This window comes from Rhodococcus sp. 14-2470-1b (assembly GCF_002259415.1).
Taxonomy (GTDB): domain Bacteria; phylum Actinomycetota; class Actinomycetes; order Mycobacteriales; family Mycobacteriaceae; genus Rhodococcoides.
Map to the genome: position 1 here is coordinate 1 of NZ_NPFY01000019.1, position 57,228 is coordinate 57,228.

Below are 57,228 nucleotides of genomic sequence, written 5' to 3' on the forward strand. Positions count from 1 at the left end.
GGCCGGCCGGGGGTGGGCCGGGATCAGCGCGCGAGACGGCCCGCAATCCATGGCATGACGTCGCCGTAGGCGATCAAACCGCCGGGGGCGTGGTTGACGCCGGGCACCGGGACACGGGGGATCGGGTATTCGATGTAGGTGAGGTCGGTGAATCCGGCTGCTGTCCAACGATCTCGGAGTGTCCGACTCTGCTGGATCGGTACGGTGTCGTCGGAGACGGACTGTGACAGCAGAACAGGGGCGCTCGGAATCCCGTATCCGACGGTGTTCGCGCGCATCAACGATGCTGCGGGCTCTTCGGCGAGCCGTGTCGTGAGGGGGCGGCCGTCGGAGGTGAGGTCGGCCGACCGGAGAAGTCGGTTGGCGGCGATATCCGTCGAGCACCAGTTCTGTGATTGGTCGAGGAGGGCCTGACCGTTCGAATTCAATTGTGAGCGGAGCTGTTCTGCGTGTTCAGGGTGTGCGTTGATCAGTCCTCCGACCGCGTAGAGCAGTGCAGGTGCCAGCGGCGTGTTGTCGAGGTTGTCGATGTTGAGCGTCGGATCGGCCGGTGGCGCACCGACGTACGAGCCCCGGACGTCGAGTTCCGGCGCGTACGACGACGCCAGTTCTGCCGCGGCTCCCGCGGCGTGGCCGCCTTCGGAGTAGCCGAACAGGACGATAGGTGCGCCTGAGTCTGCGGCGCCGACCCGTGCGACGTCCAGCAGGGCGTGAGCTGCGTCGACTCGTTCGAGGTAGGTGTGCCCGCCCGGGGTTCCGAGGCCCACGTAGTCGGTGGCGGCGACGGCGTATCCGGCGAGGAGGAGCGGCAGGACAGCGGGGGAGGACCCGACGGTTCCCAGCACTGCCGAACCGGCGCATCGGTCGGCCATCCCGGATGTTCCCGGGGCGTAGGCGATCACGGGCCTCGGCCCTGGCCCCGGCCAGGGTGCGGTCGGTGTCATCGTGTATCCGGAGACCGCCGTCGGATGACCCTGAGTGTTCGTGGTGCGGTACAGAATTCGGTCGATATCCAGGCCGAGTCCGTCGCCGAGCGGCGGTCCGACGCGGATCGATCGGACTACTTCGCCGTCTGCCCGCGTGGCGATGTCGGGAACGGGTGCGGAGTAGAAGTCGGTGAGTGGATCGGCCTGAGCGGGGGCCGCCCCCAACGAGGTCACGAGGAGGGCGATGAGCACCGTGCACCGGATTCGAGTCACAGCCGTCACCGTAATGCGGACGGACCGAAGTCGCAGGCCAACGACGCGCCCATTCTTGCAAGCGAGAGGGGCGGCAGAACTTCGCACCCAACAGGTGAGGCGTACGCCATGGGCGATGCGTTTGACTGACGGGCGTGCCCCTCGACTCGAAGCCGGCCCGCGCCGGACTGGTGTTGTTCGTCCTGATCCTGGTCGCCGCCGTGGCGAACTTGAATCTTGCCGTTGCGAACGTGGCGTTGCCGGAGATCGGTCGGGACTTCGACGCGAGCCAGACGCAGCTCAACCTGATCGCCGTTGCCTATTCGCTCGGGCTGGCGGCGTCGGTGCTGTATCTCGGCGCGCTCGGTGACCGCTACGGCCGCAAGATGCTTCTGGTGCTGGGCATGGCGTTGTCGGTGCCTGCCTGTGTGATCGCTGGATTCGCGCCGAACTTCGAGGTGCTCTTCGGCGCACGACTTCTGGGCGGCGTGTCGGCGGGCCTGGCCTATCCGACGACGCTGGCCTTGATCACGGCGTTGTGGTCGGGGCCGGCGCGGACCAAGGCCATTGCACTGTGGTCCGCACTGGGCGGTGCCCTGTCCGCACTGGGGCCGCTGCTGTCCGGGGCGCTGCTCGAGAAATTTCACTGGGGTGCAGTGTTTCTCGTGACGCTTCCGCTGGCCGGACTGGCGTTGGTGCTGGCTGCCGTGCTCGTACCGTCCCATGTCAACGAGACCACCGACCCGGTGGACAACCTCGGCGGCATGGTGTCCGTGGTGTTCATCGCGGCGCTCGTGCTGAGCATCAACTTCGCGCCGGTCGACGGCAAAGGGACACTCGCGATCGGGCTAGGGGCGATAGCCCTGGCGGCGGGAGCGGTGTTCGTGCTGCGGCAGTCACGTGCCGAGTTCCCGCTGTACGACCTGTCCATCGCTCGCCGCAAGACCTTCTGGGCGGCAGCGCTCGCGGGCATCATCGTCTTCGGATCGCTCATGGGGGTCATCTTCGTCGGGCAGCAATTCCTGCAGAACGTGCTCGAGTACTCCACTCTGCAAGCTGGGGCGTCGACGCTTCCCGCGGCTGCCGCCATGGTTCTCGTCGCACCCCAGTCGGCGAAGCTGGTCGAGTCGAAGGGGTCGAGGTTCACGCTGCTGCTCGGCTACCTGTTCATCGTTCTCGGTCTCGTCGTCGCGTGGGCGACGTGGAAGGAGAACGTCTCGTACCTGTTCGTCGCGTTGAGCTACGTGATGCTCGGAATCGGCGTCGGGTTCGCCGGTACCCCGGCGTCGCGCTCGTTGACGGGGTCGGTGCCTGTCGATCGGGCAGGAATGGCGTCGGGAACGGCGGATCTGCAACGCGATCTGGGCGGCGCGATCATGCAGTCGACGCTCGGGGCCCTGCTGACGGCGGGCTATGCCGCGTCGTTGACGTCCGCGATCGCGAATTCGCCGCAGGCGAGCCAGGTAGGTAGCGAGACTCAGTCGATCCTGACGAAGTCCTTCTCGTCCGCGGCCGACATGGCCGAGCGGTATCCGCAGTACGGCGATCAGATCATCGACGCCGCGAGGCAAGCGTTTCTCGACGGTGACCAACGGTCGTATGCGGCTGCGATCGCGGTCGTGGTCGTCGGTGCCGTCCTCGTGTTCTTCGCCTTTCCTCGTCACGACGAGGAGAAAAAGCTTCTGGCTCACTATCATTCCCAGGACAGCGAGAGTCGGCAGGAATGAATCGCTAGCCTGGAAGCGTGCGGCCCTGCCGTCCGGCCGGGCGCATGTCGAGAGGAGTCAGACGCTATGCCCACACGTACTTCGCGCACTGCATGGAACGGAACTCTGGAAGCCGGTTCGGGTCAGGTGGAGCTCACCAGTTCCGGTGCAGCAACGTTCGACGTCTCGTTTCCCAAGCGTGCTGCCGAGAACGCCGACGGCACAACCAGTCCGGAAGAGCTGATCGCTGCGGCGCACTCGTCGTGCTACGCAATGCAGCTGTCCGCCCTCATCGCGGAGGCGGGTGGCACGCCGCAGAGTCTCGAGGTCAAGGCCGAGGTCTCTCTCGGACCGGACAACCCAGGGTTCAAGCTGACGGGGATCGTGTTGACCGTTCGTGGTGAGGTCGACGGCCTCGACGCCGAGGGCTTCGCGAAGGCAGCGCAGGCCGCGAAGGAGACATGCCCGGTCAGCAAAGCTCTCACCGGTGTGGAGATCACCCTCGATGCGGCGCTCGAGTCCTGACGGCCGACTACAGAACGAAAACGGGCTGATCGCCCGAAATTGTGACCTGTCACTGCCGAAGTAAGGGAGGCTAGGTAACCTTCCAACCGTCGTGTCTGAGATCCTGGACAAGTCGAGCAATCCGACGGGCAAACGGCTTCGAATGTTGGTCGTACGCCTGACGCGATTCGAACAAACGGACACGACGGTGGTTGGGGACCCGGAAAGGACTCACTCGGGGCATGAGGTGGTCGAGTTTCCTGTCGGTAGGGCTGGTGGGTACCGGCGTCTACCTGTGGCTGCCGAGCGGGTTGCCCAAGATCTTGGTCTACGCGCTGATCACCGCCGCCTGCGTCACATTGTTCGCTTGCGTCAACAAGCATCGGATCCTCGCCAATAGAACCACCTGGTTCTTCCTGCTCATGGGCCTCGTGGCGTGGGGTCTCGGCGACCTGATCACAGCGGTGTACTTGCTGGACGGCCATACCGTGCCGATGGTGTCGCCGGCCGACGCTGCCTACCTCGTCGGACACGCGGCATTCATCGTCGGCGTACTGGCAATCCACGACGACACGGGCCACCGCGTTCTCCGGTTGGAGGATGCACTGGAGGGGCTGATCGTCGCCACCGGTGTGGGGCTGGCGGCGTGGATCTTCGTCGTCGGCAGCCGCCCCGACATTGCCCTCGGATTCGACGTTTTCGCCGAGTACTGGCCCGTGGTGGTCTACACGACCGCCGACGGGTTCGTCGTCTCGTTGCTCGTCATCCTGCTGTTGTCCAAGAGGGCGCGAACACTGCCGTTCGCGATGACGGCGGCGGGGTTCGGGACGTTCGCGGTGTCGGCCTGGATCAACTTCGTCGCCGTCGAGAGGTTCGAGTTCCGCGACACGAGCGTGGTCAGCGCGGGGTGGCTCATCGGGTACATCCTCCTCACATCGGCAGCGCTGTATCCGCCGCAGAGGCTCTGGACGGTGCCCGACGACCAACCGAGACGAGTCATCGAGCGCACACGTCTCGTCGGACTCAGCGCCGGAATCCTGATGTCGCCTGTGGTGATGGGCATCGAACTCGTGCGCGGTGTGCCGGTCTCCGAGTGGGGGTGGGTCGTGTTCGGCTCCTCGGTGCTCGCCGTCGTGCTGGTCGCGGCCCGCATGGCATGTTTCCTCGCGACGCTGCGCAGGCAGGCCGAAGCCTTGTCCATTGCCGCGGTGTCGGATCCAGTGACGGGGTTGGCCAACCGTCGCCACCTCGAAGAACTTCTCGACCGCTCACTCGCCGACGCCGGTACCTGCGGTGTCGTCGTGTTCGTCGTCGACATCGACCGCTTCGCTCAGATCAACGAGACCTTCGGCTATCCGGTCGGGGATCGCGTGCTCCGTGAGATCGGCCAGAGGTTGTCGGCGGCAGCGGCGAGCGATTCGGTCGTCGGGCGTCTCGGTGGCGATCAGTTCGTGGTGTCCATGGCCGCGGACCGGTTGGTCGTCTCCACCTCGGCGGCAGCGGATCATCTTCGCAGCGCAGTGAGCGAGACGATGTTCGTTCGCGACATCAACGTGGCTCTGGATGCGACGGTCGGCGTCGTCGAGTCCTCGAAGCTCGCCGTCGTCGACGCCGAGGCACTCCTCCAGCACGCCCACGTCGCGCTCACCTTCGCCAAGCACGGTCACGAACGCTCGTCGCTGTACAGCCCGGCGATGGACTCCGACCGCCACGACCAGATGCGCCTGCTCGGGGAACTCGAAACCGCCATTCGCGAGCGCCAACTGCGGGTGTTCTTTCAGCCGTGCATGAATCTGAAGAACGGCCGGATCTCGGGAGTCGAAGCGCTACTGCGGTGGCAGCATCCGCGCGAGGGCCTCATTTCGCCCTGGTCGTTCCTCCCCGACGCGGAGCGCTCCGGCTTGCTGCCCTCGATCACCGCCTACGTCCTCGACGACGCGCTGGAATGCTGCAGCACCCTCCGCCGATCGCGGTCGGACTTCCGTGTGTCCGTCAACCTCTCGGTCCGCAACCTGCTGGACGCCACTCTGGTGGAGAACGTGGCCACCGCCCTGCAGTCCCATGGGGTTCCTGCATCGGCGGTTCAGTTCGAGGTCACCGAGACCACGGCCATGACCGACCCGCGTCGTTCCGTGGATTCGCTCATCGCTCTACGGGATCTGGGTGTCTCGCTCGCCATCGACGATTACGGAACCGGCTACAGCTCGCTGGCCTACCTGAGATCGTTGCCGGTCCAGACCCTCAAGATCGACAAATCGTTCGTCACGGCCATGAACAGTCAACCGACCAATGCGTCGATCGTGCGGTCGACCATCGATCTCGGACGTAGCCTGGGAATGACCGTCGTCGCGGAGGGCGTCGAGGACGCCAAGACTCTCGACCGGCTGCGTGCACTCGGATGTGACGGAGCACAAGGGTTCCACATCGGGCATCCGGTCCCCGAGGAAGAACTGGAGGCCTCGATCGAGCGCATCGAGCGTCTCGTCGAGGTCGGCCGACCGAGCTCCGAACCACCACAGTCACGGCCCTCGCCATCGGCTTCTCGCGTTGCGAAAGCCATCGGATCGGCAGCGAATCGAAACTGAACATCGAGGAGCCACAGGTCCCGGACTGGGTGGCCGAATTCGCCGCGATTGCCGAACGTTCGCCCGACGCGATGTACCTGCGGGGCGCGGACGGTGATGTGGCGTACGTCAATTCGGCCGGGTGGCAGCTCATCGGGGCGGGGTCGACCGGCGTCGAGTTCCGGGAAGCGCTGCGCGTCGCCGACGATGTGGACCCGGTCCTGCGGGCGATCGGTGCAGGTGGAGTCTGGACCGGAGACAGTGTCCTGCGGAACGTGAGTTCCGGCGCCGACATCCCGGTCTGGGTATCGGCGTTCGTCGTCACGGGGCGACATGCTCGCACGCCTGTCGTGGCTGTCGTCGCACGTGACCTCCGGGGACGGTTCGACGTCGAGTGCCGCCTTCGAGAAGCCGTCGCGGACGCCGCTGCCCATGCACGCGAGCAGCGGACCGTCGCAGACCTGAGTCGAACCGCGTTGACTGCCGGTCGGTCTCGTATTCTCGGCGAGGCGACCGACGCTGCCGCGGCGCTCGCGGGGATGGAATGCGCCGTCATTTTCGAGCCCAGCTCTCCGGATCGTTCCGAGTTGCTGGCTGTGTCCTACTCCGGTCCGAGCTCCCCTCCGGCCTCGATTCCGTTGTCCCGCTTGTCTCATGCGGGACTTGCCTTGCGCTCCGGCGTTCCGGTCACGTGCGCGGACCGGGACTCTGAAACCAGATTCCCGACGGATTTCATGGTGGCACGAGGTGTGTGCAGCGGTGCCGCCGTGATCATCGAAGGATCGGATGAGCCGTGGGGTGTGCTCGCGGTGTACAGCGCGGAGGCCGGGGATTTCAGCGACGGGGAGCTGGCCTACCTGCAGACGGTCGCGGGTGTGGTGTCCGCGGCCATGCGCAGGCAGGACCTGGAGACGGAACTGCGTCGTCGGATAGCGCACGATCCGTTGACCGGTCTGGCGAACAGGGTGCTCGTGCGTCAGCGCATCGCAGACGTCCGGGTCAATGGAAATCCCTGTCCGATAGCGGTTCTGGTGGTCGATCTGGACAATTTCAAGATGATCAACGACACCCTCGGTCATGCGGTCGGTGACCGAGCGCTCCAGTTCGTGGCGACTCTTCTCGCCGATGCCGTCGATCCGGGGGACACCGTGTCCAGGTTCGGCGGCGACGAGTTCGTCATCCTCCACCTGGGACCCGATCCTGTGGGTGTTGCGATGCGCATCCTCGAGGGACTCGCGGTGTCGTTCGGTATCGACGGCTTCGACATCACCGTCGCGGCCAGTATCGGCATCGCGGTGGACGAGAACTACACCGCCGACGCCGACGACCTGTTCCGGCGCGCCGACTCGGCGATGTACACCGCGAAGAAGTCACGAACGACCGGGTACGCGGTGCACGGGCAGTCGGACCCCCGGCACATCTCAGCGCTCGGGAGTCACGTCCAACACGACCTCGAATTCGAGCAGTGAGGCACCCGAGGCGACCGGCTTCGCGCGTTCACCGGAATGAGCGGCCCTGGCAGGTCCCGACGCCCACTGCTGAAAGGCGTCTTCGGTCTCCCACTGCGTGACGACGAAGTAGCGGTCCTCGCCTTTGGTGGGACGGAGAAGTTGGAAGCCGAGGAAGCCGGGTGAACCCTCGACGGCGCCTGCTCGTGCAGCGAAGCGCTTCTCCAGCTCGGGGCCAGCGCCCTCGGGAACCTCGATTGCGTTGATCTTGACGACAGCCATGACGCCAGATTACCTGCGCGGCTACCATCGTCTTCGATGCTGCACGACGAGGGTGGAGACGGCCCGCCGATACTGCTGCTGCACGGGCTCATGGGCAGCTCCGGGACATGGCGGCGCGCCCTTCCCTGGCTGCGCGCACTCGGCCATGTTCATACGTACGACGCTCCGGGGCACCGGCGTCCGCCGCCGTCGACGCCCACCACCGAAGCGTTCGTCGAGGATCTGGCCGCGCACGCCGAGACTCTGGGCGGGGCAGCGGTGATCGGCCACTCGATGGGCTCCCTGCACGGATGGTGCCTGGCCGCTGCCCGGCCGGAACTGGTGACGGCTCTCGTGGTCGAGGACATCGCGCCGGACTTTCGTGGCAGGACGGCCGACGCCTGGGCCGCGATGATCAGGAACTGGCCGCAGCCGTTTCCGACGGAGGCCGCCGTCCTCGACTACTTCGGGGAGGTGGCGGGACGATACTTCCTGGATTCGTTCGCTCGGCGAGCCGACGGGTGGTACCTGCACGGTGAGGTAGCGACGTTCGAGGCCATCTCGTCGGAATGGGGAAGGCGGGACTTCTGGGCGGAGTGGGAAGCCGTCGACGTGCCGTCGTTGCTTCTCGAAGGTGAGTTCGGAATCACACCCGACGGGCAGATGGCCGAGATGCACGCGCGGAACCCGAAGTCCGAGTACGTATTCGTGCCCGGCGCGACGCACTTGATTCACGACGAGTCACCGCAGACCTACCAGGAGGCGGTGACGAGCTTCCTGACCGCACTACGATGACGCGAATGTCGTCGGCGAAGCTCAACGGAATCGAAATCGACTACGAGGTCACGGGCTCCGGCCCCCTCGTGGTCCTGGTGATGGGAACCGGCAGCCCGGGGCGAGTGTGGAAAGCGCATCAGGTGCCCGCGCTGGTGACGGCCGGCTTCCAGGTCGTCACGTTCGACAACCGGGGGATCTCGCCCACGTTCGAGGCAGGCCGGCCCATGATGCTCGACGATCTCGTCGCCGACACGGCGGCGCTGATCGAGCATCTCGGGGGCATGCGGGCACGCGTCGTCGGTACGTCGATGGGGGCGCGCGTGACACAGGAGCTCGCGCTCGCCCGCCCCGACCTGGTCTCCCACGCCGTGATGATGGCGACGTACGGGCGGTCGTCGACGATGCAGAAAGCGTGGTCGCAGGCGGAACGCGATCTGTACGACGCCGGGATCACGCTCCCTGCGTCCTACCGTGCGGCGATGACAGCGATGAACAACTTTTCTCCCGCAACCCTGCGGAACGAGCAAGCGATCGCGGATTGGCTTGCCGTGCTGGAATTCTCGGCAGGGCAGCCGACTGCGGGCCGACGCGCACAGATCGGGCTGGAGATGCGCGCGGGCACCGAGCGGCTGACGGCGTATCGCAAGATCACCGCGAGATCGATGGTCATCGGATTCGCCGACGACCGACTGATCCCGGCACACCTCAGCCGTGAAGTGGCACAAGCAATTCCGGGAGCACGCTACGAGGAGATCCCGGACACCGGGCATTTCGGCTACCTCGAACGGCCCGACGTCGTCAACGCGGTCCTCGCGGATTTCCTTCGCTGATCAGCCTTCGCCCGCCAGACAGAACAGACCGGACTCGGTCTGTTCGACCAGACCGTCGAGCAGCAACGAATCCAATGCCCTGTCGCGCTGACCGGGATCGGTGAGCCAGACGATGTCCAACTGCGCACGTTCCACCGGGCCGGAACTCTCCCGCAGCACGGCCATCAGTTTTCCGCGGACCTGTCGGTCCGTGCCCGCGAACTTCTGCACCTTCTTGGCCGGACCGGTGTAGGCCGGTCGTCCCGCGTCGATCCACGAACAATTCGGCAGTGGGCACAGCAGACAGGCTGGGTTCTTCGCCGTGCAGATCAGCGCGCCGAGTTCCATCAGCGCCGCCGAGTAACGCGCTGCGCGTGCCCTCGGCCGAGGGAGCAGGGCGTCGACATCCGCGAGATCACGCGTCGTCGACGGATTTCCCGGCTCCGCCTCGCCGTGCACAGCACGGGCGACGACACGACGAACGTTGGTGTCGACGACCGGGACTCGCTGGCCGTAGGCGAAACAGGCGACCGCACGTGCGGTGTACGCGCCGATGCCGGGCAGCCCCAGGAGAGTGTCGACGTCGGCGGGCACTACGTCACCGTGCTCGGACGCCAGGACCGACGCGCACTCGTGCAACCGCAGCGCCCGACGCGGATAGCCGAGCTTGCCCCAGGCCCGCAGAACCTCGGCTTGCGATGACGCCGCCATCTTCGACGGAACGGGCCACTTCCGAACCCATTCCTCCCAGATCGGCGCGACTCGTGACACCGGAGTCTGTTGGAGCATGATCTCGCTCATCAGTATCTGCCAGGCAGTCACGCCGGGCCGACGCCACGGCAGATCCCGTTCCTCGGCATCGAACCAGTTCAGCAGCGCTGTCGTATCGATGGGCACCTGTTCTCATCAGCCTTTCGTCCGCGCGACGGTCCGGTCGACGGACGGGCCGACGAGGGAACCTGACTCGCCGGTAGTCGGCGATCCATGCACAATGACGTACATGCCTGCCTCCAACCCAGCATCAGCATGGAAGTCTCTCAAAGAGGGTAACGAGCGTTTCGTCGCCGGCGCCCCCCTGCATCCCAGTCAGGGTATCGAGGACCGCACCCGACTCGCCGACGGTCAGAGCCCCCGCGCAATTCTGTTCGGCTGTGCGGACTCTCGCGTCGCCGCGGAAATCATCTTCGATCAGGGTCTCGGTGACATGTTCGTCGTCCGTACCGCTGGTCACACCGTCGACTCGTCGGTGCTCGGTTCGATCGAGTACGGCGTCGCAGTGCTCGGCGCGCACCTCATCGTCGTCCTCGGCCACGACAAGTGCGGCGCAGTCAGGGCCACCACCGACGCACTCGATTCCGGTGACATCCCCGGCGGTTACATCCGCGACGTCGTCGAGCGCGTCACGCCGTCGGTCCTGTCGGCCAGGCGCGACGGATACACCGACGTCGACGATTTCATGGCCCGCCACGTCGAGGAAACGGGCAATCTGCTCATGCAGCGGTCCCGAATCATCGCGGAAAAAGTCGAATCGGGCGAAGCCGCCATCGTCGGACTGACCTACAAGTTGTCGGAGGGAAGTGCCCGCTTGCGGGAGGTCATCGGCGACATCGGCGAGAAGCCCTGACGGCAAATACCCAGGTCCGACGCGACACGCCGTATGTGCTTGCGGGATGGCTGAGCTACCGCCAATTACGGTAGTTCTGTGTTGCAACCAACCGGGCCGCTGCCTCCCGAAATCTATTGGCGTCGTCGCGCACTCGCCATCGGTGCCGCCGTCGTCGTGCTCGGTTTGATCGTGTGGTTCATCAGCTCGCTCGGTGGTGGTGACGACGATCAGCAGACCCAGCCTGCGGGTGTCGTGTCGAGCGCGAGCCCGTCGACCACGACCCCGTCGTCGACGAGCTCGCAGCAGCAGGCATCCGCTTCGGACGGCGGCTCGGGTGGTTCGGGTGGATCCGGCGGCTCCGGCGGCGGCACTCCCGCGTCATCGGGCGCCTCGGGAACTTCCGCGGCTCCCGCGGCGGATCTCCCGGTCGCCGCCAATCAGTGCGCGGATCAGAGTCTCGCGATCAAGGCGACGCCGGACAAGGCGACGTACCGAATCGGCGAAGAGCCCGGATTCACCGTCGTCATCACCAACATCAGCTCGACGGAATGCCAACGCGACGTCGGTGCCGGTCTGCAGCAGGCCCTGGTGTTCACCCTCGACGATCAGCGAATCTGGTCCAACACTGACTGCTTTCCGGACGCCCAGTCGGATCTGCGGTCCTTCAAGCCGGGTGAGCAGGCAGGGTTCACGGTCAAGTGGTCGGGAACCAATTCGGTTCCCGGTTGCGGTGAGGAACGCGTCCCCGTCGGTGCCGGTTCCTACAAGGTGATCGCTCAGCTCGGTGAACTGCGCAGCTCGCCGGAGCCTTTCAACATCACCACGTAGACGTCAGTCGAACGGCCCGGCGATGGAGGATTCGGCCAGTCGCGACAGGCCTTCTCGAATGTGCCGGGCCCAGAGGCCACCGATGCCCTCGACCGATTGCAGGTCGGCGGCAGTGGCCGCGAGAAGCCCCTGCAGTGTGCCGAAGGATGCGACCAGGCGGTGGATCTGGCTGAACTGCAGACGCGGTACTCGCGTCAGCACTCGGTAGCCGCGCGGGCTCATCGGAGTGTCGAGGGCCTCTATCGTCGCGGGGTAGCCGAACGCACGCGCCAACGTCGTCAGGTCGAGAAGATCGACGTCGGTCAGCTTGTCCAGAGCGCCGAGAGCACGCTCGACAGCTGCCGTGCCTGCAGGTTCCGTGCCTGCCAGGTAGTCCCGAACGACGAGTTGACGGTCGATGTCGTTGTCTCCGAGCAGCTCTTCCAGCTGTAGGGCCAATTGCCTTCCGTCCGTGCCGAGTTCGAGAACGTTCTGTTCGATCTCCACCGATACGCGTCGCACCATCTCGAGCCTCTGTGCGACGGTCAACGCGTCCCGCAGCGTCACGAAATCCTCGATCTCGACTACCGACAGTTGCCGGGTGTTGTCGTCGAGACGTGCTTTGTAGCGTTCGAGTGTCGCGACGGCCTGGTTGGCGCGCGATTGAATTGTCGCGGAACCTTCGACGACATGCCGGATACCGGCGACGTAGACGCTGACGATGCTCATCGACTGGCTGACGGAGACGACCGGGTAGCCGGTCTGCATCGCGGTTCGCTCCGCCGCGCGGTGCCGGGTACCGGATTCCACGGTCGGGATCTTGTGATCGGGGACCAGCTGAACGTTGGATCGTACGATCCGCTTACCGTCGGTGGACAACACGACGGCACCGTCCATCTTCGACAGTTCCCGCAGCCTCGTCGGCGCGAACTCGACGTCCAGTTCGAACCCGCCGTCGCAGATGGCTTCCACTTCGTCGTCGTACCCGAGCACGATCAGCCCGCCGGTACGGCCTCTCAGGATGCGTTCGAGCCCGTCACGCAGCGCAGTGCCGGGGGCAAGGCGGGCAATGGTCTCCCGGAGCACGGGGGACGTCGGCTCGCCGCGTGTCGAGTCGGTCATGCTCATCCCCTCGTCGATGTCGGCGTTCACGGATGCAGGGGTGATGCGTGTCCTGCAGGAAAGAGGTTACGGGAGCGGGAGTGGAGCCTGCGGAATGACCCGAATTTGCGTGCCTACTAGCGAGAGCGGGGACGGACGGAGGTCAGGGCGTCGGCGAGGTTGGTGACTGTTCTGACTTTCATTCCGGCGGGCATCGGGTCGTCGTGTGGAGGGGTGATGGCGTGGGTGAAGCCGAGGCGTGCCGCTTCGGCGAGTCTTCGGCCGAGGCCGGACACGCGGCGGATCTCGCCTGCGAGGCCGACTTCGCCCAGGATCACGAGGCCGGGATCGAGTGGCACGTTGTTGACGCCGGACGCGACGGCGGCGGCCAGGGCCAGGTCCACGGCGGGTTCGGTGGTTTTCATGCCTCCGACCGTGGCGGCGTAGACCTCGCTCTTGGCGATCTTGAGGCCGCAGTGTTTCTCGAGGACCGCGAGGATCATTGCGACGCGGGCGGAGTCGAGGCCGCTGACGGCGCGTCTCGGTGACGGCATGTGGGTTTCGACGACGAGTGCCTGCAGTTCGGCGAGCAGGGGGCGCTTGCCGTCCATGGTGACGGTGACCGCCGTGCCTGCGACGGATTCCGTCCGGTGGTGCAGGAACAGCCCGGATGGGTCGGAGATGCCGACGATGCCCGTCTCGCGCAGTTCGAAGCAGCCGACCTCGTCGGATGCGCCGAATCTGTTCTTGACGCCTCGGATCATCCGCAGGGTGGAGTGTTTGTCGCCTTCGAAGTGGAGGACGACGTCGACGAGGTGTTCGAGGGACCTCGGTCCTGCCACCGCGCCGTCCTTGGTGACGTGACCGATGAGCAGTACCGCGACTCCGGTCGTCTTGGCGAGCGAGGTCAATGCACTGGTGATGGCGCGTACCTGGGTGACTCCGCCGATGACTCCGTCGACATCGGCGGCGAGCATCGTCTGCACCGAGTCGACGATGAGCAGGCTGGGTTTGACCTGCTCCACGTGCCCGAACACCGTGGCGAGGTCCGATTCGGCGGCGAGGAACACGCGTTCGTGGACAGCGCCGGTGCGATCGGCACGCAGACGTACCTGCCCGGCGGACTCCTCACCCGTCACGTACAGGGCACGCCTGTCCTCACCCGTCCGTGCCCACCGATGCACGACCTCGAGAAGCAGCGTCGATTTTCCGACGCCCGGCTCGCCGGCGAGCAGTACGACGGATCCGGGTACGAGCCCGCCCCCGAGAACCCGGTCGAACTCGCCGATGCCGGTGGAATTGGCCTGGGACGTCGTGCTGCTGATCTGGGTGATCGCGGCAGCGGGCGACGTCGGGATCATCGGCGCGAGCGTCGAGCGTGTGTTCCCGGCTCCGAGGCCGGACGCGCCTGCTCGGCTGGCGACGGGTGCGAGGACCGTGGCCTCGTCCATCGAACCCCAGCTACCGCACTCCGGGCAGCGCCCCACCCACTTGGCGACGGTGTGGTGACAGGCCGAACAGCGGTAGTTGGACTTCAGTTTGGCCACGGGAGAAGACTAGAGGTGACCACCGACATCGAATTCGTCGAAGATCAGTTGTTGCCGTCCGCGCCTTCTTCGACCTGAGTCTCGACGACGCTCTGCTCCGCTTCCGCAGCTTCGCCGTGCAGCTCCGCCTCGACGGGGGACTTGTCGGAGACGTTGCGCTCGAGGACCTGACCGGCGTCGACCGGAACGAGAAGCTCCACGTCGCCCGCGTCTTCGAAGGTGAAGGTGATCGGAACGGTCAGGCCCGGGCGAACTTCCTCGCCGATGCCGTTGAGTTCGACGACGATGAACTGGAGCGGGATGTCGGGGTTGGTGGCCTCGTTGTCCACGGGCGTACCGGCGCCGAGTGCGGTCAGGGGCGCGATCTCGGTGCCACCCGGCTCTTCGCCGACGGTGATCGACGACGCGGCGGTCGTGGAGATGCGCGTCAGTGTGTCTGCGTTTGCAGGGCTGTTGTTGACGGCGATGAAACCGAGCTCGACCTTGCCGCCTGCCTCGATCGAGTACTCCTCGGTCTGCGGGTAGACGACGTGGACGTTGCGCAGCGAGATGTCACCGATATCGGCGGAGTTCCCGTTGACGGCGGACACCTGCGTCGCCGTCTGCGAGATCTGGCCTGCGCCGCACGCGGACAGTGCAAGTACACCGCCGGCTGCGAGGGCGACAACGGCTGCCAGTCGCTTTCCGGGGCGTACCGCAGGCTCCAGGCTGGTACTGGTCTTCGGGTTCGCGGTCGCAGCAATGAACGCAGTCACTTCGTCGTCCTCCAGGTGTGGCCGGTGTCGATGGCGCGGGCGAGGCGGCTGCGTCGTTCAGCCGATTCGTCGGGTCCACTAGGCAGAGTAGTAGTCAGCCCGCGGCGATGGATCGCTGGGGCGCGAACACGCTGTCCGATTGTCGACGTATCGGCGTGTCGGCGGGTGTCGATCGCATGCTCAGGGCGGTGAGAAAGCGCTGCTCCGTGTCGTCTGCGCCACATGATGGAGGGAGGCGAATCGGGGGTCGAGACCGGAGCCCGCGGGGCGACTCGAGACGCCCGCACTGCACGTCCGGACGCCCATGTCAACCCCTGCCGAGTCGGCTCTGCGCCCCTGACCTGCGCCGTTGATCCGGGCGCGTGGTAAACTGGGAAAATCGAAAGGGGCACGGGACACATGATTTTCAAGGTCGGAGACACCGTCGTTTACCCCCATCACGGAGCGGCGCTGATCGAAGCGATAGAAACCCGCACCATCAAGGGTGAACCGAAAGAGTATCTAGTTCTCAAAGTAGCTCAGGGCGATCTCACCGTTCGAGTTCCTGCAGACAACGCCGAATACGTCGGCGTTCGCGACGTAGTAGGACAAGAAGGACTGGACAAGGTGTTCCAGGTTCTTCGTGCGCCACACACCGAAGAGCCCACCAACTGGTCCCGTCGATACAAGGCGAACCTCGAGAAGCTTGCTTCGGGCGACGTCAACAAGGTTGCCGAGGTCGTTCGTGACCTCTGGCGGCGTGAGCAGGATCGTGGATTGTCCGCAGGCGAGAAGCGCATGCTGGCCAAGGCCCGTCAGATCCTCGTCGGAGAATTGGCTCTGGCCGAGGGAACCGACCAGGCCAAGGCGGACACCATGCTGGACGAAGTACTCGCCGCAGCATCCTGATCGCCAGCGACATCACGGTGACAGGATCCACCACGGGTTCCGTCGTCGCACTCGTTCCGGCGGCGGGGCAGGGCCTACGTCTACAACAGGGCCTGCCCAAAGCTTTCGTGACAGTGGGTGGCACCACACTTCTTCGACGTTCGGTCGACGGCCTGATCGCATCAGGATCCGTCGACCGAATCGTCGTGATGGTGCCCGAAGAACTGGTCGAGCACACACGTGAACTGTTCGCGGACGTCACCGTGGTTGCCGGCGCAGCAGAACGCACCGACACCGTCGCCGTCGGACTGAAAGCCGCCGAGGGCGCGGACATCGTGCTCGTACACGACGCTGCCCGCGCACTGACCCCGCCGTCACTGATCGCACGCGTCGTCGCCGAGGTGCGAGCAGGCCGCGGCGCCGTCGTACCCGCACTTCCGGTAGCCGACACCATCAAGACCGTCGATCTCATGGGCGCGGTTCTGGGTACCCCCGAGCGCAGCGGACTGCGCGCGATACAGACGCCACAGGGATTCCGTGCCGACATTCTGCGCCGCGCCTACGCCGAATTCTCCGGCATCGCCACCGACGACGCAGGCTTGGTGGAACGTCTGGGCGACACCGTCCACACCATCGTCGGTGACGCTCTTGCATTCAAGATCACCACTCCGCACGACCTTCTTCTTGCGGAAGCCATCGTCGGGCGGGAGAACTCATGAGAGTCGGGATAGGCACCGACGTCCACCCCATCGCGAAAGGCCGACCGTGCTGGCTGGCGGGCCTCGAGTTCGCCGATGCCGACGGTCTGGACGGGCACTCCGACGGTGACGTTGCTTCGCATGCGTTGTGCGATGCACTGCTGTCCGCAGCTGGACTCGGTGACCTGGGCTCGGTGTTCGGCACCGGCCGCCCGGAGTGGGACGGCGTCAGCGGAGCAGCGATGCTGACCGAGGTCCGACGCTTGCTGACGGAGAACGGATTCTCCATCGGTAACGCTGCCGTGCAGATCATCGGTAACAGGCCCAAGATCGGCCCTCGGCGGGTGGAGGCACAGGAAGTGTTGTCCGCGGTGCTCGGGGCACCCGTGTCGGTATCGGCGACCACCACCGACGGTTTGGGATTGACCGGTCGCGGCGAGGGAATTGCCGCCGTCGCGACAGCACTTGTCATGAGCGAGTAAATGCACCGGTAGGATTGCTGGTCGTGACCCTTCACCTGTACGACACCGAGACGAGGGCCCTGCGGGAATTCTCCCCCTTGGTCGCTGGCCATGCTTCGGTGTACCTGTGCGGGGCAACGGTTCAGGGTGAACCACACATCGGCCACGTTCGTAGCGGCGTCGCGTTCGACGTCCTGCGTCGCTGGCTGTCGGCGCACGACTACGACGTCGCATTCATCCGCAACGTCACCGACATCGACGACAAAATCCTGAACAAGGCACGCGACGCGGGCCGTCCGTGGTGGGAGTGGGCCGCGACGTTCGAGCGGTCCTTCACGTGGGCGTACGACAAGCTGGGTGTGCTGCCGCCGTCGGCAGAGCCGCGCGCGACCGGGCACATCACGCAGATGATCGAACTGATCGAGCGTCTGATCGCATCCGGTCACGCCTACGCCGCCGACGGTGACGTCTACTTCGACGTCGTCAGCTTCCCTGATTACGGTGCACTGTCCGGCCATAAGCTCGACGACGTCCATCAGGGCGAGAGCGTCGGTGCAGGCAAGCGGGATCCTCGCGATTTCACGCTGTGGAAGGCCGCGAAACCCGGTGAGCCGTCGTGGCCGACGCCGTGGGGTCGCGGTCGGCCCGGTTGGCACCTCGAATGCTCCGCGATGTGCGAGGCGTACCTCGGCTCCGACTTCGACATCCATTGTGGCGGACTGGATCTGGTGTTCCCGCACCACGAGAACGAGCGTGCCCAGAGCAAAGCGGCCGGTGACGGCTTCAGCCGGTACTGGCTGCACAACGGGTGGGTGACGATGGGCGGCGAGAAGATGTCCAAGTCGCTCGGCAACGTGCTGTCGGTACCCAACGTACTCAAAAATGTTCGGCCGCAAGAGCTTCGGTACTACCTCGGCAGCGCGCACTACCGGTCGATGCTCGAGTATTCGGACAACGCATTGCAGACCGCAGCGGTCACGTACCGAGGCATCGAAGGGTTCGTCAAACGGACTGTCGAACGCGCAGGCGATGTTCCGCTCGGAACGTGGACCGAGGACTTCGCCGCGGCATTGAACGACGACCTCGGAGTGCCCAAGGCTTTGGCCGCCGTCCATGCGACGGTCAAGGCAGGCAACAGCGCCCTCGAAAGCGGCGACCTCGTAGGCGCGGTCGAGCAGGCTTCGAAAGTGCGGGCCATGCTGTCGATCCTCGGCGTGGACCCGCTCGATGCACACTGGTCGTCGGAGGCAAGCGACAACGACGCGGTCGTCGGTGCGCTGGGTGTGCTCGTCGATGCAGAGTTGCAGCGACGCGCGCAGGCGAAGATCGACAAGGACTGGCCGACGGCGGACGCGATACGCGACCGCCTCGCCAAGGCCGGGATAGATGTGACAGATACCCCGGGCGGGCCGGAATGGACCGTCGGGACAACGAGCAGTACCGACGAAGCAGGGCAGTGATGGCAGGCAATTCCAGTAGGCGCGGCGCAGTACGCAAGTCAGGCACCAAGAAGGGGCAGGTCGCCGGATCCGGTGGCAACCGTCGCCGGGGCCTCGAAGGGCGTGGCGCGACCCCTCCGGCCGAGGCCAGGACCAAGCATCCGGCGTCGCGCAGAGCGAAGCTCGCGGACAAGGCCGCCCAGAACAGCGGCGGCAGGAACGGTGGCGGTCGCCAGAGTGGTGGACGCGTTGCCAGCCGCAAGAACGACGACGGACCCGAGGTCGTACTCGGCCGCAACCCCGTCGTCGAATGCCTCCGCGCCGGCGTCCCCGCCACAGCGCTGTGGGTGGCCGTCGGAACGGACAGCGACGAACGACTGAAGGAAAGCGTTCAGCGTGCGGCCGACGCCGGCATCTCCATTCTCGAGGTGCCGCGGTCGGACCTGGACAAACTGAGCGCCAACGGTCTACATCAGGGCCTGGCCCTGCAGGTGCCGCCATACCGCTACGCGCACCCCGATGACCTCATCGGCAACGCTCGCGCTCAGCAGGAACCCGCACTGCTGGTTGCCCTCGACAACATCACCGACCCGCGAAACCTCGGTGCTGTCGTCCGGTCCGTCGCCGCGTTCGGAGGCCACGGCGTCGTCATTCCGCAGCGCCGAAGCGCAAGCGTGTCCGCCGTCGCGTGGCGCACCAGCGCCGGTGCCGCAGCCCGCCTGCCGGTCGCGCGCGCAACCAACCTGACGCGCACACTCAAGGACTGGCAGACCAAGGGCGTCACCATCGTCGGCCTCGACGCCGAGGGTGACACCACGCTCGACAACTTCGACGCCAGCGGCCCCGTCGCCATCGTCGTCGGATCCGAGGGCAAGGGGCTGTCCCGTCTCGTTCGCGAGACGTGCGATTCCATCCTGTCCATCCCGATGGCCGGGCCGGTGGAGTCCTTGAATGCCTCCGTGGCGGCCGGAGTCGTGCTGGCCGACATCGCACGGCAGCGCAGGCTTTGACCACACGGCTCTGAGCAGACTGGTAGGTTAGGCACACCTTAGAGAGGGTGTGTCGAATGATGTCGAAGAAGTCACGGCTGTTCGCCGGTGTCGCGACGGCCGGGCTGTTGCTCGGATCGGTCGCATGTTCGTCGGAGTCCGCTCCCGATGCGGCGGGCGACACCAGATCCGTCGTCCACAAGCTGGGTACCACCGAGGTACCCGTGGACCCGGAGCGCATCGTCACCGTCGGGTACTCGGATCAAGACACTCTGCTCGCATTCGGTGAGGTCCCGGTCGGAGTCACCGACTGGTACGGCGACTATCCGGATGCGACGTGGCCGTGGGCGCAGGATGCCCTCGGCGACGCACACCCCGAGGTGTTGAACCGGGGCCAGTTCACCGGTGCAGCCAACATCGATTTCGAGGGCATAGCGAAGCTCGAACCGGACCTGATCATGGCGCAGTACATCGATGTGAGCACCGACGCCTACGCCAGGCTTTCGGAGATCGCACCTACGGTGACGGGCTCGCCCGACTATCCGGATTTCGGTATGCCATGGCAGGAAAGCGTGCGTCTCGTCGGCGACACGCTGGGCGAGGCCGACAGAGCTGCTGAGCTCGTCACGAGCGTCGACGCCGAACTCAGCGAGCAGCGAGAGGCCCACCCCGAATTCGAAGGAAAGACGGTAGCGGTGGTCGAATCGGGTGAGCCTGGCTCGTTCTGGGTGCGGTCACCCAACGATCAGCGATCCCGCCTGCTCACCTCGCTCGGATTCGTCATCCCGCAGCAGATCACAGACCTTGCAGGGGATCTGGATGCATTCGAGATCAGCACGGAACAACTCGGGATGCTCGACCTCGACGTCCTGGTGTGGAACACCGGGAGCACCGAAGGCACGAGCGACCGGATCAGAGCGACACCCACCTATCAGGTGCTGAACGTGGCCAAGGACGGGCGGGACGTTTTCGTCGACGACCCCATCGTCTCCGGCGCCCTCACGTGGGGCACCGTCCTCAGTCTTCCGTTCGCGATCGACGCGCTCGTCCCCGAGTTGGCGGCTGCAGCGTCGAAGTGATAGTCACGCCGAGCCTCTATCGAGAACTGAAGCGCACCGAGTCGCCCGGCCGTAGCTGCCCCAGCCGCGGAAGGTCGGCGTCGCGCACCACGCCGATCACCGGGTAACCCCCGGTGACGGGGTGGTCGGCCAGGAAGAGGACGGGTTTGCCGTCCGGTGGCACCTGCAGAGCCCCGATCACCATTCCCTCGCTGGGCAGTTCAGCGGAGTCGGTGCGTACCAGTGCGGTGTCGGCTTCGAGTCGTACGCCGACACGATCGGCGTCTGCGGTCACGGTCCACTGCTGCTCGAACAATACCGACGGATTTTCGAACCAGTCCGCGCGTGGACCCGGTACGATCCCGATCGGCCCGGATGATCTGACTTGCGGCGCCAGTACTGTTGCCGGCCAATCGGATACGTCGTCGCCGATCGCCAGGATGGTGCCTGTCTCGATCGGCGGAGGTCCCAGGCCTGACATCGTGTCGGTCGAGCGGCTGCCGAGAACCTTCGGGACGTCGACGCCACCGCGCACGGCCAGGTAGGTCCGAAGCCCCGACGTCGGTGTGCCCAGGCTCAATTCGTCACCGTCGTTCAGAACGAGCGTGCACTCCATGCCGTCTGCGATGCCGCCGACCGTCACCGGGCACCCCGCACCGACGACGGCGACGACGACTTGTCCACGCGCCCGCACTCGGAGGCCGCCGAAGGTTGCTTCGAGGGTGGCGGCGTGGACGGTGTTTCCGACGAGGCGGTTTGCGGCGTCGTGTGCTGCCCGGTCGGCCGCGCCGGACCAGCCGACGCCCATTCCCGAATGCCCGGGCCGACCGCGATCTTGGACGGTGCACAGAGGACCCGGTGTGAGGACTTCGAGGGATGTCACCGTTGTTCGAACCGAACTGTGACGCCCGGCCGGAGCAATGCAGGTGGATCACGATCGACGTCCCACAGCACGGCGTCGGTTCGGCCGATCAACTGCCACCCGCCCGGCGAACTTCGTGGGTACACGCCGGAGAATTCACCGGCAAGTCCGACGGACCCGGCGGGCACCGTCGTACGCGGTGTGGTTCTCCGTGGCACGGTCAAGCGGTCGTCCTGACCGACCAGATAGCCGAATCCCGGTGCGAAACCGCCGAATGCGACCGTCCACGTCTGCTCGGTGTGAGCCTCGACGACCTCGGCGACCGTCAAGCCGGTGACCTCGGCGACGTCGCCCAAGTCCTCGCCGTCGTAGGTGACGGCTACCACGACGGTGTCGGTATCGTCCTCGATCTCCTGGGCGGATGGTTCTGTGCTGCGAACCCAGGTGAGTACGGCGTCTCGATGTCCGTTGTGTCGGATCAGAACTGTGGTTGTTGCGGGAACGAGGTCTACCACCGAGTCGATCCGTGATGCGGCCAACGACCGATAGTTCGCCATGGCGTCGGCGAGATCTGTGTATTCGACGAGCACTGCCCGGTCCCCGGCATCGCGGACGATCATCGGACGAACGCAGCGACGTCGATGTCGTTGTCGGACAGTATCTTCTGCACGGCTACCGTCATCTCGACGGCGCTGGGAGAGTCCCCGTGGACGCACACCGATTCCGCGTCGATCCGTACGGTGGACCCGTCGATCGCCTCGACCGTGCCCTCCTGCACCAAGCGCAGCACTCGCCTCGCCACTTCGGTGGGATCGGACAGGACCGCACCGGCTTCTCGCCTCGACACCAGTTCTCCCGACGGTGTGTACGCGCGGTCCGCGAACGCCTCGCTCACCGTGCGAAGCCCGGCCTGGCTCGCCTCCTCGAGGAACATCGAACCGGGAAGCCCCAGAACCGGAAGCGCAGGATCGTAGGTGCGGACGGCATCGACGACGGCGCGCGCCTGCTCACGATGGCCGACGATCGCGTTGTACAGCGCACCGTGCGGCTTGACGTAGGAGACAGCGGAACCCGCGGCACGAGCGAGACCGTCCAGGGCGCCGATCTGATACAGCACATCCGCGATCAGATCGGCCGGTTCCATGTCGACGAAACGCCTGCCGAAGCCGGCGAGGTCGCGATACCCGACCTGAGCGCCGATGCGTACTGCGTTGTCGACCGCGGCCCGGCACGTCGCCAGAATCGTCGTCGGGTCACCCGCATGGAAACCACACGCGACGTTCGCGCTCGTGACGAGGGCCAGCATGGCGTCGTCGTCACCGAGCTTCCACGTGCCGAAGCTCTCGCCTAGGTCGGAATTCAAATCGATGGAAGGCATCGTGGACGATTCTATGCGGCCCGAGGTGACCGAACGGCACATTCGCTCCGAGGTTCAGGACCGGTGAACCGGATCAGACGAGAACGCGCCCCGAGTTCGACTTTCGACGAGAGCCGACAGCTCGGCAGACCAGGTAGATCACGAACGAGATGGTGGTGACGAACGTCGAGACGGGCACACCGGGAGCGAGCGACAGCAGGATTCCGCCGACGGCTGCGGTCTCGGCGAACAGGATCGACAGAATGGTCGCCTTCAGCGGGCTCGCCGTGACGCGGGCAGCAGCAGCGGCGGGCGTGATCAGCAACGACAACACCAGAAGTGCTCCGACGATCTGGACGCCGAGCGCACAGGCGACACCGACGAGCACCGCGAACACGACCGACAGTGCACGCACCGGGACGCCGCGAGCCAGGGCGACTTCCGGGTCGGTGCTGGCGAACAACAACGGGCGGTAGACGACGGCCAACACGATCAGCACGACGACCGCGCAGATCAGCAGCAACTGCAGGCCGCTCTGCCCGACGCCGACGATCTGGCCGATGAGGAGCGAGAAGCTGGTTCCGGTTCGTCCTGGGTAGAGCCAGATGAAGAGAACCGACAATCCGAGACCGAAGGACATGATGACGCCGATGACGGAGTCGCGGTCGCGTGCCTTGGACCCCAGCAGCGCGAACATCACGGCGGCGACGACGGAACCCACGATGGCGCCGAGCCCGACGGTGATGCCCACCAGCAGTGCCGCCGATGCTCCCGTCAAGGACAGTTCACTCGAGCCGTGGACGGCGAACGCCCATTGCCTGCTGACGATGAGTGGTCCCAGTGCCCCGGCGAGAAGTCCGAGGATCGCGGCCGCGATGAGCGCCTGCTGGACGAAGTCGTACCCGAGCAAGTTGGCGGTGGAACTGAAATCGAGCATCTTCGAGAAGGCGTCGACGACTTTCTCGTTCATGAGACGTCCTCGGTCGGTGGGTGATGCGCACCTGCGGAGCCGAGTGCGTCGATGGAGTCTCCCGTTCCGACGACGACGAGGCGCCCGCGGACTCGCAGAACCTCGACCTCGGTGCCGTAGAGCTCGGAGAGAACGTCGGTGGTCATGACCGTCGACGGTGTTCCGATGCGGAATTTGCCGTCGACGATGTAGACGATCCTGTCGACGAGGGGAAGGATCGGATTGATCTCGTGGGTGACGAACAGGACGGCGGTGTCGTGCTCGCGGCGTCGGCGATCGATCAGCTCGGACACCAGGCGTTGGTTGGCGAGGTCGAGGCTGAGGAGCGGTTCGTCGCACAGCAGCACCGACGGATCGCCGACGAGTGCCTGGGCGATGCGGAGCCGTTGCTGCTCGCCACCGGACATCGTTCCGACGGGTGCTCCGGCGAACGCGTTCGCGTCGACCTGGTCGATGGCGGACTGGACGATTCGCTTGCGTTCACGCATTCCGCGAAAGCCGACGCCCCATCGATGCCCGTCCCATCCGAGCCCGACGAGATCGCGTCCACGCAGCGGCAACCCGTCGTCGATGCTGCGTTGTTGTGGGACGTAGCCGACGCCGGACTGGCCCCGACGGACGGGTGACCCGCCGATCGTCGCGGTGCCCGACGACAGATGATTCTGACCGAGCAACACCTTGAGGAGCGAGGTTTTCCCCGACCCGTTGGGGCCGAGGATCGCGACGAATTCACCTGGCTCGACCTCGAGGTCGAGGTTCTGCCACAACGTGCGGTCGCCGAACGACAGCCCGGCGTCGCGCAGTTCTACAGCAGACATGGGGTACAGCTTTCCAGCACCCGGGTGGTCAGGCCCACTCAGGATGCACTGAGTGCGGCTTGCAGATCCTCGGCAGCTTTGGTCTGCCACTGGATGTATGTCTGGCCTTCCGGCAAGGTCTCGGTGACCTCGACGACAGGAATGTTCGCGGCCTCGGCCCTCGAGCGGATGTCCTGGGTGACTGCGTCCTGCGTCTGGATGTTGTAGATCAGAACGTCGACGCTGTTGGACGTGAAGAGATCACGTGTTGCGGCGATCGAGGCTGGGGACGGGTCGTTGCCCTCTTCGATGGCGTCCTTGAAGTCCGCGGGTGTGCGATCGTCGAGGCCCGACTCCTCGACGAGGTAGTGCGCGATCGGCTCGGTCTGCGCGACAGGTGCATCGGGGTGATCGGCAGCGATCTTCGCGGTCACGTCGGTGATGGCGTGAACCTGATCGTGGAACGACTCGGCGTTCGCGGTGTACTGCGCAGCGTTGTCCGGATCCAGCTGTGCGAGCTTCTCGGCAATGGATTCTGCTGTGGCAGCGGCAACTTCGGCGTTGTACCAGACGTGCTCGTTGACCTCGCCGTGGCTGTGGCCGTGCTCGTCCTCGGTAGCAGCCTCTGCGGCGGCGGGCTCGTCCTCATGGGTGCCCTCGCCTTCGTGGCCGTGTTCTTCTCCGAGCAGGTCGAAGGCGTTGACGCTCGGGACGTCCTTGCCTTCGGAGGACAGGATGTCGTCGATGAATTCGTCGTATCCGCCGCCGTTGTAGACGACGAGGGAGGCCTCGGCGACCTTGGCTGCGTCACCGGGTGACGCCTCGTAGGAGTGCGGATCGGCCGACGGGTCCGCGATGATGGAGTCGACGGTGGCGAGGTCGCCTGCAACGGCTTCGGCGACACTGCCCCACACGTTGGTCGACGCCACGATGGTGACGGGGCCGTCGATCTCGGTGGCGGGAGCGGAGCCGGTGGACTCCGTGTCGGAGCTGCACGCGCTGAGCGCGAGGGCGGCTGCACAGGACAGACCGACGAGAGTAGTGGCGGTGCGACGCATGGGGCACTCCTTCGGAGTGGATAATCAGATGCAATTGGAAACGGTTACCGTTGTATTCTAGCTTCGCGCACGTCAGCGGTGAAATCGGGCAAACACCGCCCGATTTTCTCTGTGACCCGGTATGCGACTAACGTCCGAGTATGTCCAGGTCGAGGGAGCCGCGTCGCCCGGCCACACTGGCGTCCATCGCCGCAGAGTTGAAGGTCTCTCGCACCACGGTGTCGAACGCCTACAACCGCCCCGATCAACTGTCCCCTGAGCTGCGTGAACGCGTGCTGATGGCAGCCAAACGCCGCGGATACGCAGGACCTGATCCCGTCGCGCGGTCGCTGCGGACCAGAAAAGCCGGGGCCGTCGGTCTGGTGCTGACCGAAGCACTGAGCTACTCGTTTCGCGACCCGGCCGCCATGGCGTTCCTCGCCGGTCTCGCGGAATCGTGTGAAGCCGCCGGGCAGGGCCTGCTGCTGATCCCCGCAGGTCCGGACCGAGACGACACCGCCGCGGCGGCCGTGGTCCAACAAGCAGGAGTCGACGCGTTCGTCGTCTACTCCGTCGCCGACGACGACCCGTACCTCCTTGCCGTGCGCGAGCGGCACCTCCCCATCGTCATCTGCGACCAGCCGCGAGGCGTCCCCGAAGCCGCACTGGTCGCCATCGACGACCGCGCCGCGATGAAGCTCATCGCCGAGCAAGTCATCGCCCTCGGGCACCGGCACATCGCAGTACTGTGCATGCGCCTGGGACGAGACCGGCGCGACGGCGTCGTACCCCCGGTGAGGTTGGCCAACAGTCACTTCCACGTCCAGCGTGAGCGCATCGCCGGGGTCCAGGACGCCATGCGAGAAGCAGGCCTCGACCCGGACGCGCTGACGGTCGTCGAACGATTCGAACACACCCGACGGTCCGGTCACTCGGCGGCAGCTCAGGCGCTGCAGGCGAATCGAGACACCACCGCCCTGCTGTGCACCACCGACGTCCTCGCTCTCGGGGCGCTGAACTTCGCAAAGGTCACCGGCATCGACGTGCCCGGCGAACTCACCGTGACCGGATTCGACGGCGTCGAGGACGCCATTCGAGAGAACGTGACGACGGTGCGTCAGGACGCCGAGGAGAAGGGTCGACGCGCAGGCACATTGCTGACGTCGACCGCGCGCTCCGGCGTCGTGACCGCCGAATTCCTGCCGACCGAATTGGTCAAGGGTCGTACCGCGGGCGCACCCCCCACCGCATGAGCAGTGGGGGCGCGCTCAGCTCAGCAACGCCGCGCACCTGAGCAGTCCGAGGTGGCTGTAGGCCTGCGGGTGATTGCCCAGTGACCGCTCGGCGACCGGATCGTATTCCTCGCTGAGCAATCCGGTGGGTCCGGCGGCGCTGACCAGCTGAGCGAACAGCGCCTCCGCTTCGGCGCGCTGCCCGATCAGCAGGTAGGCCTCGACGAGCCAGGCCGCGCAGAGGTGGAAACCTCCTTCGCCGCCGGGTAGGCCGTCGTCGTGGTGGTAGCGGTACACGGTCGAGCCGCTACGCAGTTCGGCCTCGGTGGCGGTGACAGTCGCAGCGAACCGTGGGTCGGAGGGGTCGATAAGGCCGGACAACCCGATGTGCAGCGTGGCGGCGTCGAGGTCGGTGCCGTCGTACGCCGCGGTGTAGGACTGGACTTCGTCGTTCCATCCTTGCTCGAGAACCTCGGCATGAATCGTCGAACGCAGTGTTTCCCAGGACGGTTCGGCGGGGCGGTCGAAGTTCGCGGCAAGAGTGAGCGCGCGATCCACCGTCAACCAGCCCATGACCTTGGAGTACACGTGGTGGCGAGGATTGCCGCGGATCTCCCAGATGCCGTGATCGGGTTCGGTCCATCGCCGCATCACGGCCTCGACCATCGACCGGACCAGCGACCAATCGTCCTCGGACAGGGCCTCTTTCCCTTCCAGCCCTCTCGCCTGACGCGCGTGCGCAAGTGACGAGATGAGGTCGACGATCGGCCCGAACACGTCGAGCTGAACCTGCTGGTTCGCGGCGTTTCCGACGCGCACCGGCCGCGAACCTGCGTACCCGGGGAGTTCGTCGATGACGGCCTCCGGGGGAAGTCCCAGGCCCCAGATGGTGTACAGCGGATGCAGACGCTCCGGACCCGGAACCGATTGCAGCACACCGTGAATCCAGGACAGGTAGCTTTCCGCCTCTGCAGTGGAACCGACGTTGACCAGCGCCGACGCGGTGAGAGCGGCGTCGCGCAGCCAGCAGTAGCGGTAGTCCCAGTTCCTGACGCCGCCGATTTCCTCGGGCAGCGAGGTGGTCGCGGCCGCCATGATGGAACCCGACTCCGAGTGCACGAGACCTCGCAGTGTCAGAGCGGATCGCTTCATCAGGTCGCGTTTGAGGGGCGGAAGGGTCAATCCGTCGACCCAGTCCTTCCAGTAGGCCTCGGCCTGTCGGCGCCGCTCGACCTCGGGCACGTCGGACGGTCCCAGATCTTCTGTTCCCAAACGTAATTCGAGTACGACAGGCCCGTCGGACGGGTCCACCTCGGCATGAGCGGTCTGCTGGGTGCCGTCGGAGACGACGTTCCACCGCACTCCTGGGCTGCGCAACACCATCGGGTCGGCCGTGCCGTGAATGCGGAGGCCGTCGGTTTCGGGTTCGAGTTGCACTCGGACCTTGCCGAACTCGGGGCGAGGCGCAAATGTGACGACCGCCGCGGCCTTTCCGGTGATCACGCGTGTCACGCACGTCTGGCCGGTGGGCACGTCGTGCGGAAGATAGTCGGTGACCTGAAGGCTCGACCACTTGGTCTGCACGGTCATCGTGCCGTCGACGTACTGCTGGCTCAGCGGCAGAGCCGTACGCGTCGGGCCGACGCTGAAATGGCCCGCTTCGTCGCCGCCGAGAAGGTGCGCGAAGACGGCAGCGGCATCGGGCTCCGGGTGACACAGCCAGGTGAGATCCGCGTCGGGAGTCACCAGGGCGACGGAGTTGGGGCTGGCCAGCATCGTCAGTCGTTCGATCCTGGGCGCGTCGGCCCCGGAAAGCCACTGCCTGCGTTCCTCGAGCAAGAATGCCAAGGCCAGCGCGACTTGCTGCGTGGAGTCGATACGAAACTCGGCCCCGCTGTCACCGGTACCGACCTTGACGCCGATGTCCGGACCGTGGAGGCGCGCGAACGCCTTCTCGTCGGTGGTGTCGTCGCCGAAGAAGACGGCCGCAGTCGCGCCTTCCTGGTGGCGAAGAATGTCGAGAGCAACGCCCTTGTCGGTGACGATGACGGCAAGTTCGATGACCGACTTTCCCTCGGTGACCTGTACGCCTTCCCGAAGGGCGACACCCTCGCGGACGGCATTCAACGCCCGTTCGGCGTCGGTCGGTTCGGCGTTGCGTACGTGCAGCGCCGCGCTTGCGGGCTTCACCTCCACTCCCACGCCGGGGAACCTACTGGCGATCGACTCCATTTCGAGGGAGATGTCACCGAGCAGCTTCTTGGCCTTGTCGTCGATCGCGTGGATGAAACCGATGTCGAACTCACTGCCATGGCTCCCGACGAGCTGAACTTCGGCAGGCAACCGGGACAGCGTCGCCAGGTCACGCAGTGCACGGCCGGAGATGACCGCCGCGGTGGTCCCGGCGAGCGTCGCGAGCCCGCGCATGGCGCTGACGGCCTCCGCGTGCGGAAACGCCTTCAGCGGATCGGACACGATCGGAGCCATCGTGCCGTCGTAGTCCGAGGTGACGAGGAGGCGAGGGGTCCGGGCGACGCCGATGAGAGCGCGTCGGAGTTCCAGTGGCAGTTCCAGAGCAGTCACTCGAATGAATCTATGCGATAGCCGCCGAAGCGGCTCACCGGTCCCCTCACGTCACATCGACGCTTCGGCGTTCCCGAGGAGCAGATCGACGGTCAATTCCAGCCTGGTTGCAACGTCGTTCGCCGACGATCGACGCGTCAGCCACGCCACGAGATTGGACAACCAGACGTCGCTGACGACACGAGCGATGTTGAGCTGCAACTGCGTTGGCTCACCGTCGCTCATCGCCTCGGCGAACATGCGGTCCATCAGGCGACCCACATGATCGACCTCGGCGGCAGCGGAGGCGTCGGCGGACATGAAAGCTCGGGTCATGGCTTCGGTGAGCAACGGATCACGCTGCATCGCACGTGTGATCTGACTCAGGACCAGATGCATGCGTTCCCGCGGCGTCCGGCCGGACGGGAACGTGCGTTTCGCGGCGATCTTCTCGAACTCGCGGGCAAGCGCGGAGACGAGCAGGTGCACTTTCGACGGGAAGTAGCGGTACAACGTTCCGACAGCCACGTCGGCGCGTTCGGCGACCGCACGCATCTGCACTGCGTCGTACCCGCCCTTGGACGCCAGCGCGAGCGTCGAATCCAGAATCCGTCTTCGGCGCTCTCGTTGCGCCTCGGAACCGAGGACCTCGTCCATCAGGGCGCCCGAGTGCCGCGACGATGCGTCGCCGCCCTGGTCGGTGCGTCGGGGTGTCGGCATCGCGTCACTCACCCCGAGTGGTCGCGGACATCGCGGCGGCGGACTCGGTCACGATCTCGAGCATGGCCTGTTCCGCGGCGGCCGCATCCCCGGCCTGGATCGACGACGCCACGACGCCGTGGAGACGAATCGCTTCGGGGTCGGCCTGGTGCGGCATCAACGCGTGCCGTGTCCGGCCGGCGAGTACCTCGACGACGATCTCCGACATCGAGCGCAACATCGGATTGCCCGAGGCCGCGAGCAACGTGCGGTGAAAATCGGAGTCGTGAGCGAGATAGGCGTCGGAATTCGCGGCACGAGAAGTGGCCGACATGCCGATCACCGCCGCGGTCAACTGGCCGCACTGCTGCGGGGTCGCGCGATCGGCTGCCAGACGAGCGGCCAAAGGCTCTATCCCGGAACGAAGTTCACTGAGAACGATCAGCTGCTTCGCGCGGTCGGGGCCGGCCAGTTGCCACCGGATCACCAGTGGATCGAGGGAGTTCCACGCCGTCGACTCCTGCACGGTGATGCCTACCTTGCGTCTGACGGTCAGGAGCCCGAGCGACTCCAGCACGCGGACGACCTCGCGCACCACGGTCCGCGAGACCTCGAAGCGGGCAGCCACGTCGTCGGCGGAAATGCGGGTACCCGGGACGATGGTTCCGTCGACGATGTCGCGACCCAGTTTCTCCAGGACGGTGACGTGCAACTGCAAGGATTCGGCTACCACTTCTCGATCGTGCCACGTGTGCGCCGGGTTCTCTTCCCGCTACTGTGACGGGCGGGAGGGATGTTCAATGACTGCAGACAGAGTCGACGTGCGGTTTCCGTCCGGGGGTATCGAGTGCGCCGCCTGGTTCTACCAGGGGTCTTCCGATGCGCCGGTGGTGGTCATGGGGCACGGCCTCGGCGGCGTCAAGGAGATGAGACTCGACGCCTTCGCGGAGAAGTTCGTGGCCCAGGGATATTCGTGTTTGGTGTTCGACTACCGGCACTTCGGCGGCAGCGACGGCGAACCGCGTCAGCTACTCGACATCGACGAGCAGTTGGAAGATTGGGCCGCCGCCATCGCGTTCGCCCGCACCCGGGCAGAGAAGATCGTGCTCTGGGGCACGTCGTTCGGCGGCGGGCACGTGATCGTCGCGGCGGCGCGGGACGGTCACGTCGATGCGGTGATCTCCCAGTGCCCCTTCACCGACGGCATTGCATCGGCGCTTGCGACGAATCCACTGGTCGCGGTGCGTGTTACTGCTCGCGCTCTGCGCGACAAGCTCGGTTCTGCGCTCGGCCGAGCACCCCGAACGATCCCGCTCGCCGGCAAGCCCGGCTCGACGGCGCTGATGTCGTCCGAGGATGCGCTCGACGGTTACCTGGCGCTCCTTCCCCGTGGAGCGTCGTTCAGGAACGAGGTTCTCGCCAGAGTCGGGCTGGACATCCCGCTGCGACGGCCGGGTCGGCATGCGTCGAACGTGACGTGCCCGATCCTGTTCACGGTGTGCGAGACGGACACCGTCGCCCCGGCGAAGGCAACCCTCCGCCACGCTGCACGCGCGCCGCGCGGTGAGGTCATGAGCTATCCCGACGGGCACTTCGCCATCTATGTCGGGGACGCCTTCGAGCGTGTTGTCGCGGATCAGGTCGCGTTTCTGCAGCGAGTGGTGCCGGTGTAGCTATTTGTAGTACGAAATGAACTGACCTCTTGCCATTCGTCGTACTTTTGGGCATAGTGAGCCGAGTCACCTCGCGGGGGAGGTGTCGACCACCTCACCGAAAAGGTAAATGCCCATGCTCACGACACTCGCCCAGGCCGCCGACGGCGCCACCGCGTCGGACGCTCGACTCATCCTGTCTGCGATCGTCGGCGTCGCGGTCATCATCGGTCTCATCACCTGGCTGAAACTCCACCCGTTCGTCTCCCTGACCATCGGAGCCGTCGGAGTCGGCATCGCCGCCGGACTCGGTGCAGCCGATTCGGTGGCGGCCTTCGTCGAAGGCTTCGGATCGACGATGGGCAGCGTCGGCATCCTCATCGGATTCGGCGCGATGTTCGGCAAACTGCTCGCCGATTCCGGCGGAGCGGACCGAGTGGTCGACACACTCGTCGGGAAATCCTCGCCCGCGCTCCTTCCCTGGACGATGGCGCTCGTCGGCGCCGTGATCGGGCTACCGATGTTCTTCGAGATCGGCCTCGTCCTGCTGATGCCGGTGATCATCCTGGTGGCCAGGCGGTCCGGTCAGCCCCTGATTCGAATCGCCATCCCGACGCTGGCAGGACTGTCCGCGATGCACGGTCTGGTGCCGCCGCACCCGGGCCCGCTCGTCGCCGTCTCCGCTTTGGACGCCAACCTCGGACTCACGCTCGGTCTCGGAGTGATCGTCGCGATCCCGACGGTCGTCGTCGCCGGACCGCTGTTCGGCAAGCTCGCGTCCAAGTGGGTGGACGTTCCGGTTCCCGCCCTGTTCGAGACCTCGGAGGACGAGGAATCGCGCCGACGCCCGACGTTCGCGGCGACCTTGGCTGCGATCCTCCTCCCGGTGGTCCTCATGCTCGGCAAGGCTGCGGCCGACGTCATTGCCGCAGAATCGAGTTCACCTCTGAAGGGCCTGCTCGACTTCCTCGGCACCCCCGTGGTCGCGTTGGGGATCGCAGTCCTCGCCGGCATCTTCCTCCTCGGCCGCGGAGGTGGAATGGACCGTCCGGCGATCGCGAAATCCCTCGAGAGCTCGCTGCCACCGATCGCCGGAATCCTTCTGATCGTCGGTGCCGGAGGCGGTTTCAAGCAAGTACTCATCGACACAGGAATCGCCGACGTCATCGCCGACGCCATCAAATCCAGCAGCCTGCCCGTTCTCTTCCTCGCCTGGTTGGTCGCGGTGCTGATTCGCGTCGCGACAGGCTCGGCGACCGTGGCCACGGTGACCGCGTCGGGAATCCTGGCTCCTGTTGCAGCAGAACTGTCCTCGACGCACGTCTCCTTGATGGTCCTGGCGATCGGCGCAGGTTCACTCTTCCTGTCGCACGTCAACGACGCCGGATTCTGGTTGGTGAAGGAGTACCTGGGTACCTCCGTCGTGCAGAATCTGAAGACATGGAGTGTGATGGAGTGCGTGATCTCGGTGACAGGCCTGGCCGGTGTGCTGGCGTTGAGCGTGGTGATCTGACATGACAACACACCCGGTGCTGGTGATCATGGGCGTATCCGGATCCGGAAAGTCCACCGTCGCAGGCATTCTCGCCGGAGCGCTCAAATGGGACCTGCAAGAGGGCGACGACCTTCACCCCGACGCCAACGTCGCCAAGATGGCCTCGGGCCACCCGCTCACCGACGAGGACCGATGGCCATGGCTCGAGACCATCGCGGACTGGATTCGGGCGCACACAGAAGCGGGTGAGGCGGGGATCGTCACGTGCTCGGCACTCAAACGCAGCTACCGTGACGTCCTGCGGAAAGGTTCGGAGGGCAAAGTCGTCTTCGTCCACCTCGCAGGCTCCCGCGAACGTATCAGCGGCAGACTCAACGCGCGCATGAACCACTTCATGCCCAGCGGGCTCCTCGACACCCAGATGTCGACCCTCGAGCCCATCGATCCCGACGAACCCGCCATCGTCATCGACGTCGGTCCACCACCCGCAGACATCGCGGCCTCCATCATCGCCGAGCTCGAGACCTATCTTCGGACCGAATGAACCGTTCGGTCACTCCAAGTGACCGAACGTCACGTTCGGTCCGGCGGAGGGGCGAGTTATGAAGCAGCGGTGCTGGTTTTTAAGCATACGAATGAACGACTTTCTTGCCAAAAATATGGTGAATGCGAGAAAGTGAACTAGTTCACGACTACATCATCCGCGCGGACAGGTCACGAGCCTCACCGCACGAGCATCCGAAGAGGAGACCCCGATGGTGAGAGGTGCGCCGTCCAGGCCGGTGGAGTTGCCGGTGCCAACCGCCGACGTGTGGGACTGGCAGCTGCACGGTCGCTGTCGTGGGTACGACTCGTCGGTGTTCTACCACCCCGAGGGTGAACGGGGACGCGCCCGCGCGCAACGCGAGCGCAAGGCAAAGGACATCTGCTCCACGTGTCCGGTCCTGCTCCGATGCCGCACGCACGCGCTGTCGGTGAACGAACCGTACGGAGTGTGGGGCGGAATGTCCGCGCACGATCGCGCCGACTACTACCGCGCCGAAGCACGCTTCGCCTGAAGGGTCGTTCCTGCAGGCTCCGCTCCTGACCTGATCTGGTCGTTCCTGCAGGCTCCACTCCTGGTGGCCTAGTCTCACCGACGTGGATCGAACTCCGTTGCCGCCTCGTGTGAAGGGGTGGGATGTCGCCGTCTCGGTGACCGCTCTTGTGTTCACCGTGATGCTCGGCGGGCTGGCGTTGCTCGTCGGGGTGTTCTCGTTGGCGTTTCTCGATCACTGTCCTCCGGAGACGTGCAGCGTCGACGGGGCAGTCACCGCGGTCGGAGTTGCTCTCGGGGCGGCGGGACTCGTCGGCGTCGTGGGCGTGGTGACGACTCTCGTTCGCCTGGCTCGCCGACGCACTGCATGGCCGTTCGCCATCGGCACCCTCGTCATGTGCATGCTCACCTGCATGGCGGGCGTCGTGGGATACGCAGCGGCCGTCGGAGCCTGACGATCGGCGTTTCTGTCGGTGGGCCGGTGCAGTATGTCGAGTCATGAACAAGGTTCTGCGGGCGACGCTGGCAAGTGCAGTCGTCATCACCACCGTCATCGGTATCGCGTCGTTCGTTCTCAGTTTCGCTGCGCTGTGGGACCTGGCGACCATGGCGGGTGTGCCCCGGAGCCTGTCCTGGCTGTGGCCAGTCATCGTGGACGGCACCATTCTGCAGGCCACCATCTCAGTGATTGCTCTCGCGCAGTTCGAGGATCAACGCAGTGGTCGACGCTTCTTCTGGGCGGTGTTGGTCACGGCCGCTCTCGTCAGCATCGGAGCAAACGCCATGCACGCCTTCATTTCCGGCGCAGGCACATTGCATCCGGCGCTGTCTGCGACCATCGCCACCGTCGCGCCGGTCAGCCTGCTCGCCGCCACCCACGGCCTCGGCATTCTGGTCAGGGTCCCGTCGGGCACCGTGGTAACGGTCGACGAGATTCCCGCCGCCCACACGCACGAGCACGTCGAGACAAGTGCCGACATCGAAGAACCCCGCGAGATCACCCGGCGCGCTGATCCGATCGTCGAGCCCCTGCCGTCCGTCCATCCCACGCAACGAGTTCAGTCGGAGGGTTCAGACGTCGATCCGCTCGTCGACGTGGACCGATGGGTACTCGACGACGACCGTGTCGAGGATCTTTACCCGGTCGATGCACCCTGAGCAGGCACGAGGCAATGAGCACCGATGGACCGGCGCAGTCCGTGGCACCATCGAGAAGATGACCGACGTGACGCCGCTACAGCCAGGCCCCGGGCAGGAGTCGGTGTGGGACTACCCTCGCCCTCCGCGTCTGGAGCATTCGAACCGATTGATCACCGTCAGGTTCGGGGGGATCCTCGTCGCCGAGACCAGGGAGGCGTGGAGAGTCCTCGAAACGAGCCATCCGCCGACGTGGTATATCCCGCGCGACGACGTCGCCGCAGATGCCCTGAGGCCGTCGGCGGCACGGTCCACCCACTGCGAGTGGAAGGGCGCGGCAACGTACTGGGATGTCGTCTGCGGTGGCGCGGTGAGCGAAGGCGCGGCGTGGAGTTACGAGACTCCGACGGAACAATTTCTGCCCATCACAGGGCATCTCGCGTTCTCACCCAGTCGCTTGGAATGTGAGGTCGACGGTGAACGCGCCACCCCGCAGGAAGGTGGATTCTACGAAGGCTGGATCACCAGCGACGTTGTCGGCCCGTTCAAAGGCATCCCCGGCAGCTGGGGTTGGTGAACTACTGCTGCCGGAACCGCTCGTGGTGAACGGCGTCGGACAGGGGACGGCGATTGCGCCAGCCGAAGCGTTCCAGGTCAGGGACCTCCTGGAATTCGGTGACCGGTCCCACGCACAGCCACGCTATGGGCCTCACCGGGGACGGTATGTCGAGTAGTTCGGTGAGGAACTGCTCCTGGTAGAACGAGACCCAGCCGACCCCGATCCTCTCCGAAACTGCAGCGAGCCACAGGTTCTGGATAGCGAGTACCGCGGAGAACAATCCGGTGTCGTCGACGGTTGCGCGGCCGAGTATGTGCGTGCCGCCGCGCTCCGGGTCGTAGGTGACGACGACGCCGGTGCGGCTCGATTCGATTCCCTCGATACGGATCGGGTCGAACGTCGCGCGCCTGTCCGCAGGCAGGGAGTCGGCGAACGCCACCCGTTCGTCGGCGACGTGCTTCGCGAAGGCGGCAAGAGTGTCCGGGGACTGCACGACGACGAAATCCCACGGCTGAGTGTTGCCCACACTGGGCGCGTGGTGTGCGGCGTCGAGAATTCGGTGAAGCATGGCGTCGTCGATGCACGTCCCGTCGAACTCGGCGCGTACGTCACGCCTCGACCGGATGGCCGTGTGAACGGACATGTGTTCGCCGGCGCCGTTGCCGAAAGTCATGATGTCTGCACCTCTCCACTCAGTCTCGCATCGATCGCTGCGACAGCCGCGGGTATGTCGGCGGCCGGCACGGGACGGCCCAGATGGAAACCTTGAGCGTGGTCGCAGCGAAGGTCCTTCAACGCCAGGAGCGTCTGCTCGTTCTCGACGCCCTCGGCTACGACGGTGAGCCCGAGTGTCCGGGCGAGGTCGATCGTGGAGCGGACGATCACCTGGTGTGCGACGACCGATGTCATGTCGGCGACGAAGACCTTGTCGATTTTCAATTGCTGTACGGGCAGAGTCTGCAGGTACGCGAGCGAACTGTACCCGGTGCCGTAGTCGTCGATGACGAGCGTGACGCCGAGATCACGCAGCTTGTTCAGGGTTTCGATGGCCCCGGGCGGGTCCGTCATCGACGACGTTTCGGTGATCTCGATCGCGAGTGTCGACGGATCGAGGTGCGAGGTGTTCAGTACTCGCGCAACCTGCTCGACGAGTGTGGTGTCCAACAGGTTTCGGGTCGAAATGTTGACCGAGACGGTCAGGTCGATGCCGTCTTCGCTCCATGCTTGCCGTTGTGTGGCGACCTCGGTGAGCACGTAGTCGAGTAGCGGTCTGATCAGGCCGGTGCGCTCCGCCACGGGAAGGAATGCCGCGGGTTCGACGAGGCCGCGTTCCGGATGGTTCCACCGCAGGAGGGCTTCGACGCCGATCGCCCTCATCGTCTTCAGGTCGACCTGCACTTGGTAGTAGATAGCGAGGTGTCGTTGCTCGATAGCGTTTCCCAGCTCGCTGAGCAGTGACAGCTGGGCTCTGTTGTCGCGATCCATCGAACCGTCGTACACGGCAATACGTGGTTGCACTGTTTTTGCGTATTGTGTTGCGCGATAGGCCTGTTTGGCCAGTCCTTCGGTGGTGGCCGACGTCTCGGATCGAGTCCTGTTCGCGGACAGGGCAATGCCGATGCTGACTTCCACGAGCAGTGTGGCCGGGCCGACGGTAACGGGCTGATTCAGTGACGCATGCAGGCGCCCTGCGACATTGACGGCGTCCGACCGTTCGGCGTGGAGGACCACGGCGAACTCGTCTGCCCCGACTCGACCGATCACGCCGACTCGACCGATCGAAGCGCCGAGCCGTAGTGCAACCGCGCGCAACACGTCGTCACCGATACCGTGGCCGAAGGTGTCGTTGATCTCGTGAAACCGGTCGACGTCGATGATCAGGAACGCCAATGGCGTGTCGCGGCGACTGTCGTGGGACATCCATTTCTCGACGCCGATGCGGTTGGACAAGCCCGTGAGTTGGTCTGTTTCGGCCACACCGCGCAGTGCGCGCGTCTGTCGTGCCAGGAGCAGGAGCAGCTCGGACACGCGGATGAACACGAGGACGACGAGAACGGTGGCGCATGCCACCACGCCCCAGCCCCATTCCGCCACCGGCTCGCCGCGGATCAAGAGGATGGCCATGGCCGCGGGGGCGGTGAGAGTAGCGGCAGTGACGACCACGACGGTGGGGAAGCTGAACGAGGCAGCCGCTGTGTCCGCCGGGCCTCGCCGCGGCTTCGGCGACGCGAGAGTGCACACCGACGGGTGCAGGGCGGCCGTTCCGACCAGGAGGTAGAAGGCGAGATACCCGGCGTCGGTCACGCTCGTACCGATTCCGACGAACGAAGTGGAGGTCGCTTCGGCGGCGAGATCGGCTGCTAGGACCACGACTACGGCGACGGTGAGCAGACGATAGGACACGCTCCGCCATTGCGGTGCGCCGACGAAGTGAACGAGCAGACCGAGCAGGTACACATCCATCGCCGGATAGGCGACGGCCAGCACTCCTTCGGCGGTGGACACGTCGACCGAATCGGGACGTACGACGAACACCCACAGCAGCAGACCGAACGCGATCATCACGATGGCACTGTTGGCCACGTGACCGAGTTGGCCTCGCCGCCAGCCCCGGTGGACCAGAAGGTAGAGCCCCGATGCGAGAACGGGGTATCCGGCGAGGTAGATGATGTCGACGACGGTGATGGCGGGTGGCGAGTCCGCCGTCGCCAGAACGAACGCCGTCGCGTCACCCAGGGCCCAGAGTCCGCTCCCGATCGCGATCAGAATCCACCCGGACATCGATGCAGGCCGGTTCACCGCAACGCCGACGACGACTGCGGCGACGGACGCGACAGAGACGGCCACGAAGAGCGTGTTCGAGGGAGCGCCAGTCGGCATCGACAGGTACACGGCGCAGGCGGTGATGCCGAACGCGGGGAACAGCCACCATTTCACCAGGGTGCGTCCTTCCCTGCGTCCTGTACCTGCGCTCGGCCGATGTGATCCACTCTAGGGGAGCCGGTGCTCGTCGTAGGTGAACACCGGCAACTACAGGGCGATCGTTTTGCTAGGTAAGCCTTAGCTGGGTTACTTTTGCTTGCGTGTTCAACAAAGCTATCGTTCGCGCCACCTCCGCTGTGGCAGTACTCGCCCTCGCCGCCGGTTGCTCGTCCAATTCGGGAGACGAACCGCAATCCACTGAATCCTGGAATTACACAACTGCATTCGGCAATACCGTGACGACCGACGCGCACCCCGACACGATCGTCGTCGACGCGTACAGCGCTGCCGCACTGTGGGACTACGGCATCCGCCCGGACGGTGTGTTCGGATTCGGACTGGCCGACGGATCCGCGCTCGGCACTGCCGAAGCCGATCGAATGACCGTCATCGGCACCGACTCGGTGTTCGACACCGAAGCCGCCGCGGCACTCGATCCCGACGTGATCATCGGGTACGCGAAGGAGGCTGCACCGCAGTCCTGGACGTGGTGGGACGCCTCGCAGGCCGAGCAGATCGCTGCTGTGGCGCCGTTTCTCGGAGTCGACGTCAGCCTGTCGATCGACGAGTCGCTCGAACAGTACCGATCCATCGCGGAGGCCCTGGGAGCCGACGTCGACAACCCCGACATCGCTGCTGACCGTGAAGACTTCGAAGCGGCGAAGCAGCGGGTGAAGGACGCAGTCGCGAACAAGCCCGGACTGACGGTCATGCCACTGAACGTCGACACCGACGGTATCTACATCGGCACCGAGAACCTCGTCGTACTGAAACTGCTGCGTGAGCTCGGCTTGACCCTCGCCGGTCCGGAAGCGGACGGCCCATGGTCGACGGTGAGCTGGGAAAACGTGCCTCAGTACCCGGCCGATATCGTCCTCGAATACCCGGCGAGCAAACCCATCCTCGCCGACTCCGCGATTTACCGATCTCTGCCCGCCGTAGCGGGAGGCCAGGTCCTCGACTGGGACGACAAGCGCCCCAACACCTACGCCGAGTACGCCGACTGGCTCGGGCAGCTGGCGGACACCATCGAGAGCGCGAACAAGCTCACCTGAACCCGCGGAAGCAAAACCCATGGCGTCGGCGACGCGCTCGGATTACCGTCACATCCTGTGATCACGTTTCGGCGCGTCGTCGACGCGGATTTTCCGCTGATCGGGCAGTGGCTGTCGCAGCCGCACGTCGCACGCTGGTGGAACCAAGAGTCCACCGCCGAGGCAGTGAAACGAGATTTCGGTCCCGTCGCGCGCGGCGAGGAACCCGCTCAGGACCTGCTGGCCTTCGAGGACGGCAAGCCGTTCGCCCTCGTCCAGCGATGCAGGTGGGCCGACTACCCCGAGGACCTCGCTGCGATTGCCGCGTACATCGACATGCCCGCCGAGGCCGCCACGATCGACTACCTGATCGGTGAGGCATCCGAGATCCACCGTGGCCGCGGAACACGATTGATCGCAGCGTTCGCGGAGGACACCTTCCGGGCCTATCCGTCGTCGGACAGCATCATCGTTCCGGTCGTCGCGGGCAACCGTCAGTCGTGGCGGGCGTTGGAGAAAGCCGGGTTTCGGCGCATCGGCGAAGCCGAGCTCGAAGCGGACAATCCGATCGACCCACCGCTGCACTACGTGCAGCGCCTGGACCGCGTCTGACGGACACCGAGGGCGGGAGCACAATCTCCTCATGGAGATTGCTGTCCTGCTCGTCGTGCTCGCGATCGGCGTCCTCGCCGTCGCGGCACTCGCCGAACGACTCGACGTCCCGGCGCCGCTGCTGCTGATTCTGGTGGGTGCCGCGGCGTCGTACGTTCCCGGCGTCCCCGAGATCCATCTCGAACCGGAGGTGGTCCTTCTCGGCCTGCTGCCGCCACTGCTGTACGCCACGGCAATTCAATCGTCATTGGTCGACTTCAATGCCAACCGACGGTCGATTCTGCTGCTGTCGATCGTTCTGGTGATCGCGACGACGTTCGGCATCGGTGCCGTCGTACATGCGCTTCTCCCGGGCATCTCGTGGCCGGCGGCGTTGGCGATCGGGGCCGTCGTCGCACCTCCGGACGCCGTCGCGGCCACCGCGATCGGCCGCCGCATCGGACTGCCTCGTCGAGTCGTCACCATCCTCGAAGGAGAGTCTCTGCTCAACGACGCCACCGCGTTGGTCGCGCTGAGCACGGCGATCTTCGCCCTCGGGCATTCGGTTCACGTCGGTCAGGTCGGACTGGACTTCCTCGTGGCTGCAGGTGGGGGCGTTGCCATCGGTCTGGTGACCTTCCTGGTCGTCGCGAAACTGCGTCGGCGATTGACCAATCCTGTTCTCGACACCGCCATTTCGTTCATCGTCCCGTTCGCCGCGTACCTTCTCGCCGAGGAGGTGCACGCGTCGGGTGTGCTCGCCGTCGTCGTCGCGGGGCTTCTGCTGGGGCACAAGGCGCCCATTCTGCAGTCCGCGCAGTCGCGGATCGCCGAGCGAATCAACTGGCGAACCATCGCCTACATCCTCGAGAACGCCGTCTTCCTGTTGATCGGTCTGCAGGCGTCGTGGCTGCTCCGCGACGTCGGGACCAGTGCGTTGCCCGCCACGACCATCGTCGCCGTCTGCGCCGCGACACTCGTCGGCGTCATCGCGATTCGTATGGTGTGGGTGTTCGTCGCGCGCTTCGCGTTGATTCACCCCGGCGCCGACGCGTCGACCGGTGTGGTCCCGTCCTGGCGCTACACGCTCCTGATCGGGTGGGCCGGGATGCGCGGAGTGGTGACGCTGGCCGCCGCGTTCGTGATCCCCTTGGGGACGGAGTACCGCGAAATTCTGCTGCTGATCGCCTTCACCGTGGTCGCAGGAACCCTGTTCGTGCAGGGCCTCACGTTGCCTGTCCTCGCACGCCTGTTGAAGGTGCCGTCGCCGGACCCGATGGACGACGCGTTGGCGCGAGCGACCCTGCTGCAGCAGGCGTCGAAGGCCGGGGAGAAGGCACTGGACGAGCTCGAGTACGACGATCCGCACGGAGTGGAAGCCCTGGTCCGCCAGCGCGTCGAGCAGCGGAATTTCTCGGCGTGGGAACGGCTCGGTACCACCGCCGAACAGGAGACCCCGAGCGAGCTGTACGCGCGGGTCCGTCTGACGATGATCGAGGCCGAGCGTGCCCGGATCCTGGAGATCAGAAGCACCGGCACCGTCCCGTCCGAGGTGGTCGGCGAGGTTCTCGCCATGCTCGACGTCGAGGAGTCGATGATCGACATCGCAAGCGAGGACCGTAGCGAGATCAAGGTGTCCAATGCGCGGCGCGTCCACCCCGGGTCCGGGTGCGAGGAACTGGACCGATACCCGGTGGCGGAGAACCTGTCCGACGGTACGTGCCATGAATGCATCCGCGAGGGGACGGAATGGGTCGCCCTGCGGCAGTGCCTCGAATGCGGCAACGTCGCCTGCTGCGACTCGTCGCCCAAACGACACGCAACGGCCCACTTCCACGCCACGACGCACCCCGTCATGGAGTCCGCCGAACCCGGTGAGAACTGGCGCTGGTGCTACATCCACCACGTCACTGCCTGAGAAAGTTCGTACCTGTCGGACCGTCGTGCGAACATATGTTCGTGATCATGCATGCCGATCTCGACTCGTTCTACGCGTCGGTCGAGCAGAGGGACGACCCGCGCCTGAGGGGAAGACCAGTCCTCGTGGGCGGCGGTGTCGTGCTCGCGGCAAGCTACGAGGCGAAGGCCTTCGGAGTGCGTACCCCCATGAGCGGGTCGCAGGCACGCGCATTGTGCCGCGACGCCGTCGTCGTTCCTCCCAGGATGGACGCCTACATCGAGGCGAGCAAGGCCGTCTTCGAGATCTTCCGCGACACCACCCCGCTCGTCGAGGGGATCTCGGTGGACGAGGCGTTCCTCGACGTCACCGGTCTGGGAAAGATCCGCGGCACTCCGGTGCAGGTGGCCCAGCGGCTCAGACGCGAGGTCAAGGAGAAGGTCGGGCTGCCCATCACGGTCGGCATCGCGAGCACCAAGTTCCTCGCGAAGGTCGCCAGTGCAGTCGGCAAGCCCGACGGCCTCCTGCTCGTCGAGCCGGGCCGTGAGCTCGAGTTCCTGCATCCACTGAAGATCGAGCGGTTGTGGGGCGTGGGGAAGGTGACCGCAGAGAAGCTGCACGCCTTCGACATCGTCACCGTCGGTGACATCGCCGCGCAGTCGGAGGCGTCGATCGTCTCGATTCTGGGGAAGGGCGCCGGGCATCACCTGTACTCGTTGGCCAACAACCGCGATCCCCGACGCGTGCAGACCTACCGCGGACGCAGCTCGATCGGCGCCCAGCACGCACTCGGGCGTGGCCCCACATCACCGAAGGACGTCGAGGCGTCGCTCATCGCTCTGGTGGACCGCGTGACGCAGCGTATGCGTGCCGCCGAGCGAACGGGCCGTACGGTCGTCCTTCGGCTTCGGTTCGCGGACTTCACCAAGATCACGCGCTCGCACACACTGAACCGGGCAACAGCGGACACTCGGGACATTCTCGATGCCGCCCTCGCGTTGCTGCGTGACGCTGCGCCGCTGATCGCGGATCAGGGCATTACGCTGGTCGGGGTGACCGTCGCCAACATCGAGCGCACCGGTGCCGAGCAGCTCGAGCTGCAGTTCGATGCGGCACCGCGCAGCGGGGTACAGGACGCACCGAGCGCCTCGGCGTTGGATATCGCTCTCGACGGTGTGCACAGCAAATTCGGGAAGAAGGCGCTGACCAGAGGGGTATTGCTGGGCCGTGACTCCGGACTGTCCGTGCCGCTACTTCCGGATTGACACCGTCAGCCGGAAGTCCTTCGGCATCAGCGTCAGCCGCTCCTCGACCTTCAGGCGATACGCCGGATCTGCGTGAAAATCGAACTGCTGCAGCAACGTTCCGAGTACCAGGACGGCCTCGTGAATGGCGAATTGCCTGCCGATGCAGGCGCGTTCGCCGGTGCCCCAGGGCTTGTAGACGTGGCCCGGACGTGAGCGCACCTCGGCCGAGACGAAGCGGTCGGGATCGAACACCTCGGGGTTCTCACCCCAGACTGGGTCGCGATGCAACCCGGGAATCAGCACGAACGCCCAATCGCCCTTCTTCATCTCGTGCACGCCGCCGATGACGGTGTCCTCCCTGGCCTCTCGCGCGAATGCAGGCGCCGTCGGCCACAACCGCAAGGTCTCGTCCAGTACTCGCCGGACGTAGCGCAGCTTGGGTACCTGCTCGAACGACGGTGCTTCACCGCCCCAGACTTCGTCGACCTCCGCGCGTGCGGCGTCCAGTACGTGCGGATTGTTCGCGAGGTAGTAGAGGGCGAACGACAATGCCCCCGAGGTGGTCTCGTGGCCTGCGATCAGAAAGGTCAGTATCTGCTGGCGAATGTTCACTTCGCTCAGCGCATTCGGGTTCCCGGAATCCCGCGCGGCGTCCAGCATGATCTCGAGCAGATCTGCATGGGCGCCCGGGTCGGAACGTTCGTCGCGGCGGGTGCGCACGATGTCGTCGAGGACCTGTTCGAGGTAACGCTGATTCGCGAGGTTGCGCCGGTCGGCTTTCTTGAAGACGAGGTTCGCCAACCAGGGGATGGGAACGATCTCGCGACGCTGATTGTGCGAGAGCACGCCGACCATCGCGTCGACGAATGGGTGGGGCTTGCTTCGGCTGAAGGAATCGAAACCGTAGCTGAACCCGGTGCGTCCGATGGTGTCCAGCGTCAGCTTCGTCATGTCCGAGGAGACGTCGACGGAGGTCTGCGAACGCCAGTGTGCCGCAAGCTCGGACGCAACGGCGAGCATGATGTCGTGGTATCCGCGCATGGCGCTCTGAGCGAACGCGGGGCGCAGGAGGTCGTGTGCCTTCTGCCAGTTCGGTTCGTGAGAATAGGCAGTGAACAGTCCGTCACCGCCGACTGATCTGAGACCTTCGATCGCGGGGGACACGTGCTTGACGAATCTGGACTCGTCGCACAGTTCCCCCGCGAGGTCGGCGCCGGAGACGAGCACGTAGCGGCGACCGAGGACGACCCGCTCGAAGATCGGGCCGAGCCGTGCGGCGAGTGCCATCGAGTCCTGGACCGGCCTCGACGCGTGGGCGCCGACGACGTCGCCCAGGACGGGCAGGCGTCGGGGCGGGTGGGGGAGCGCTGCGCTGCGTACTCCGACGTCGACGACCATGTGCGACCTCTTCGCTCGTTACTGAACTCGGATACAACAGTGAACGTACTCGCTACTGAACTCGTGTCAAGTAGCATCCTGGGTGATGAACGGCGTTCGAAAACGACTCTCCCCTGACCTGCGGCGCGCGCAACTACTCGACATCGGGTCGAAGCTGTTCGCCGACAGGCCCTACGACGAGGTGTGGATCGAGGAGGTCGCCGACCTCGCCGGAGTGTCCCGGGGCCTGATGTACCACTACTTCGCGTCGAAGCGAGATTTCTTCGCGGAGATCTTGAAGGTCGAGTCCGCGCGCATCCTCGACACGACCGCGCCGGACACGTCACTGCCGGTGGCGGATCAGGTCGCGGCCGGCCTCGACGCCTACATTCGCTACACCGTCGAGCACGAACACGGCGTCCGGGCCATCAACCGCGGTGCCATGCTGGGCGACGCGGAAATCCAGGCCATCCTCGCCGACGAACTGGAAGTGCAGCAGCAGCGGATTCTGGCCGCGCTGCCCGCCGAGATTCGCGAGGACGAGATCACCCGGACGGCACTGCGTGGTTGGGTGTCGTTCGTGCGTGCGGTCTGCATGGACTGGCTCGATCGCCGATCCATCAGCGAGGACGAGGTCAAGGCGCTGTGCCTGCGTGCACTCGACGGGCTGCTCAGGACGTGAAGACCGGCGGAAAAGTCTATCGTGGCTGGTATGTGCCGAAACATCACCACCCTGCGCGGGCTGGAACCGCACGCGACGGACGAGGAGATCGAGGCTGCGGCCCGGCAGTACGTCCGTAAGGTCAGTGGCGTTCAGAAAACGTCCGACGCCACCCGCGATGCATTCGAGCTCGCAGTTGCCGAGGTCACCGCGACCACTCACAGACTGCTCGACGCGCTTCCCGAGCGTCGCCAGCCGCCACCGACGGTTCCGCCGCTGCGTCGCCCGGAAGTTCAGGCGCGGATCGCAGCGAAAGCCGCCGGCTGATCGATATCAGCCGACCGCCGAGAGGTACTCGCTGTAGAACAGACCCATACCGAGTGCCGAGGCGATGGCTGCCATCAACCACAGCCGGATGATGACGGTGGTCTCCGGCCAACTCGCGAGCTCGAAGTGATGATGGATCGGTGCCATACGGAAGACCCGAACACCGTTGGTGCGGAAGATCGCGACCTGGATGACGACGGACGCAGCCTCGACAACGAACAACGCGCCGATCGCAACGGCGAGCAGCTCGGTCTTGGTGACCACGGACAGACCCGCGAGCAGACCGCCGAGAGCGAGCGATCCCGTGTCACCCATGAAGATCTTCGCGGGCGCGGCGTTCCACCACAGGAAGCCGATGCACGCACCGGCCGCGGCGGCACAGACGATCGCGAGATCGAGAGGATCCCGCACGTCGTAACACCCGACGCGTGGGTCGGTGCTGCAGGACTGCCGGTACTGCCAGAACGTGACGACGGTGTAGGCCCCCAGGGCCAGCGCCATCGATCCCGCGGCGAGGCCGTCGAGCCCGTCGGTCAGATTCACCGCATTCGACCAGGCCACGACCAGGACACAAATGAAGCCGACGAACAACAGGGTCGGCATGTACACGATGGCGAAGTCGCGGACATAGGACAGGTTTCGGCTGCCGGGCGTCACTGCGTTGCTGTCCGGAAAGCGAAGGACGAGAAGCGCGAACACGACCGCAGCGCCGATCTGGCCGACGTACTTGGCGCGCGCGGTGAGTCCGAGGTTCCTCTTGTTTCGTAGGCTCGTGTAGTCGTCGACGAAACCGACGATGCCGAGGGCCGTCGTCAGACCCAGGACGAGCAAGGCCGACGCCGAAGGGCCCCCGCCGTCGTATGCGATGCCGACCACGTGCGCCCCGCCGTATCCGACCCACAGCGCGACGAGGATCGCGACGCCGCCCATCGTCGGTGTTCCGCGCTTCGACTGATGGCTCGCCGGTCCTTCCAGCCGAATCTCTTGGCCGAAGCCCTGCTTCGAGAAATTCCGGATCAGCATCGGGGTGAGCAGAATCGACACCGCGAGAGCTGTTCCTCCCGCGAAGAGAATCAAGATCACCGCGTGTCATCCCCCTGATCGTCTGGCTGCAGTTACTGCCCGGTTATCGGCCGAGTCAACGCGTGCTGTCCGGAGGAATCTCCGGAAGCCCCTCACTGGCACGCAATTTTTCGGCCATCGAGCTCAGTAGATTCTGTGACTCCTCGGACAGATCGAACGCACGCGCCGACAGACGCTTGAGGCCATAGCCTTCGAGCTGAGTCACCAACTCGAGGTCGTGATCGATCTTGCGCGCGTAGATGTCGTTGAAGAAGTAATCCGGCTTCACCTTGAAGAACCGGGCGAGTGCAGCAACGGTGTCGTTCGACGGATTCGTCCGCTGACCGGAACGCAGCTGCGAGATGTACGGCTTGGAGATCTGGTGGCCGTGCTCGGCGAGCGCATCGGCGACTTCTGCATTGGTGTGGGGCTTACGGCCAGGTGGATGCACCGTGTTGAACAGACTGTTCAACCGTGCCGCGAAGTCTGCAGGCATCGGGATCTACTCTCACCCTTCTCGGTATGACCGGGCCGTCTTCGACGCGGCCCGGAAACGATAACGAGTAGGTAACCACATTCCAGGCCGACTGGCTGTTTCGGCGCGACGAACGGTAGAACGTGTTGCTTTCGGATCGGACGACCGGAGAAATGCGGAGCCCGGCGCGGCCCCGCCATCGACCACGTCATTCGAACGATCGACGAGGCACGGGTTCGAGCGCAGGCCGTTTGCCGAGCGTTAACTGCTCACAGCGGATCGTGCTGCACGTGTTCCATCGGGGTGCCGACCTTCCGCAATGCGTAGAGCGTCGTCCGCACCATCGACGGCGAACCACAAATCTGGATCTGCCTGTCCGCCCACGAGCCGAACTGCGTGACGACCTTCCCGATGGACCCGTGCAGCCGATGATGCATGCCCCACGGCAGTTCCGGCGTCGGACCGGAATGCCACCACGGATTCTCGTCCTCCTCGGTCACCGGAACCACCGTCAACCACGGGTTGGACAGCGACAGCTGCCACAGGGTCTCGGCGTCGTACAGATCCCGGGGATACGTGCCCCCGACGAACAGGTGCACTCGCGGGTTGTGGCTGCGTCGAGCCATGTCCATCACCTGAGCACGGAGCGGCGCCAGGCCGGTGCCGCCTGCGATCATCAGCACGTCCTCGGCGATTCCTCGGTCGATCTGCAATCCACCCAAGGGAGGGCTGACGGCCCATCGATCGCCGACGACCGACTCGGTCACCATGGCGGGGGACACCCAACCGCCGGACACCCGCCGAACGTGAAACTCGATCTCGCCCTGCGGATTACACGGAATTGCCGGCGACAGGTACCGCCAGAGTTTGGGGCGTTGCGGAATCTGCACGCTCACGTACTGACCCGGGTAGTAGTGAATGCCCTCGTCCAGTTGGAGGCGAATGATCGCCAGATCGTCGAGCACCCGTTGATGCTCGACGATCGTGGCGCCCCAGTACGGGGGCAATTCGTCCGAGTCCGCTGCAACGGCCATGTTGTCGGTGACGAGCGCTAGCGTCCGATGCCAGGCGTCCTCGACTTCGTCCGTCCACACCTCGTTGCCGACGAAGTTGCGGAACGCCGAGATCAGGGCCGAGGCACCGGCTCGGAAGTGGGTGCCGTCGACGCCGTGCTTGCGGTGGTCTCGGCCAAGTTGCTGGAGGAACGACTCGACGCGCTCGTTCTTGTCGAGATTGTCGAAGATGTAGGCCAGCGCACGGACGAAATGGTCGCGTTGCTGGTCCATCGACGCCGGAAAGAACGCCCGGAACTCCGGATGGTCGACGAACAGCTGGGCGTAGAAGGACCGTGCGAGAAGTGCCGGACCGTTCTCAGCGGCCAGAACGGACTTGAAACCGGCACGAACCAGGGAGATCGCCCGTGCATCGAGCATCGATCAACCTCCGCCGCAGCTAGACGGTTCCAAAGTAGACCGCCCGAGGGTATCCCGATTACACACCACTGGCCACAGAAGAAAACTGAGAAAATCAGACTTGAGCGGAACAGACTCAAGTCTTGGTACGTTGTACCCACCGACATCAAATTTTCTCCCAGCAGAAAGCAGGTGACCGGTGGACAGTTTCACCCCCACCACGAAAACGCAGGCCGCACTCAGTGCCGCTCTGCAGGCCGCATCCGCGGCCGGAAACCCGGACATCCGTCCGGCCCATTTGTTGGTGGCGTTGCTCGATCAGACCGACGGCATCGCCTCCCCCCTGTTGAAGGCTGTCGGCGTCGATCCTGCGACGGTGCGCGGTGAAGCTCGCACCCTGGTCGATCGACTCCCGTCGGCAACCGGATCGACAACGACTCCGCAACTCGGTCGCGAAGCGCTGGCGGCCATCACGGCTGCGCAGAACCTCGCTACCGAACTCGACGACGAGTACGTCTCCACCGAGCACCTCATGGTCGGACTCGCGACGGGTGACAGCGACGTCGCCAAGCTCCTGACCGGCCACGGCGCCGGACCCAACGAGCTGCGCGACGCCTTCCAGACTGTCCGCGGCAGCGCGCGCGTCACCAGCGCCGATCCCGAGAGCACCTACCAGGCGCTCGAGAAGTACAGCACCGACCTGACCGCCCGGGCCCGCGAAGGTCAGCTCGATCCGGTCATCGGCCGCGACACCGAAATTCGTCGCGTCGTCCAGGTACTGTCCCGTCGCACCAAGAACAACCCGGTTCTCATCGGTGAGCCCGGCGTCGGCAAGACCGCCATCGTCGAAGGTCTCGCGCAGCGCATCATCGCCGGCGACGTGCCGGAAAGCTTGCGCGGTAAGACCGTCGTCTCGCTCGACCTCGGCTCGATGGTCGCCGGTGCGAAGTATCGCGGTGAATTCGAGGAGCGGCTCAAGGCCGTGCTCGACGACATCAAGAACTCGGCCGGGCAGGTCATCACCTTCATCGACGAGCTCCACACCATCGTCGGAGCTGGCGCGACCGGTGAGTCCGCGATGGACGCGGGCAACATGATCAAACCGATGCTCGCGCGCGGTGAACTGCGGCTCGTCGGTGCGACCACGTTGGAGGAGTACCGCAAGTACATCGAGAAGGACGCAGCGCTCGAGCGTCGATTCCAGCAGGTCTACGTCGGCGAACCGTCCGTCGAGGACACCGTCGGCATCCTGCGTGGGCTCAAGGAGCGCTACGAGGTGCACCACGGTGTGCGCATCACGGACTCCGCACTCGTCTCCGCCGCCACACTGTCCGACCGCTACATCACGTCGAGGTTCCTGCCGGACAAGGCAATCGACCTGGTCGACGAGGCCGCGTCGCGTCTCCGCATGGAGATCGACTCGCGTCCCGTCGAAATCGACGAGGTCGAACGAGCCGTCCGGCGACTCGAGATCGAGGAGATGGCGCTCGAGAAGGAGACCGACGATGCGTCGAAGGCTCGTCTCGAGAAGCTGCGCGCGGAACTGGCCGACGGCCAGGAAAAGCTCAACCAGTTGAGCACCCGCTGGCAGAACGAGAAGAACGCCATCGATTCGGTTCGCGTCCTCAAAGAAGAACTCGAGAACCTGCGCGGTGAATCCGAGCGTGCCGAACGCGACGGAGATCTGGGAAAGGCAGCCGAACTTCGGTACGGCCGCATCCCGACGCTCGAGAAGGAGCTTGCCGAGAAGACACAGGCAACTCCGGCGCAGGACGACGTCATGCTCAAGGAAGAGGTCGGTCCGGACGATGTCGCCGACGTCGTCGCAGCCTGGACCGGCATTCCTGCAGGCCGCATGCTCGAGGGCGAAACCGCGAAGCTGCTGCGGATGGAAGACGAGTTGGGCAAGCGCGTCGTCGGGCAGAAGGACGCCGTGCAAGCGGTGTCCGACGCCGTCCGTCGTGCTCGCGCCGGCGTCGCCGATCCGAACCGTCCGACGGGCTCGTTCCTGTTCCTCGGTCCGACCGGTGTCGGCAAGACCGAACTCGCGAAAGCGTTGGCGGACTTCCTGTTCGACGACGAGCGCGCCATGGTCCGCATCGACATGAGCGAGTACAGCGAGAAGCACGCCGTAGCTCGACTCGTCGGCGCGCCTCCCGGCTACGTCGGCTACGAGGCAGGCGGTCAACTCACCGAAGCCGTCCGCAGGCGTCCGTACAGCGTGATTCTGTTCGACGAGGTCGAGAAGGCTCACCCCGATGTCTTCGACATCCTGTTGGCCGTGCTCGACGAAGGCAGGCTGACCGACGGGCAGGGACGCACGGTCGACTTCAGGAACACCATCTTGATCCTGACGTCGAACCTCGGTGCCGGGGGATCGAAGGACCACGTCATGGATGCGGTCAGGCGCGCGTTCAAACCGGAGTTCGTCAACCGCCTCGACGACGTGGTGGTGTTCGACTCGCTCTCCGAGGATCAGCTGGAATCGATCGTCGACATCCAGCTCGGCTTCCTGGCCCGCAGGCTCGCAGCTCGCAGGCTCACGCTCGATGTGACCTCGCCGGCGAAGCTGTGGCTGGCAGCTCGGGGCTACGACCCGTTGTACGGCGCTCGTCCGCTGCGCAGGCTGATCCAGCAGGCCATCGGTGATCAGTTGGCCAAGCTGCTGCTCGCAGGAGATGTCCGCGACGGCGACGTCGTGCCGGTGAACGTATCGGCAGACGGCGACGCACTGGTCCTGGGTTAGACCGAGTATTTCGCTCCACTCTTGCGCGATATTTGCGGGATTCCGTGAATATCGCGCAAGAGTGGAGCTCTGTGCACGCCTGGACGTTCGTCACCCGCGAGGTGCCGGACGTACCCTCGGTGTCATGAGTCATCCGGACGGTCAGCGCGCGAGAGTGGAGCCCGCGGAAGGACCCCACGACCGGCCGTGGGAAGACGGCACCGCGAATCCGCCTCCGGATCGTCCCGAATCCGATTACGTCGCCGACGGCTGGCAGGCATATCCGGACACCCAGCCGTACCCGGATTCCCAGCCCTATCAGCAGGCACAGCCCTATCCACAGGCGCAGCCCTACCAGGACCAGCCGACGCAGCAGTACGGATATCCCCAGCAGTACTCGCCGCAGCAGCAGTACCCAGCCCAGCAGCCCAACCCGACCCAGGTGTTTCCGGCGTACGACCCGAGGCAACACCAGGCTCCGCCCGAGTACGGCGAGTATCAGGCTCCGCCCGAGCCGAAGGGGCCGCGGCGGTGGATGTTCGCGCTCGTCGCCCTGGCCGCGCTGGCGGTCGTCGTGCTGGCAGGAATTCTCGTGTTGACCAATCAACGATCCGACACCGACGACGTCGCGGTTCGGCCACCGACCAGCCTGGCCCCGATCCCCACGCTCCCACCGAGCCAGGCGCCCCTCGCGCCACCGTCGGCTCCCGGTGGACTCGTCCCGGGAGGTATCCCGGAAATTCTGGGGAACTCCGGCGCGGCGATCGGAAACATCACCGCCATCGACGGTCCGACTCTGACGATCCAGGGCATCGACGGCGCCCCCGTCACGGTTCTCGTCACCCCGCAGACGCAGGTCCTGTCCCTGTCCGGCTTCGACGCCTCCTCGCTGAAGGTCGGGTCGCTCGTCGTCGTGAACGGCAGCCCCATGGAGAACGGTGCCATCACGGCGGACATCATCGTGGAAACCCCCGACCTGGGCGGGTGAGCCATCACGAGGCCGAACCGCTGGACGCTATAAGCTGACCCTCGATGACGGCTATGTGGTTCGGACTTGCAGCGATCGCCCTCCTGGGTGCGGTCGCCCTTCTGTACATCGACCGTTCGCGCCGGGACCAGGTAGGCCGGGTACGGCAGATGTGGGCCAAGGCGCAGGGATACACGTACGAGGCGTCCGACGACGACATCGTGTTGCAGTTCCGTCGTGCTGCACTCGCCAAGCCCGAGCAGACCACTGCGGTGGACCTCGTGAGCGGAGTCCGACGCGGCGAGAAGTTCGTACTGTTCGACGTCGAGGAAACGTCGACGATTGTTGCAGTTCAACGACCCGTCGGATCCGACGTGGACATCGACCTTCGGTTGAAGTCGACGCCGCCCCCTCGCGACTCGGACATGGAGCTGCTTGGATCGATCGGCCCCCGTGTCGTGTTCGCGACGAACGTCGAAGTGGCGCGGCGCGTGTGCGATCAACGCATGGCTGCGTTCACCGAATCCGTTCCGGCCGGCCTGAACCTGCTGTGGAGCGAGAACGACTGGACACTCGGATCGTTGCCGCTCGGCAGCACCGGACGCGACTGGGATGCCGCCATCGACGCCGTGGCACGACTGTCCGGGATGCTGCATGTACTACCGCCGGTCAACAACCGACGTCCATCCGGTCCCGCTCGAACCAGCCCTCCGCAGCGCAGTCGACCCGAAACCACCGTCGGGCGCCAAAGCCCAGAACCCAGGCAGAGCCCAGAACCCCGCCAAAATCCAGAACCCCGGCAGGCGCGCCCCGAGGTGCGGCGTCCCGAGCCGAGGCCGCCGCTGCGTTCCGGTCCCGTGATCCAACCGTCGGGACCCCGGCCACCGAGCCGACCGACGCCCATCACCCGCGACTCGGACCGCCGCCGCCAGGACTGATCCGCAGGACCGGACATTCGGCGGTGTGGGACTCCACAACACGTCGATCGCACCGTAGCCTTCAGTTTCATGACCGCCGAACCGATCGAACCAGCGTCCCCCCTCACCGTGCGCCCGGTTGCCCTCGTCACCGGACCGACGTCCGGTCTCGGCGCAGGATTCGCCACTCACCTCGCTGCTCGCGGCTACGACCTCGTGCTCGTTGCCAGGAACGAGGTGGGGCTGCGTTCGCTCGCGGACGACCTGCGCGTCCGCTTCGGAGCCGACTCGGAGATCATCCCGGCGGATCTGGCCACCCAGGCGGGACGGGACGTCGTCGCCGAGCGGCTGAGCCGGGGCGTCGAATTTCTCGTCAACAACGCAGGTTTCGGAACTTCGGGTGAGTTCTGGACAGCGGAACCCGAGCTGTTGCAGGCGCAGCTCGACGTCAACGTCACCGCGGTGATGCAGTTGACCCGCGCAGCGCTGCCGTCGATGGTTGCTGCCGCGAAAGGCACCGTGGTCAACGTGGCGAGTGTTGCGGGCATTCTGTCCGGCCGCGGATCGACGTACTCCGCGTCCAAGGCGTACGTCATCTCGTTCTCCGAAGGACTGTCCGGTGGCCTCGCCGGCACAGGCGTCCAGGTGCAGGCACTGTGCCCCGGGTTCGTGCGCACCGAGTTCCACCAGCGCGCGGGCATCGAGATGTCCAGCATCCCGAAGTTCATGTGGCTGAACGTGGAACAGGTCGTGCGTGAATCCATGCGTGATCTGGGCAAGGGCAAAGTCATCAGTGTGCCGGGCGCGCAGTACAAGGTCCTGACGGCGCTCGGCACCAAGGTCCCCAAGAGTGCTGTGCGGAAGCTGACGAATCTGGTCGGTCGAGGTCGCGGCCGAACATAGGCGACTTCGGCGCGTATGGGCGAGCCTCCGAGCGCGATTCGAGTATCACCGTTAAATTCAGACCTTGTGACTGTTTTCGTGATCGTGGCGATCCTCGTACTTGCAGTTCTCGCCTACGCGGCGAGCGTCGAGCGTCGGGTACGGCGTTATCGGTCGAACACGGCCGCGAGCAGGCAGCTGGTGACCGTGGAGCTCGAGCGTCGCTACGTTCAGCTGGAGCCGTTCATCGCGGCCGTCGAATCGTCCGGCCTGGACCAGGATCTGGTTCGTCAGCTCGTCGGCGCGAGGTCGTGGTCCAAGGCGGTACGAGACAAGAACCTCGGTCTTCAGGCACAGGCAGCCGCCGAGAACGCGCTGTCGGCGGCGGTGCACGCAGTGCTGTCCGAGTCCGACACCCACCCCAAGTTGCGATCCAACTGGGCTTTCCAAGGCCCCGCCGGCGACCTGGAAACAACGGAGAAGCGCATCGCCGGCGCAGTGCGCGTCTACAACGACAATGCGTACGCGTTGGCGCAGCTGCGTAGTTCGTTCGCGACCAAGCCCATGGCCACGGTACTGAAGGTGGTTCCGCCCGAGCCGTTCGTCGAGCACGTCGACCTCGTCGCCGACGAAAAGCCGGAGGACGTGCCCGCCTGAGCCTGTGGGATTCCGGCCGGTAGATTCATCGACTGAATCGACCGAAGGGAACCTCACATGGCCGACAGTGCCCAGCGTGCCGAACTGGCCGAGCTGGTTCGTGAACTGGCCGTAGTCCACGGCAAGGTGACGTTGTCATCCGGCAAGGAAGCCGATTACTACGTCGACCTCAGACGCGCAACGCTGCATCACCGCGCGAGCGCGTTGATCGGAACGCTGATGCGCGAATTGGTGGCCGACTGGGACTTCGACTCCGTCGGCGGCCTGACGATGGGAGCCGATCCCGTCGCGTTGTCCATCGTCCACGCGGAAGGCCGCCCGATCGACGGCTTCGTCGTACGCAAGGCCGCGAAGGCGCACGGTATGCAGCGTCAGATCGAAGGACCCGACATCGTCGGCAAGCGGGTGTTGGTCGTGGAGGACACGACCACGACCGGGAACTCACCGCTGACTGCGGTGAAGGCGCTCCGCGACGCGGGAGCAGTCGTCGTCGGAGTTGCGACGGTAGTCGACCGGGCAACCGGAGCCGACGACGTCATCGCTGCCGAGGGGCTCGAATACCGCTCGCTGCTCGGCTTGGCCGATCTGGGTCTGTAGCAGCTTCGCCGCTGGTGGTGTGGTTAGGCGCCCCAGGGGGCACCCAACCACACCACCAGGCGCGGAGCGCCTCAGGCCACCTCGACCTCATGCATATCCATGACGAAGCCCGCTCCGGCGAAGTTGGGCATGTCGTCGGCACCGGCCTTGCCCTCCTCGGATCCGAGGGCTGCAATGGCGTCGTCCTTGGACGGGAAGTTCAGGTTGCCGACGACGAAGTGTGCAGGCTGGGATCCGTCCAGTGTTTCTGACACACCCCACTCGAACGAGATGATGCCGGGCATCTTCGCGGTCAGTGGCGCATGCACGCTTCGGTAGTGTGCCAAGAACGCATCGGGGTTCTCGGGGTGGTTGTAGGCGATGCTGATGCGAAACATTCGAGCTCCTTCTAGTGGGTGATCGTGAAGCCTTCGTAACCCTTGGATGCGACGTCGTCGCAGATGTCGCGGTAGACGTTGAGTCCGCCGACGTAGGACATGATCATGCGAGGTTTGCCTGGGATGTTGGCGCCGGTGTACCAGGAGTTGCCCTCGGGGTAAAGCGTGGTGTCGGCGAGTTCGATTGCTTGCGTGGTCCATTCCTTTGCTGCGGTCTCGTCGGCCTCGAATGTCCTGGCGCCGATCGACTCCAGATGTGCGACGGTGTCCGCTGTCCACTCGACGTGCTGTTCGATGGCGCAGACCACGTTGGTCAACACGTTGGGGCTACCGGGGCCGGTCAAGGTGAACAGATTGGGGAACTCGTCGACGGCGATACCCAGATATGTGGTGGGACCGTCGGTCCACTTGTCCTGCAGTGACTTCCCGTTGCGTCCACGGATGTCGATCTTCAGCAGGGGGCCGGTGATGGCGTCGAAACCGGTGGCGAAGACTATGACGTCGAGCGGGTATTCGTCGTGGGCGGTCTTCAACCCGGTCGGAGTCAATCCTTCGATCGGCGCATCCTTCACGCTCACGAGCGATACGTTGTCGCGATTATAGGTCTGAAAGTAGTTGGTATCGAGTGTGATTCGCTTGGCCCCCAAGGGATGCTCGCGAGGTGAGAGTGCCTCGGCAAGTTCAGGGTCCTCGACGACGGATCGGATCTTGCCGCGGAAGAACTCGGCGATGGTGTCGTTGGCCTGCCGATTGCTGAGCAGGTCCGGGTAGGCAGCGATGAGATCGATGGCCCGATGGCGACTCCATCGTTCCTCGAACACCGCCAATCGCTCTTCCTCGGAGTGGTCGAATGTGTTGACTGACAATGTGTCCACGGGCTGGCCGCCCCCGGACGCCTTCGATGCGACCTTGAAGTTCTCGATGTCGGCTCGAAAGGACTGCTTCTCGTCCTCGGTCAATGGGCGATTGCCGCAGTCGAGGCTGAAGGCAGGTGTGCGCTGGAAAACCGTCAGATGTTCGGCCTGCTCGGCGATCTTCGGGATCACCTGAACACCAGAAGATCCGGTGCCG

General features: G+C 65.3%; 57 protein-coding genes (1 of these 57 only partly in view). 34 read left to right on the forward strand and 23 right to left on the reverse strand.

All coding sequences use genetic code 11. The features are described 5' to 3' along the window. Positions 1–23: 23 nt before the first annotated feature. Positions 24–1,199 (reverse strand): lipase family protein, encoded by a 1,176-nt coding sequence (locus CH293_RS14235; protein WP_255122859.1) that lies wholly within the window; start codon positions 1,197–1,199, stop codon positions 24–26. Between the two features lie 134 nt (positions 1,200–1,333). Between CH293_RS14235 and CH293_RS14240 the strand changes: the two genes are divergently transcribed. From CH293_RS14240 to CH293_RS14255, 4 genes are all read left to right on the forward strand, one after another. After that, positions 1,334–2,905, forward strand: coding sequence for an MFS transporter (locus CH293_RS14240; RefSeq protein ID WP_037112417.1), 1,572 nt, complete (start codon positions 1,334–1,336; stop codon positions 2,903–2,905). 66 nt (positions 2,906–2,971) lie between these two features. Then, a complete protein-coding gene (locus CH293_RS14245) occupies positions 2,972–3,409 on the forward strand; it encodes an OsmC family peroxiredoxin (RefSeq protein ID WP_037112416.1) in 438 nt (145 codons plus the stop codon). Positions 3,410–3,630: 221 nt separating this feature from the next. Then, entirely contained in the window at positions 3,631–5,973 is a 2,343-nt protein-coding gene (locus CH293_RS14250) for a bifunctional diguanylate cyclase/phosphodiesterase (RefSeq protein WP_241483890.1), read from the forward strand. A 29-nt stretch (positions 5,974–6,002) separates the two neighbouring features. Beyond that, positions 6,003–7,421, forward strand: coding sequence for a sensor domain-containing diguanylate cyclase (locus CH293_RS14255; protein WP_094720588.1), 1,419 nt, complete (start codon positions 6,003–6,005; stop codon positions 7,419–7,421). Here CH293_RS14255 and mhuD read toward each other — a convergent pair. Further along, positions 7,374–7,682, reverse strand: a complete 309-nt coding sequence (mhuD, locus tag CH293_RS14260) for a mycobilin-forming heme oxygenase MhuD (RefSeq protein WP_037112412.1) — start codon at positions 7,680–7,682, stop codon at positions 7,374–7,376. The genes CH293_RS14255 and mhuD overlap by 48 nt on opposite strands. 36 nt (positions 7,683–7,718) lie before the next feature. On the opposite strand from mhuD, the gene CH293_RS14265 reads away from it, so the two are divergent. Together CH293_RS14265 and CH293_RS14270 are read left to right on the forward strand one after the other, a co-directional pair. After that, positions 7,719–8,456: an alpha/beta fold hydrolase gene (locus CH293_RS14265; RefSeq protein WP_037112411.1), complete on the forward strand. Its 738-nt coding sequence runs from the start codon at positions 7,719–7,721 to the stop codon at positions 8,454–8,456. Between the two features lie 5 nt (positions 8,457–8,461). Then, complete coding sequence (locus CH293_RS14270) at positions 8,462–9,268, forward strand: alpha/beta fold hydrolase (RefSeq protein ID WP_094720589.1); 807 nt, start codon at positions 8,462–8,464, stop codon at positions 9,266–9,268. Here CH293_RS14270 and CH293_RS14275 read toward each other — a convergent pair whose 3' ends face one another. Beyond that, complete coding sequence (locus CH293_RS14275; protein WP_037112410.1) at positions 9,269–10,144, reverse strand: A/G-specific adenine glycosylase; 876 nt, start codon at positions 10,142–10,144, stop codon at positions 9,269–9,271. A gap of 103 nt (positions 10,145–10,247) precedes the next feature. On the opposite strand from CH293_RS14275, the gene CH293_RS14280 reads away from it, so the two are divergent. Continuing rightward, on the forward strand, positions 10,248–10,871 hold the full coding sequence (locus CH293_RS14280; protein ID WP_037112472.1) for a carbonic anhydrase: 624 nt from the start codon (positions 10,248–10,250) through the stop codon (positions 10,869–10,871). Positions 10,872–10,949: 78 nt separating this feature from the next. Beyond that, positions 10,950–11,681, forward strand: coding sequence for a hypothetical protein (locus CH293_RS14285; protein WP_094720590.1), 732 nt, complete (start codon positions 10,950–10,952; stop codon positions 11,679–11,681). 3 nt (positions 11,682–11,684) lie between these two features. Here the strand turns inward: CH293_RS14285 and disA are convergent, their stop codons facing one another. The 3 genes from disA to CH293_RS14300 all read right to left on the reverse strand — a co-directional run bounded on the left by disA (position 11,685) and on the right by CH293_RS14300 (position 15,063). Continuing rightward, positions 11,685–12,782, reverse strand: coding sequence for a DNA integrity scanning diadenylate cyclase DisA (gene disA, locus CH293_RS14290; protein ID WP_019663080.1), 1,098 nt, complete (start codon positions 12,780–12,782; stop codon positions 11,685–11,687). 116 nt (positions 12,783–12,898) lie between these two features. Beyond that, on the reverse strand, positions 12,899–14,308 hold the full coding sequence (radA, locus tag CH293_RS14295; RefSeq protein WP_094720591.1) for a DNA repair protein RadA: 1,410 nt from the start codon (positions 14,306–14,308) through the stop codon (positions 12,899–12,901). Positions 14,309–14,352: 44 nt separating this feature from the next. Then, entirely contained in the window at positions 14,353–15,063 is a 711-nt protein-coding gene (locus CH293_RS14300) for a hypothetical protein (protein WP_037112407.1), read from the reverse strand. Positions 15,064–15,462: 399 nt separating this feature from the next. Here CH293_RS14300 and carD point away from each other — a divergent pair, with 399 nt between their 5' ends. From carD to CH293_RS14330, 6 genes are read left to right on the forward strand one after another with little or no spacing between them, the layout of a single operon-like run. After that, positions 15,463–15,951 carry an RNA polymerase-binding transcription factor CarD gene (gene carD / locus CH293_RS14305; protein WP_019663083.1) on the forward strand — a complete coding sequence of 163 codons (489 nt, stop codon included), beginning with the start codon at positions 15,463–15,465 and terminating at the stop codon, positions 15,949–15,951. 17 nt (positions 15,952–15,968) lie between these two features. Beyond that, on the forward strand, positions 15,969–16,649 hold the full coding sequence (ispD, locus tag CH293_RS14310) for a 2-C-methyl-D-erythritol 4-phosphate cytidylyltransferase (RefSeq protein ID WP_094720592.1): 681 nt from the start codon (positions 15,969–15,971) through the stop codon (positions 16,647–16,649). Further along, on the forward strand, positions 16,646–17,110 hold the full coding sequence (gene ispF / locus CH293_RS14315) for a 2-C-methyl-D-erythritol 2,4-cyclodiphosphate synthase (protein WP_094720593.1): 465 nt from the start codon (positions 16,646–16,648) through the stop codon (positions 17,108–17,110). Before ispD ends, ispF begins: the two co-directional genes overlap by 4 nt. Before the next feature lie 23 nt (positions 17,111–17,133). Beyond that, positions 17,134–18,549, forward strand: coding sequence for a cysteine--tRNA ligase (cysS, locus tag CH293_RS14320; RefSeq protein WP_094720763.1), 1,416 nt, complete (start codon positions 17,134–17,136; stop codon positions 18,547–18,549). Continuing rightward, complete coding sequence (gene rlmB / locus CH293_RS14325) at positions 18,549–19,538, forward strand: 23S rRNA (guanosine(2251)-2'-O)-methyltransferase RlmB (RefSeq protein ID WP_037112400.1); 990 nt, start codon at positions 18,549–18,551, stop codon at positions 19,536–19,538. Before cysS ends, rlmB begins: the two co-directional genes overlap by 1 nt. A gap of 56 nt (positions 19,539–19,594) precedes the next feature. Then, positions 19,595–20,596 carry an iron-siderophore ABC transporter substrate-binding protein gene (locus CH293_RS14330; protein ID WP_255122860.1) on the forward strand — a complete coding sequence of 334 codons (1,002 nt, stop codon included), beginning with the start codon at positions 19,595–19,597 and terminating at the stop codon, positions 20,594–20,596. Between the two features lie 16 nt (positions 20,597–20,612). On the opposite strand, the gene CH293_RS14335 is transcribed toward CH293_RS14330, so the two are convergent. The 6 genes from CH293_RS14335 to CH293_RS14360 all read right to left on the reverse strand — a co-directional run bounded on the left by CH293_RS14335 (position 20,613) and on the right by CH293_RS14360 (position 25,619). Then, positions 20,613–21,458 carry a biotin-dependent carboxyltransferase family protein gene (locus CH293_RS14335; RefSeq protein WP_094720595.1) on the reverse strand — a complete coding sequence of 282 codons (846 nt, stop codon included), beginning with the start codon at positions 21,456–21,458 and terminating at the stop codon, positions 20,613–20,615. After that, positions 21,455–22,057 carry an allophanate hydrolase subunit 1 gene (locus CH293_RS14340; protein ID WP_094720596.1) on the reverse strand — a complete coding sequence of 201 codons (603 nt, stop codon included), beginning with the start codon at positions 22,055–22,057 and terminating at the stop codon, positions 21,455–21,457. Before CH293_RS14340 ends, CH293_RS14335 begins: the two co-directional genes overlap by 4 nt. Next, positions 22,054–22,815 (reverse strand): LamB/YcsF family protein, encoded by a 762-nt coding sequence (locus CH293_RS14345; RefSeq protein ID WP_094720597.1) that lies wholly within the window; start codon positions 22,813–22,815, stop codon positions 22,054–22,056. The genes CH293_RS14340 and CH293_RS14345 overlap by 4 nt, the downstream gene beginning before the upstream one ends. A gap of 73 nt (positions 22,816–22,888) precedes the next feature. Next, the gene (locus tag CH293_RS14350; protein ID WP_037112390.1) at positions 22,889–23,764 is read right to left on the reverse strand and encodes a metal ABC transporter permease; all 876 of its coding nucleotides are present in this window, start codon (positions 23,762–23,764) and stop codon (positions 22,889–22,891) included. After that, positions 23,761–24,582 carry a metal ABC transporter ATP-binding protein gene (locus tag CH293_RS14355; protein WP_094720598.1) on the reverse strand — a complete coding sequence of 274 codons (822 nt, stop codon included), beginning with the start codon at positions 24,580–24,582 and terminating at the stop codon, positions 23,761–23,763. Before CH293_RS14355 ends, CH293_RS14350 begins: the two co-directional genes overlap by 4 nt. Positions 24,583–24,620: 38 nt before the next feature. After that, positions 24,621–25,619, reverse strand: coding sequence for a metal ABC transporter solute-binding protein, Zn/Mn family (locus CH293_RS14360; protein WP_094720599.1), 999 nt, complete (start codon positions 25,617–25,619; stop codon positions 24,621–24,623). Between the two features lie 140 nt (positions 25,620–25,759). Between CH293_RS14360 and CH293_RS14365 the strand changes: the two genes are divergently transcribed. Beyond that, a complete protein-coding gene (locus CH293_RS14365) occupies positions 25,760–26,851 on the forward strand; it encodes a LacI family DNA-binding transcriptional regulator (protein WP_037112387.1) in 1,092 nt (363 codons plus the stop codon). 15 nt (positions 26,852–26,866) lie between these two features. On the opposite strand, the gene otsB is transcribed toward CH293_RS14365, so the two are convergent. From otsB to CH293_RS14380, 3 genes are all read right to left on the reverse strand, one after another. Next, entirely contained in the window at positions 26,867–29,413 is a 2,547-nt protein-coding gene (gene otsB / locus CH293_RS14370) for a trehalose-phosphatase (RefSeq protein WP_037112386.1), read from the reverse strand. Positions 29,414–29,464: 51 nt separating this feature from the next. Further along, entirely contained in the window at positions 29,465–30,049 is a 585-nt protein-coding gene (gene kstR, locus CH293_RS14375) for a cholesterol catabolism transcriptional regulator KstR (protein WP_255122877.1), read from the reverse strand. A 67-nt stretch (positions 30,050–30,116) separates the two neighbouring features. Beyond that, a complete protein-coding gene (locus tag CH293_RS14380) occupies positions 30,117–30,824 on the reverse strand; it encodes a FadR/GntR family transcriptional regulator (protein WP_037112385.1) in 708 nt (235 codons plus the stop codon). A gap of 67 nt (positions 30,825–30,891) precedes the next feature. Here CH293_RS14380 and CH293_RS14385 point away from each other — a divergent pair, with 67 nt between their 5' ends. The 7 genes from CH293_RS14385 (at position 30,892) to CH293_RS14415 (ending at position 35,988) form a co-directional block, all read left to right on the forward strand. Beyond that, entirely contained in the window at positions 30,892–31,764 is an 873-nt protein-coding gene (locus tag CH293_RS14385; protein ID WP_094720600.1) for an alpha/beta hydrolase, read from the forward strand. Positions 31,765–31,879: 115 nt separating this feature from the next. After that, positions 31,880–33,256 carry a GntP family permease gene (locus tag CH293_RS14390; RefSeq protein ID WP_094720601.1) on the forward strand — a complete coding sequence of 459 codons (1,377 nt, stop codon included), beginning with the start codon at positions 31,880–31,882 and terminating at the stop codon, positions 33,254–33,256. Position 33,257: 1 nt separating this feature from the next. Beyond that, positions 33,258–33,782: a gluconokinase gene (locus CH293_RS14395; RefSeq protein WP_094720602.1), complete on the forward strand. Its 525-nt coding sequence runs from the start codon at positions 33,258–33,260 to the stop codon at positions 33,780–33,782. Between the two features lie 211 nt (positions 33,783–33,993). Beyond that, positions 33,994–34,296, forward strand: a complete 303-nt coding sequence (locus CH293_RS14400) for a WhiB family transcriptional regulator (RefSeq protein ID WP_037112379.1) — start codon at positions 33,994–33,996, stop codon at positions 34,294–34,296. Between the two features lie 109 nt (positions 34,297–34,405). Further along, positions 34,406–34,729: a hypothetical protein gene (locus tag CH293_RS14405; protein ID WP_094720603.1), complete on the forward strand. Its 324-nt coding sequence runs from the start codon at positions 34,406–34,408 to the stop codon at positions 34,727–34,729. 43 nt (positions 34,730–34,772) lie between these two features. Continuing rightward, complete coding sequence (locus CH293_RS14410; RefSeq protein WP_094720604.1) at positions 34,773–35,432, forward strand: DUF2637 domain-containing protein; 660 nt, start codon at positions 34,773–34,775, stop codon at positions 35,430–35,432. Between the two features lie 58 nt (positions 35,433–35,490). Beyond that, positions 35,491–35,988, forward strand: coding sequence for a DUF427 domain-containing protein (locus CH293_RS14415; protein ID WP_241483888.1), 498 nt, complete (start codon positions 35,491–35,493; stop codon positions 35,986–35,988). 1 nt (position 35,989) lies between these two features. Here the strand turns inward: CH293_RS14415 and bluB are convergent, their stop codons facing one another. Together bluB and CH293_RS14425 are read right to left on the reverse strand one after the other, a co-directional pair. Continuing rightward, the gene (gene bluB / locus CH293_RS14420) at positions 35,990–36,643 is read right to left on the reverse strand and encodes a 5,6-dimethylbenzimidazole synthase (protein WP_094720606.1); all 654 of its coding nucleotides are present in this window, start codon (positions 36,641–36,643) and stop codon (positions 35,990–35,992) included. Continuing rightward, positions 36,640–38,907 carry a bifunctional diguanylate cyclase/phosphodiesterase gene (locus CH293_RS14425; RefSeq protein ID WP_094720607.1) on the reverse strand — a complete coding sequence of 756 codons (2,268 nt, stop codon included), beginning with the start codon at positions 38,905–38,907 and terminating at the stop codon, positions 36,640–36,642. Before CH293_RS14425 ends, bluB begins: the two co-directional genes overlap by 4 nt. A gap of 146 nt (positions 38,908–39,053) precedes the next feature. On the opposite strand from CH293_RS14425, the gene CH293_RS14430 reads away from it, so the two are divergent. Genes CH293_RS14430 through dinB form a run of 4 tightly spaced genes read left to right on the forward strand, consistent with a single transcriptional unit; the run spans position 39,054 to position 43,739 of the window. Next, on the forward strand, positions 39,054–40,007 hold the full coding sequence (locus CH293_RS14430) for an ABC transporter substrate-binding protein (protein ID WP_241483887.1): 954 nt from the start codon (positions 39,054–39,056) through the stop codon (positions 40,005–40,007). A 57-nt stretch (positions 40,008–40,064) separates the two neighbouring features. Continuing rightward, positions 40,065–40,598, forward strand: a complete 534-nt coding sequence (locus CH293_RS14435; RefSeq protein WP_037112369.1) for a GNAT family N-acetyltransferase — start codon at positions 40,065–40,067, stop codon at positions 40,596–40,598. Positions 40,599–40,629: 31 nt separating this feature from the next. After that, entirely contained in the window at positions 40,630–42,495 is a 1,866-nt protein-coding gene (locus CH293_RS14440) for a Na+/H+ antiporter (RefSeq protein ID WP_094720608.1), read from the forward strand. 35 nt (positions 42,496–42,530) lie between these two features. After that, a complete protein-coding gene (gene dinB, locus CH293_RS14445; protein ID WP_094720609.1) occupies positions 42,531–43,739 on the forward strand; it encodes a DNA polymerase IV in 1,209 nt (402 codons plus the stop codon). Here dinB and CH293_RS14450 read toward each other — a convergent pair. Then, positions 43,725–45,119 carry a cytochrome P450 gene (locus CH293_RS14450; protein WP_094720610.1) on the reverse strand — a complete coding sequence of 465 codons (1,395 nt, stop codon included), beginning with the start codon at positions 45,117–45,119 and terminating at the stop codon, positions 43,725–43,727. The genes dinB and CH293_RS14450 overlap by 15 nt on opposite strands. An 85-nt stretch (positions 45,120–45,204) precedes the next feature. On the opposite strand from CH293_RS14450, the gene CH293_RS14455 reads away from it, so the two are divergent. Together CH293_RS14455 and CH293_RS14460 are read left to right on the forward strand one after the other, a co-directional pair. Continuing rightward, positions 45,205–45,780 (forward strand): TetR/AcrR family transcriptional regulator, encoded by a 576-nt coding sequence (locus CH293_RS14455; protein ID WP_019663113.1) that lies wholly within the window; start codon positions 45,205–45,207, stop codon positions 45,778–45,780. Positions 45,781–45,810: 30 nt separating this feature from the next. After that, positions 45,811–46,086, forward strand: a complete 276-nt coding sequence (locus CH293_RS14460; protein WP_019663114.1) for a DUF2277 domain-containing protein — start codon at positions 45,811–45,813, stop codon at positions 46,084–46,086. Positions 46,087–46,092: 6 nt separating this feature from the next. Here CH293_RS14460 and mraY read toward each other — a convergent pair whose 3' ends face one another. The 3 genes from mraY to CH293_RS14475 all read right to left on the reverse strand — a co-directional run bounded on the left by mraY (position 46,093) and on the right by CH293_RS14475 (position 49,056). After that, the gene (gene mraY, locus CH293_RS14465; RefSeq protein ID WP_094654284.1) at positions 46,093–47,169 is read right to left on the reverse strand and encodes a phospho-N-acetylmuramoyl-pentapeptide-transferase; all 1,077 of its coding nucleotides are present in this window, start codon (positions 47,167–47,169) and stop codon (positions 46,093–46,095) included. A 55-nt stretch (positions 47,170–47,224) separates the two neighbouring features. Beyond that, the gene (locus tag CH293_RS14470) at positions 47,225–47,644 is read right to left on the reverse strand and encodes a helix-turn-helix domain-containing protein (protein WP_019663116.1); all 420 of its coding nucleotides are present in this window, start codon (positions 47,642–47,644) and stop codon (positions 47,225–47,227) included. Between the two features lie 248 nt (positions 47,645–47,892). Next, a complete protein-coding gene (locus CH293_RS14475) occupies positions 47,893–49,056 on the reverse strand; it encodes a globin domain-containing protein (protein WP_019663117.1) in 1,164 nt (387 codons plus the stop codon). A 178-nt stretch (positions 49,057–49,234) separates the two neighbouring features. On the opposite strand from CH293_RS14475, the gene clpB reads away from it, so the two are divergent. From clpB to pyrE, 6 genes are all read left to right on the forward strand, one after another. Next, positions 49,235–51,781 (forward strand): ATP-dependent chaperone ClpB, encoded by a 2,547-nt coding sequence (gene clpB / locus CH293_RS14480; protein WP_094720611.1) that lies wholly within the window; start codon positions 49,235–49,237, stop codon positions 51,779–51,781. Positions 51,782–51,905: 124 nt separating this feature from the next. Continuing rightward, the gene (locus CH293_RS14485; protein WP_255122861.1) at positions 51,906–52,748 is read left to right on the forward strand and encodes a DUF5666 domain-containing protein; all 843 of its coding nucleotides are present in this window, start codon (positions 51,906–51,908) and stop codon (positions 52,746–52,748) included. 53 nt (positions 52,749–52,801) lie between these two features. Then, a complete protein-coding gene (locus CH293_RS14490; protein WP_094720613.1) occupies positions 52,802–53,665 on the forward strand; it encodes a hypothetical protein in 864 nt (287 codons plus the stop codon). Positions 53,666–53,734: 69 nt separating this feature from the next. Continuing rightward, complete coding sequence (locus tag CH293_RS14495; RefSeq protein WP_019663121.1) at positions 53,735–54,547, forward strand: SDR family oxidoreductase; 813 nt, start codon at positions 53,735–53,737, stop codon at positions 54,545–54,547. A 66-nt stretch (positions 54,548–54,613) separates the two neighbouring features. Beyond that, a complete protein-coding gene (locus CH293_RS14500) occupies positions 54,614–55,183 on the forward strand; it encodes a LemA family protein (RefSeq protein ID WP_019663122.1) in 570 nt (189 codons plus the stop codon). A gap of 57 nt (positions 55,184–55,240) precedes the next feature. After that, a complete protein-coding gene (gene pyrE / locus CH293_RS14505) occupies positions 55,241–55,780 on the forward strand; it encodes an orotate phosphoribosyltransferase (protein ID WP_019663123.1) in 540 nt (179 codons plus the stop codon). Positions 55,781–55,851: 71 nt separating this feature from the next. Here pyrE and CH293_RS14510 read toward each other — a convergent pair whose 3' ends face one another. Together CH293_RS14510 and CH293_RS14515 are read right to left on the reverse strand one after the other, a co-directional pair. Then, positions 55,852–56,157 (reverse strand): EthD family reductase, encoded by a 306-nt coding sequence (locus CH293_RS14510; RefSeq protein ID WP_019663124.1) that lies wholly within the window; start codon positions 56,155–56,157, stop codon positions 55,852–55,854. A gap of 11 nt (positions 56,158–56,168) precedes the next feature. Continuing rightward, positions 56,169–57,228, reverse strand: partial view of an NAD(P)/FAD-dependent oxidoreductase gene (locus CH293_RS14515; RefSeq protein ID WP_094720614.1) — the 3' portion only. 542 nt of this gene lie beyond the right edge of the window; only the last 1,060 of its 1,602 coding nucleotides appear in the window; its start codon lies off the right edge, out of view; its stop codon occupies positions 56,169–56,171.

Excerpts from the sequence above, each read along its gene's own strand:
- CH293_RS14245 (WP_037112416.1), top strand. The coding sequence starts at position 2,972 with ATGCCCACACGTACTTCGCGCACTGCATGGAACGGAACTCTGGAAGCC.
- CH293_RS14250 (WP_241483890.1), top strand. The coding sequence starts at position 3,631 with ATGAGGTGGTCGAGTTTCCTGTCGGTAGGGCTGGTGGGTACCGGCGTC.
- mhuD (WP_037112412.1), bottom strand. The coding sequence starts at position 7,682 with ATGGCTGTCGTCAAGATCAACGCAATCGAGGTTCCCGAGGGCGCTGGC.
- CH293_RS14265 (WP_037112411.1), top strand. The coding sequence starts at position 7,719 with ATGCTGCACGACGAGGGTGGAGACGGCCCGCCGATACTGCTGCTGCAC.
- CH293_RS14270 (WP_094720589.1), top strand. The coding sequence starts at position 8,462 with ATGTCGTCGGCGAAGCTCAACGGAATCGAAATCGACTACGAGGTCACG.
- CH293_RS14280 (WP_037112472.1), top strand. The coding sequence starts at position 10,248 with ATGCCTGCCTCCAACCCAGCATCAGCATGGAAGTCTCTCAAAGAGGGT.
- disA (WP_019663080.1), bottom strand. The coding sequence starts at position 12,782 with ATGACCGACTCGACACGCGGCGAGCCGACGTCCCCCGTGCTCCGGGAG.
- carD (WP_019663083.1), top strand. The coding sequence starts at position 15,463 with ATGATTTTCAAGGTCGGAGACACCGTCGTTTACCCCCATCACGGAGCG.
- ispF (WP_094720593.1), top strand. The coding sequence starts at position 16,646 with ATGAGAGTCGGGATAGGCACCGACGTCCACCCCATCGCGAAAGGCCGA.
- rlmB (WP_037112400.1), top strand. The coding sequence starts at position 18,549 with ATGGCAGGCAATTCCAGTAGGCGCGGCGCAGTACGCAAGTCAGGCACC.
- CH293_RS14330 (WP_255122860.1), top strand. The coding sequence starts at position 19,595 with ATGATGTCGAAGAAGTCACGGCTGTTCGCCGGTGTCGCGACGGCCGGG.
- CH293_RS14340 (WP_094720596.1), bottom strand. The coding sequence starts at position 22,057 with ATGATCGTCCGCGATGCCGGGGACCGGGCAGTGCTCGTCGAATACACA.
- CH293_RS14345 (WP_094720597.1), bottom strand. The coding sequence starts at position 22,815 with ATGCCTTCCATCGATTTGAATTCCGACCTAGGCGAGAGCTTCGGCACG.
- CH293_RS14350 (WP_037112390.1), bottom strand. The coding sequence starts at position 23,764 with ATGAACGAGAAAGTCGTCGACGCCTTCTCGAAGATGCTCGATTTCAGT.
- CH293_RS14355 (WP_094720598.1), bottom strand. The coding sequence starts at position 24,582 with ATGTCTGCTGTAGAACTGCGCGACGCCGGGCTGTCGTTCGGCGACCGC.
- CH293_RS14360 (WP_094720599.1), bottom strand. The coding sequence starts at position 25,619 with ATGCGTCGCACCGCCACTACTCTCGTCGGTCTGTCCTGTGCAGCCGCC.
- CH293_RS14365 (WP_037112387.1), top strand. The coding sequence starts at position 25,760 with ATGTCCAGGTCGAGGGAGCCGCGTCGCCCGGCCACACTGGCGTCCATC.
- kstR (WP_255122877.1), bottom strand. The coding sequence starts at position 30,049 with ATGGACGAGGTCCTCGGTTCCGAGGCGCAACGAGAGCGCCGAAGACGG.
- CH293_RS14385 (WP_094720600.1), top strand. The coding sequence starts at position 30,892 with ATGACTGCAGACAGAGTCGACGTGCGGTTTCCGTCCGGGGGTATCGAG.
- CH293_RS14390 (WP_094720601.1), top strand. The coding sequence starts at position 31,880 with ATGCTCACGACACTCGCCCAGGCCGCCGACGGCGCCACCGCGTCGGAC.
- CH293_RS14395 (WP_094720602.1), top strand. The coding sequence starts at position 33,258 with ATGACAACACACCCGGTGCTGGTGATCATGGGCGTATCCGGATCCGGA.
- CH293_RS14400 (WP_037112379.1), top strand. The coding sequence starts at position 33,994 with ATGGTGAGAGGTGCGCCGTCCAGGCCGGTGGAGTTGCCGGTGCCAACC.
- CH293_RS14410 (WP_094720604.1), top strand. The coding sequence starts at position 34,773 with ATGAACAAGGTTCTGCGGGCGACGCTGGCAAGTGCAGTCGTCATCACC.
- CH293_RS14415 (WP_241483888.1), top strand. The coding sequence starts at position 35,491 with ATGACCGACGTGACGCCGCTACAGCCAGGCCCCGGGCAGGAGTCGGTG.
- bluB (WP_094720606.1), bottom strand. The coding sequence starts at position 36,643 with ATGACTTTCGGCAACGGCGCCGGCGAACACATGTCCGTTCACACGGCC.
- CH293_RS14440 (WP_094720608.1), top strand. The coding sequence starts at position 40,630 with ATGGAGATTGCTGTCCTGCTCGTCGTGCTCGCGATCGGCGTCCTCGCC.
- dinB (WP_094720609.1), top strand. The coding sequence starts at position 42,531 with ATGTTCGTGATCATGCATGCCGATCTCGACTCGTTCTACGCGTCGGTC.
- CH293_RS14450 (WP_094720610.1), bottom strand. The coding sequence starts at position 45,119 with ATGGTCGTCGACGTCGGAGTACGCAGCGCAGCGCTCCCCCACCCGCCC.
- CH293_RS14455 (WP_019663113.1), top strand. The coding sequence starts at position 45,205 with ATGAACGGCGTTCGAAAACGACTCTCCCCTGACCTGCGGCGCGCGCAA.
- CH293_RS14460 (WP_019663114.1), top strand. The coding sequence starts at position 45,811 with ATGTGCCGAAACATCACCACCCTGCGCGGGCTGGAACCGCACGCGACG.
- CH293_RS14470 (WP_019663116.1), bottom strand. The coding sequence starts at position 47,644 with ATGCCTGCAGACTTCGCGGCACGGTTGAACAGTCTGTTCAACACGGTG.
- CH293_RS14475 (WP_019663117.1), bottom strand. The coding sequence starts at position 49,056 with ATGCTCGATGCACGGGCGATCTCCCTGGTTCGTGCCGGTTTCAAGTCC.
- CH293_RS14485 (WP_255122861.1), top strand. The coding sequence starts at position 51,906 with ATGAGTCATCCGGACGGTCAGCGCGCGAGAGTGGAGCCCGCGGAAGGA.
- CH293_RS14490 (WP_094720613.1), top strand. The coding sequence starts at position 52,802 with ATGTGGTTCGGACTTGCAGCGATCGCCCTCCTGGGTGCGGTCGCCCTT.
- CH293_RS14495 (WP_019663121.1), top strand. The coding sequence starts at position 53,735 with ATGACCGCCGAACCGATCGAACCAGCGTCCCCCCTCACCGTGCGCCCG.
- pyrE (WP_019663123.1), top strand. The coding sequence starts at position 55,241 with ATGGCCGACAGTGCCCAGCGTGCCGAACTGGCCGAGCTGGTTCGTGAA.
- CH293_RS14510 (WP_019663124.1), bottom strand. The coding sequence starts at position 56,157 with ATGTTTCGCATCAGCATCGCCTACAACCACCCCGAGAACCCCGATGCG.